Origin of the sequence: Actinomyces ruminicola, from assembly GCF_900103885.1 — a bacterium.
Taxonomy (GTDB): Bacteria; Actinomycetota; Actinomycetes; order Actinomycetales; family Actinomycetaceae; genus Actinomyces; species Actinomyces ruminicola.
Genome location: NZ_FNIM01000003.1, coordinates 27,563 through 85,233, shown reverse-complemented (window position 1 = coordinate 85,233; position 57,671 = coordinate 27,563). Strand labels below are relative to the sequence as shown.

Below are 57,671 nucleotides of genomic sequence, written 5' to 3'. Positions count from 1 at the left end.
GGTGAGCGGCAGGCCGGGAACCGTGGTCTTCTCATTGGTGAACGCCGTCGTGAAGCCGTAGTCCAGGGCGGCCGGCAGGATGCGGAAGCTGTGGCTGGTGGTGTCGAGCACGTACCCGGCGGGCGCCTTGGACTCGGCCAGGGCGTAGTCGGCGTCCTCGTTCCAGGCCAGGCCGGTCACCTTGAATGCGCCCGCGGCGGGGTCGGAGTCGTAGTAGTCGGCCTCCCCGGCGGCCTCGGCGCAGGCCTCGGCACTGTCGGCTACGCAGTCGGTGATGGTCACCGGCTCCCCGGCTCCCGGCAGGCTCAGCTGCCACTCGGAGCCGGACAGGGCCTTGCCGTTGTCGGCATCGGTCTTTAGCCAGGTCACCGAACCGGTAAGGCGCTCGTTGACGACGTCGCCGTGCTCGACGTCGAGACCGCCCTCGGCGTCCGGGCCAATGGTGAAGGTGATGGGGGTCTCGTCCAGCTGGTAGCCGTCGGGCACCTTGGACTCGGTGAGGGTGTAGGTACCCCAGGGAAGGTCGGTGAGCTGGAAGCGGGCGGCAGCGGCGTCCTGGTCGGTCCAGGGCTGGCTGGAGCAGCCCCCGGTGCAGTCGGTGATGGTGGTGCCGGCGGGCACGCCCGGGCCAGTCAAGGTCCACTCGGTGCCCCCGACCTCCTGGCCGGTCTCGTCGACCTTGTGCCAGGTGAAGGAGCCGGGCTGGTCGGCGTTGGTGAAGGTGCACACCGTCAGGGTGGCGTTGGCAGTGGTGACGTTCGGGTTGCCCTTGTTAACGCCGCCGACGGCGGTGGTGGGGTTGGAGCCGACCGCACCCTGCGTGCAGGCCAGGGACTCCAGCTCATAGCCGGCGTCGGCGACGTCGGTCTTGCCGGCCTCGGCGAGCGCGTAGCTGCCGGCGTTGACGTACCGGGTCTGGCCGGAGGCGTAGGTGTAGGAGGTGGTACCGGTCTTAGCAGTCAGGTCCCAGTCGGTTGCCTCCGCGGTGCCGCCGTAGTTGTTGTTGACCTCCTTGACCAGGCGCAGCTGGGCGGGCAGATTGAGGAGGTAGTCCTCCACCTCGCCGCCGACGGTGACGCCGGTCGGCTTACTCTCCGAGTCGTTGGTGGTGGCGCGCAGCCGCAGGTAGGTGACCGCCTTGTTGACAAGGTTGGTGTCAACGGGCGCCTGGGGGACGTTGAAGGTCAGGTTGACGCGGCCGGAGGAGGGACAGGCCTGGGTGTTGGAGGCCTCGTTGTCCTGGAATTCGCCGTCACCGTTCCAGTCGATCCAGCCCTGGATCTTGCCGTAGCCGCCGCAGGCGACGCCGTTGATCGTGTAGGAGCTGGTGTCCCCGTTCAGGACGTCTATCGGCAGCATGGCCCCCTGCTGGATGGAGGAGCGGGCGTCCAGGGCGTCCTCATCGTCATTGACACCGTTGGTGTCATCACCATCAGCGCCAACGGAGTGCTGCTGGTAGGTCTCGGAATCGATGCGGGTCCCCAGGTGAACCGTGGACGGCGGCTCGTTGGTGATGTCGGCCGGAGTCATGGACCACACTCTCTGCCCCTGCCAACCGGTGTTGCTTAGGGCGGTGCCGGTGGTCCAGCTGGGCTGGAAGAGGGCGCCGGCGGTGCCGTAGGAGTTCGGCGCATCGCCGAAGTCGGTCTCGATGACCACACCCAGGGCAACGGCGGTGAAACCGCGGCCCTGCATATGCACGGTCGCCGAGGTGGCTCCCTTCATGAACATCACCGCGCCTGGACCGGATGCGCCGTACTTAGGCCGTTCGTAATAGGCTCCATCGGAATAGACGCACTCCTGGGCTGTGGGCTCCATGCGCATGTAGTTGAGCGTCTGACCTGTCCCACCGAGCTGCTGGCTCACCGCGCTGATACGCACGTCCGTGCTGCAACCATCACTGCGGTAACGATCGAGCAGGTACCAGGTGACACCGCCACTGCCCGATTTGGGGGCAGCCTCGATCCACTCGGCCTGGTCATTCTCGCTGCTTCCTTTTGCGAGTGAAGACGCTTCAGCGTCGGCGAATACCAAGCCTTGCAGTGGGACCTCAACACCGTTCAGGTACGCGTGGCACTCGAAGTCGAATGAGACGTTGGCGTGGTTAGTACGGTTCTTGATACCGATCACCATCGTGTTGGGGTTCTCGTAGGTATCGGCGGCAGGGTTGTTAATGTCGAAGGTCGGGTTCCCAGGATCCGTGAAGTAGCCCGATCCGCCGTCGTTGTAGAGGTCATCAAGCGAGTCTCCGGCCCAGCCACCGGGTATGTAGGACTCGAGCACAGTGCCGCGAGTCACTCCGACATCATTGACATGCGCCCTGGGGCGCGAAATGGTGCAGGTGGTCTCCAGAGTGAGGCCGTTACCTAAGTCACGGCGCTGAGTCTTTTCCTTCCTGCCCCATGCGTTTTCCGTGTTAAGCAGATGCTCACCAGCGTAGGTACCCCACTGGATCCACTGGATGTCGTTCTTGAAGCGGCCCTCTCCGCCGGTGGCGAAGCCCTCCGCGGCAGTGCCCGCCGCAGAGGCGGAGGTGGGAGAGACCACGACCATGCCAGTCGCAGCGAGCGCGGTACAGGCGAGTATTGCGGCGGCTCGGCGCGAGACCCGACGAAGACGGGTGACGGCGGACTGAACAAGCACTGCGAGGCTCCATGGGTAACCGGCGGTGGAGGCACCGCACTCTTATGGGTTAGACGCTTGGCCTAGGCCATCTGGGGGACGACCTAGCCATCTGGGGGATGACGTCAGACGACGATACCGGCGGACTCCCAGCCTTCTGTCAGCCCGACTAACCTGTGCCAAACCTGTGGCACACCCGTGCCAGTGTCGTAGCAAGTCGGTTACTATGGTGACCGTATCGAGTTCGCCTATGACCCCGATTACGCCCCTGGCCTGGGAAAACGCGCCCGTCAGGAGCGACGCGCGCGGCGCATGCGGCGCACTACCCGCCGCCCGGCTGCCACGGTCAGCACTGTCAGGATTACGACAACGGCCCCGATCAGCCACAGCATCCATGGCCGCATGGGCGCGGGCGTGGCCGCGGCCTGCTCGGCCTCCGCCTGTACCGGGTCCATGGCCACGCGTGTGCCGGTGACCAGCAGGCGGTGGGTGTTCACGCCGTAGGGAGTGCAGGTAATCAGGGTGACCAGGTCCTCCCCCGGCACCTTGTTCAGCGACTCGGTCTCGTGCGGCAGCACCACGCGGACGTCGTTGACCTCGTACTTGAGCGTGCGACCCGCGGCGGTGATGTAGAAGGCGTCCCCCTCCTCCAGCTTCGTCAGGTCGTCGAAGAGGGTTGCCGAGCCCAGGCCGGTGTGCCCGGTGAGGACGGAGTGGGTCGAGGCCCCGCCCACGGGCAGGGCGGTGCCGAACAGGTGGCCGACGCCGTGAGCCAGAGTGTCGGCCTCGGTGCCGTGGTAGATGGGCAGGTCCACGTGGATCTTGGGGATGACGATCTGGGCCATCACCTCATCCAGGTCCAGCTCCGCCAGATACGCCTGGTACTGGGGGGTGTCGGGGCGCTGCTGGTCCAGCCAGGGGTCGAGGATCGGGGAGGAGGCCAGCTCCTGGTTGTACTGGTCCGCACTGGCCAGCTCTGCGGCGAGCACGTCTGGACTGACGGTGTCCATCTGCGCCTGGTACTGGTCGGCGATCTCCTGCTGGCGGGAGTTGTTGTGCTGCGTGGCCAGCACCGGATAGGCCAGCACCAGCGCTCCGGCCAGGGCCAGGATGAACGGCAGCACGCTCAGCAGGCGGCTGCCCCGGCTGGGCTTCCGGCCCGGCTTTCGGGAGCTGCCTCCTGAACCTGAGCTGGGCGGCTGGGCATCATCGTGGCCGGCGCCCGGCTCCGCGGGTGCCACAGCGGAGGCGCCCTCCACATTCCGGCGCGGCTCATCCAAGACATCGGCGTTTGACGGAGTCTGGCCCATTGGCTTCCTTCAGCGGAGTGTGCTGGTGTGGTTCCGATTATGTGCAGGCGACGGCGTGCGCGACCGGATGCACCGGCCGACGCACGCCGTCGTGTCACGGGGTGGGGACGGCTGCTGGGCCGTCCCCACCCCGTGGCTGTCAGTCCTCGGCGTTGCGGCGCTTGTTGTGCACCGCGAGCAGGACCGCACCGCCGACCAGCAGTACGCCGGCGACGGTGAGGAACAGGATGCCGTTGGCACCGGTCAGCGGCAGGCGGAAGCCCGCGTTGGAGGGCACGTCGGTGACCGTGAAGCCAATGGTGTAGGGGCTGTCGGCCACGTTGGCGCGCAGCACCTGGAAGGCGATCGGGTCGCTCTGCAGCTCGTAGCCCTCGGGAGCCTTGGTCTCGACCAGGCAGTACCAGCCGGGGCTGGCGACGACGGCGTTGTTGATGAAGTCGTTCGTCTGGAGGGCATCGATGGTGACCGTGCCGTCCTCGCCGGTGGTGAACTTGGCGGTGTCCTCGGTGGTGACACCGTTCGTGACCGCGTTGGCGGTCAGGGCGTCACCGGTGATGTTCGCGGCATCGCGGTCAATGGTCTGCCCCTGGGAGGCGCCGGTCGGGCTGCACTGGTAGACCTGGAACTCGGCGCCCGCATAGGTGGAGGCGTCCTTGCCGTCGGTACCGGTCTTGGTGATGGTCACCTTGCCGTAGTAGGACTTGACCTCCTCGGTGGGCTCACCGGGGACGTCCGGGGTGGGGTTCTCCGGGTCCCAGGTGGTCTGCGAGTCGTTGGGGATGAGGGAGGCCTGGTTGCTGATGGCGCCCTGGCCGGAGCCGATCTCCCTGACGACGGCGTTGATGACCACCTGCACCTGGGTGGTGGCGTCGCCGTCGGCGCGGGCCGCCGCGATCTTGGCGCGGCCGGCCGCGGTGAAGGTGACGGTCACGTAGGTCTTGCCGTCGGCACCCTCTGCGGAGACGATGCTGTAGTCATCCCCCTGGGTCAGGGTCACGGCGCCGGTACCGATCATGCTGACCGCGGCGTCGGAGTAGTCCAGGCGGGAGTCGAGCGGGTCGACGATCTGGTAGTTCTTGATGGTGGCGCCGCCGGCGACGTCCAGCTTGGGCACGTCCGCCTTGATCGTGTAGGTCAGCGTGTCGCCGACCGACGGGGCGGTGGAGTCGCTGACCTCCTTGGTGGCGTCAACGACCGCGTTCTTGGGGTAGACGTGCACGTCGTAGTTCCAGGCGGCCTGGGTGCTCGCGTTGGTCATCGGCAGAGTGACGATGAAGTCCTCGGCCGGGGTGACGTTGGCGGGGGTGGCGGTCTCGGAGACGATGTACGCACCCAGTTCGACGTCGGTGAACTTGGCCAGCCCGTCAGCACCGGTGGTCGCCGTGTAGGTGGTGTCGGTGGTGTGGCTGCGGGCGGCGGAGACGTCGCCGTCCAGGTCTGCCAGCGCCTGCCAGCCTGCCTGGGTGGTCAGGTCGAAGTCCAGCTTGGTGATGGTGAAGGTGACGCCGGAGACCGGGTCACCGGTGGCGGACGTGTCCTCCAGGCCGTTGCCGGCGCTGGTGCCGTTGGTCTCGGTCTGGGCGAGCTTGTGGATGGTCAGGTCCGGCTTGGCGGTGGCGTCGATCAGCGCCACGTCCGCGTCGGTGGCCTCCACTGCTGCAAGAATCGCAGGAACTGGGGCAGCCGTAGCGACGGGCGCCGCGACCGCACCACCGATTGCGAGGGCCACCGCCGCAGCGAGGCCGGCGCAACGGCGCCTGGTGAGGGATGTCATGGGTTCTCCTCGTTGATGTGGTTGTGGGTTACCCGGCTGCCCGGTTGGCCCCTGGCGTCTCCCGGCGGCTCAGGCCCTGCGGCCCCGGCGGCGGGAAGTCTGGGTGAGGCTCAGGACGAGCGCTGCCACTAGCAGCAGCCCGGCCCCGGCCACATACACGCCGATGCCGCGGCCGCCCGACAGGGGCAGCGTGCCGATCTCGACGTCGTGGATGCTGATGCCGATGGCGGTGATGACATTGCCGTCGGCATCGGTGACGGCGGGGATCACCTTGATGGTGTCCGCGGTCGCATTGGTGTCTGCCAGCGTGATGGTGGTGCCGCCGTCGGCGTCCACGCCCAGGTGGAAGCGGATCGGCTGCGGCAGCAGGCTGTGCCCGGCGGGGGCCTTGGTCTCCACCACCCAGTAGTCGCGGTTGATGGGCAGGCCCGCCGTGGTGAACAGGGAGCCGTCCACCGGGTCCACGCTCACGCCGCCGGCGATCGGGGCGGCGCCGTCCGTGGCGGGATCGACGTCGTAGATCGCGAACTCGGCGCCGGGCAGGTTGTTGGTGCCGTCCGCCTGGATCTGCGTGCCGGTCTTGCGCAGCGTGATTACGCGCTTGCCGGCGTCCGGGGTGACCGGTTCGCAGGCAGTGTTGTCACTGCGGCCGGAGGCGTCGCGCCCGTCGGTCGGGTAGACCTCATTGAACAGGCCGTGGCCGGGGGTACGGGTGCCGTCCGCCTCCACGGAGCACTCCAGCAGCTCCTCGGAGTAGTCGGCGTTGCTCGGGTCGACGGTCACCGCGAAGGTGAGCGTGTACTGGGCCGTCCGCCCGGGGGCGATCACGTCGCCGTCGGTGAGGGTGTAGTAGCCCTCGGCGTCGGCCTCGGCGGCGACTGGCTCCCCGCCGGGGGCGGTAACGGCCACCTGATCGATGTCCAGGCCGGGCGCGAAGTCCGGCCTGTCGCGCAGCAGGCCGGTGGACTGGGCCAGCTCGCCCTCGTTGGTCACCGTGATGGTGTAGGACACCTCGAAGCTGGAGGTGGTGCCGACGCCGGTGGTGGCCACGGACTTGGACACGGTCAGCCGGGGCGTGAGGTCCAGGCAGGCGGTGTTGTTCTCATCGCCGTCGGTGTCGCCCACCATGGCGGTGGTGTTGACCAGGCCGGAGGGGGCGCCGTCGGCGCGCTCGTGACCGCACTGGTAGTCGGTGTCCTCGAAGTCCGCGGCGGCGGAGTTGACGCTGAAGCTCACCTGGACGGTGATCACCCGAGTACCGCCGCCGGTGACGGTGCCGTCATCGCCGGCGGTGCCGCCGGCGAGCACCGGGCCGGAGTCGGCCTTGGCCAGGGTGACGGGGCCGTCGAGCACGCCGTCGGTGATGCCCGGAATCTCGGCGTCAGCTGCAGCCTCACCGTTCTCCAGGACGGCTACGCCGGTGATCTTGGCGGTCTCCGGCAGGGCCGGGGCGTCGGTGACGTCGGCGATGATGCGGCTCGCGGCGCGGGAGGTGTTCTCCACGGTCACGGTGTAGGTGGCGGTGTAGGTGTCCCCGTTGCGGACCACGTCGACCGGGTCCTTGCGCACGGAGAACTTCGGGTTGATCGGGACGTCGCCGCAGTCCTCGGCGGTATCGGTGACCTCGCCGGAGGTGACGGAGGCGGTGTTGTGGATGGCCGTGCCGTCGGTGGCGGCCTGCGCACTGCACTCGCCCTCGCCGACGCCGGGGAGCCCGGTGTCGGGAGCGGTTACGTTCAGCACCACCTGGTAGGTGTGGGTGGCCCCGGCCGGCAGCGTGGCGCCGGTGACCACGGTGACGGGGCCGGCGTCCTGGGCAAGTGTCCCCTCCAGGGCGCCGCCGGTGACGGTGATGGAGTTCAGCGTGGTGCCCTCGGGGACGGTCGGGGTGTCGACCAGCTCGTAGGTGAGTTCCTGCACCTGTGAGGGGTTGGTGACGGTCACCTGGTAGGTGACGTCCCAGGTCTCTCCGGTCCAGTTCCCTTCGGCGTCCAGGTGCTTGCTGGTGCCGGTGAAGGTCTTGTTCACGCCGGCGTGCGGGGCGACGTCGTTGGTGACCGTGGCGGTCACGGCGGCGTCGGCCTGGGCGGGCAGGGTGAAGGTGACCGCTCCGGGGGTGGAGGTGTCGGCGTCGGCGCCCTGGACCTCATAGGTCATGGGGTCGGTCCAGGTGAAGGAGCCGTCGGCGGGTGCGGCGAGGGAGTCGTCTCCCGGTGCCGTCTCGGTCAGGGTGCAGGTGGCGCCCACGGGCACGCCCTCCACGGCGACGGCGGTGCCGTCGGCGGGCAGGGTGAGGGTGCCGGTGAAGGTGTCCTGGCCGGCGGTGCAGGTGTAGTCGACCGTGTAGCTCTCCCCGGTGGCACCGTCGGTGGCGCCGGAGATGGCCTTGTTCACGGTGAAGCCGGTGGCCAGGGTGCGCTCGGAAGCGGCGTTGGTGACCTCGGCGGTGGAGGTGGCGTCTCGGGCGATGGTCTGCGCCTGGGCCACGGTGCCGTAGTCGCCGTCCAGCTCGGGGTCCGTCCACTGGTAGGACGGGTCGGAACCGGCGGGGGCGGTGGGCCGGCCGGTCTCGGTGACCGTGCAGGTCGAGCCGACCAGGATCTGCGTGTAGTCGCCGGTCAGGGTGGCGGCGCCGGCGCCAGTGACCCGCCAAGTGCCCTCGTTGAGGGTGCCGTCCTGCGCGGTGCAGGACCAGGTGCCGGCGTAGACGTTGGAGGTGGCGGCGGTGACGCCGTCGAGCCCGGTGACGAGCTTGTTGATGGCCAGGGCGCCGTAGATGCGCTGGGTGGAGTTGGTCACCCGCAGCACCGGGTCGGAGTCCTGGGCGATGCCCGTCAGCGTGTTGCCTTCGGTGAAGGTCTGCCCGTCGGCGGCCACGGCGTAGACGGGGTTGTTCCACGCGTAGGAGACGTCCGTCAGCCCGGAGGTGTCGATGGGCGTGTCCTCGGTGAGGGTGCAGTCGGCGCCGGCGTACAGGGTGGCGCCGGCGGCGCCCTCGGTGATGGTGACGGAGCCGCCGGAGGCGGGCAGCTCCCAGCGTCCGCCGACCTCGCTGCCGTCCGCCTGGGTGCAGGACCAGCCGCCGCGCACGGTGGCGCCGTCGGTCAGGGCGCCTTCCAGGCCGCTGTAGGCCTTGGTGACGGTGAGCGGCTGGGCGGCGCGCTCGGCGTCATTGGTGACGGTGAGCGTGTTCGCGGCGGCGTCAGCGCCGATAGTGATCGGGTCGGAGACGGTCGGGGTCTTCCAGCGGTAGGAGATGTCCCGCAGCTGCTCCTGGGTGGGGGCGTTCTCGGTGGCGGTGCAGACGGTGCCCAGCGGCAGGCCGCCCTCGGGCAGACCGTCGATGGTGGCCGCGCCGGCGCCGTCGGCCGTCCAGGTCAGGTTCCAGTCCTGGGTGGTGCCCTGGTCGTCGTCGTAGTGGCAGGCGATGTCGCCCGAGAAGGACTCGTCGACGACGACCCCGTCGGACAGCCCGTCCCCGTAGGCCTTGTTCAGGCTGAGTTCGGAGGTGACGCGGCGGATGGTGTTGGTGGCGATTACCTCCACGGTCTGGTCCTTGGTGATGGTGACCTCGTCCGGGAAGAGGTTGACCATGTCCCAGGCGTAGGAGGAGTCCTTGAGCTGGTCCTGGGTGGGGCTGGTCTCGCTGATGGCGCAGGTCCAGCCGGCCGGGATCTGCCGGTCGAAGGCGACGCCGGTCTCGCCGTTCGCGACGGTGGCGGTGGCGGTGAGCTCGCCGTCCACGCCGGGGGCGGTGCAGGTGGCGTTCAGGGTGAAGGTTTGGCCGTCCTTCAGGCCGTTCGTCTCACCGATGACCGTCTTCGCGGCGGTCAGGGAGCCCATGTCCCGGTTCACGGTGTTGGTGACCGTCATGGATGCAGTGCCGTCCGCGGTCACGGTGGCATCGGCGTAGGCGGGCTCGCCCCAGGAGAAGGAGGGGTCGGTGTCCGGGGCGCCGGAGGCGTCCAGGTCCTCGGTGGGCGTGCAGGTGGAGTCGACGAAGGGGGGCTGGCCGCCGTCGTAGGTGATGGCAGCGTTTCCGGCGCCGTCCACGCTCCAGGTGCCGGTCACGTCGGCGTCGCCGGCGTGAGTGCAGGTGAAGGCGCCAGAGTAGGTGTTGTCGGCGCCGAACTGGGTGGCCAGCTCGCCGGAGAGCACCTTGTTCAGGTTCACCTCGGCGCGCACGCGCTCAATGGTGTTGGTGACGGTGACGGTGCCGGAAGAGGCGTCCTCACTAGTGACCTTCACCGGGTCGGTGATGGTGGGCACACCCCAGGCGTAGGAGCCGTCGGCCAGGCCGCCGCTGATGGTGCCCTCGGTAACCGTGCAGGTGCGGCCGAGCGGGATGCCCTCGACGGTGACGGTCTCACCGTCGGCGAGGGTTCCGGAGTAGGCCTGGGCGCCGTCGCAGGTGACAGTTACGGGGAAGAGCTTGTCCCCCGCGCCGGTGAAGCCGTTGGCCTTTACGTTGTCACTGCCGTCGGCGACGGTCTTGGTGACCTGGATGGAGCCGTAGCGCTCGCTCATGGTGTTGGTGGCGGCCACGGCCACACCCGCGTCCTCGCCGCCGGGCATGGTGAAGGAGATGCTCGCGCCGTCCGCGGAGGTGGCCGCTCCGCTCGACGGCGTGGCCGTCATCGTGGTGCCGTCCTCATCCCAGCGGTAGGGGTCGATGGCCGCGGGCAGAGCGCCCGTGTCCTCAGTGACGGTGCAGGACGAGCCCTCGGGAATGCCGGTGATGGTCTCGCTGGTCTGGCCCGCGCGCACGGTGGCGGTGCCGGTGATGGCCTCGCCGGTCAGCGGGGTGCAGGTGTAGGTGAAGGTGAAGTCGGTGTCGGTGAAGCCGGTGCCGGCCTGCGCGCCCTCCACGCTCTTGGTGATGGTCAGCCCGCCGGTGGTGCGGGCGACCACGTTGGTGACGTCCACGTTGCCGGTGCGGGTGTCGGGGTCGATGGCGACCGGGCCGGAGGTGGTGCCGGCGGTGGAGAACACGTAGGAGGGGTCGGCGTCGTTGGGGGCGCCGGGGTCGTTCTCGGTGACCGTGCAGGTGGAGCCGAGCAGCACGGCGGCGCTGGTGCCGCCCGCGGTGGCGGGACCGGAGGTGACGCTCAGCGTGGCGGCGCCGGAGCCGGTCACCGACCAGGTGCCGGTGGCGTCGTCGTCGCCGGGGTGGGTGCAGGTCCAGGTGCCGGAGTAGGTGTTGTCGGCGCCCTGGCCGTCCAGGTCGGTCAGCTGCTTGGTGATGGTGAAGTCGCCATGGTCGCGCTGCCAGGTGTTGGTGACGGTTACCTGCTCGGTGTGGTCGCCCTGGACGGTGACGGTCTGGTCCTCGGGGCCGACGTTCCACTTGTAGGAGGCGTCGGTCAGGCCCTCGGAGCCGGTGGGGGCCGTCTCGCTGACGGTGCAGCTTGCGCCGGCGGCGATGTAGGGCGTGGTGGCGGTGGCCGTGGAGCCGGTGGCCGCCAGGTCGAAGGTGCCGGTGTAGTTCTCGGTCTCGCCCTGGGCGGGGGCGTCACAGGTGACGGTGACCGGGAAGGTGGTGCCTGCGGTCACGGGGCCGGCGTCGGGGCTGACGGTCTTGGTGACGGCAACCTTGCCCCAGGCGGCCTCGGTGGGGTTGACGACGGTGACGGTCTTGCCGCCGTCGGCCGCGTTCACCATGGTGCCCTCGGCGGCGTCGAGGCCCTCATAGCTGGGGGTACCCCAGTCGTAGGCGTCGGCGAGCAGGTCCTCGTTCAGGGAGGAGGCGGGCTCGGAGACGGTGCACAGGGCGCCGCGCGGCACCTGCACGGTCGTGGAGGCGCCATTGGCGACGTCGACGGTGCCGGAGTAGTCGGTCCCGCAGTCGTAGTCGATGGCGAAGGTGGCCTCGCCGCCGGTGTAGCCCTCGCCGTCGACCTGCTTGGCGAAGTTCAGGTCCACCAGCACGCGCTTGTAGGTGTTGGTGACGGTGATGGTCTCGGGGGTGCCCTTGCTGACGGTGACGCTGGAGTTGTCGAAGCTGCCCGCGCCGGTCCACTCGTAGGAGGAGTCCTTGAAGTCGCCGTCCGCGGTCTCGGGGGCCGCCTCGGTGAAGGAGCAGGTGGTGCCCGCGGGGACGGTCAGCGTGGCCGGGGTGCCGGTGGAGACGTCGAGCGTGCCGGAGCCGCCGTCGCCGTCGCAGGTGTAGGAGACCTCGAAGGTGCGGTCGGAAGCGCCGGTCCAGCCGCCCGCGGCGATCTCGTCTTCCGGCTCAACAACCTTGCTGACGTCGATGGTGCCGGTGTTGCGGACGATGGTGTTGGTGACGTTCACCTGGCCCGCGGCCGGGGCGGTGGGGACCACGACCGACGGGTTGTCGATGCTGGGGGTGGTCCACTCGTAGGAGTCGTCCTTGAGGTCGCCGCTGGGGGCGTTCTCGGTGATCGTGCAGCTGGCGCCTACGGGCAGGTCGGAGATGACGGCGGGCGTGGAGGTGGTGGCCGACCAGGTGCCGGAGAAGTCGCGGCCGTTGGCGCTGCCGCAGTCGTAGGTGCCCGTGTAGGTCTTGTTCTGGTCGGTCAGGCCGCCGTCGGGGTCGGAGACGGTCTTGTTGATCTGGATGGAGCCGGTCTTGAAGGTGTTGGTGACCGTGCAGGTGACCTGCTCGTTGGCGCCGAGGGTGACCTGGGAGTCGGTGACGGCGACGGCGTCGCCGTTCTGGTTCACACAGCTCCACTCCCCTTGCTGGGAGAAGCCCTCGACGTCGCCGGTGGTGGCCTCGGACAGGGTGTAGGTGCCCGAGCGGGTCCACTGGCCCGTGACGGACTGCTCGCCGGACAGGCCGGAGATAGTCCGGTACGGGAAGGCGGTGCCCTCCTCGGAGGTCTGGGTGGGGGTGGCAGTCAGGGTCCAGTTCTTCTCGCTGACGGCGGGGAAGGTCATGCCGTCGATCTGCTTGACGAGGGTGAGCTGGGAGCGACCGACGTACTCGTTGTGCCAGGTACAGGTGATGTCGGTGTTCTCGGCCGTGTCCGCCAGCTCAGAGCTGGACAGGTTCAGGGTTCCCTCGGAGAGGTTGACAGCGGAGTCGGTGAGCACCTCGCCGTTGCGGTTCATCAGGGGCTGCTTATTGCCATTGGTGATGCAGGTGACGCCGGTCAGGCGCCAGCCGGAGGTGGTGTCCGTTGCCGTGTTGGCGTCGCTCTCCTTGACGATGGCCTGATCGTCCGGCGCGAGCAGTTCATAGTGCTTGGTGTCGTGAGCGGTGCCCGCCTCACCCCAGTCGGTGGGGGTCAGGGAGCTGATACTGCCCCAGTCGGCAAGCGCCGTGGACCCTTCGGCGGAGACATTCTCATAGTCGAAGGGGCGGATGGTGGTCGAGTCCTCGAGCGAGGGATCGGTGGTGACGTCCTTGGCAAACGTGACGGCGCGGACCTGTTCCAGGGAGCCGTACAGGCAGCCGTAGGTCTCGGCGTTCTCCTTGGTGATGAAGGTGTCTTCCAGATCCTGATCGGCCAGCTCGGGGGAGCAGGTGCCGCTGGTGCCGTTGTTGACGAAGCCCCACAGCTTCAGCTTGTACTGAATGCCGGTGGTGGTGTCGGTCCATGCCGTCGAGTCGGTCGCGGAGGCCACCTCGAGGACGTCATCCTCGCAGGAGCGGCCGAACTTGTCATAGATGGCGCCGAGCGCGCCGTTCGTCGCCTCACCGGCCACGGCGACGTCGCCGTTGGGAAGGGAGACAAGGCTGCCATCACGGTTGTAGGCGTAGTGGTAGGGACCATTCCAAGACCCGACGTACTCCCGACCATTCCAGTACCACGTCCCTGTGGAACGGAGCCCTATGTTGCCATTCACGTCATAGGCGTACTGACCGCTCCCGTCGGAGACGTAGTGGCCCTCGGAGTCGAAGGTGGAACGGCAGGTGTTGCTGGTCTCGGTCAGCGTCCAGGGGAAGGACGAGCTGATGGCGTTCCCCAGAGTCAGGTCCATGGTGCCGGTGACCACCGTAGGAGTCACGTTGCCGAGTTGGAGGACCGGCTTGTTACTGTGACGCATGGTGGCCACGAGGAAGGGGCTGCCGGCGGTGACGCTGTTGGTGGTTGCCGGCTTCAGCCCAACGGTGCTCTGGATGGTGTCGTTGTAGCTGCCGGGGCACCTCATCCCCTGCCCATAGCTGTACCCGAAGGAGGCAAAGACATTCTGCGACGAGCTGACCTTCGACGTACTGTATCCACTTCCCTGAGGTGAGTAACGCACACAGGCATCGTTATAGGCAGATGCGGGGGTCGTGTAGGAGTTCGTCGTGACATCACGCTGCACCGCGGTGGACTCTCCCAGGTCCACCACAATCTCGGCCGCAGCCGCAACCGGCTGGATCGGCAGCACCACGCCGCCGACGAAGGCGCTGGCGAACAGGGCGACAACGGTCACAACCGCCGTGAATCTGGAACGCGGAAGCCCCCACTTACTGCGGGATCGTGCAGCGTGACGCATTGACGACCTTCCTCACACATGTCATGACAAGCCAAAACGCTTTACCGAAAAGCAATATCGCAAGCAGCATTAGCTCCTCACGGCCTTTAACCGTACCGCGCCACCGCGGCGTATGACGCACGATTGACCTTCCATACAGCAACATTTCAAGCACAATCCTTATAACTACCCCACTAGGTCACGATTGGCTCGCAATCCGCTCGCGAGTGAGCACCCACGGCGCGTCATTCGCGCAACGTCGCTTCCCGCGGACCGCCCGACCGGCACGAGTTGCCCCACGGGCGCGAGCGAACCGGCCTACCTCTCCGAGTCCTCCGCAACTCTTGCTGCAACGGAGGAGGCGTCCGGGAGCAGGCCTCCGCCGTCCCCAAGTCCGTGCTCGCCGCTAGCACCCAGAACCAGCCTCATACCTGCGCGGACGCGATGCAGAAGCCGTCGGAATCATTCCGCCGACGATCTTCTGGGCTCTCGCGGCTCAACGTCGCCCGAACGCAGGTGACGCTCCTCGGCGTCACCAAAGAGTCTTCAAGCCGAGGAGCCCGGAGAATGCCGCATCCACAGTGATGAGAGTCAGCGCCTCGGTGATGGCCTGCGCGGCAAGCATCCGGTCGAAGGGGTCGCGGTGCGCCCACTCCAACTGTCCGCTCAGACGGGCGTGCTGCCAGTTGATCGGCAGCACCTCCGCGCCGAGCCGTGTTATGTGCCCATCAAGCGCGTCGAGCCAGGGCCCCGCGCCAGGCAGCTTGCCGATGCGGTACTTGGTAAACAGCTCCCAGGCGCTCGCTGCCGACACCAGGAGACGACTCTCCCGCGCTCTCAGTACCTGGGCGGCATCCGGTCCCAGACGATCCGGCTCGTTGATCGCCCACATAAGAGCGTGGGTATCGAGCAGGTAGCCGCTCACCGTCCCTCCCAGGCCATGAGTTCGTCTTCAGGTAGCTCATCAAAGAAGGAATCTGGAAGTCGGTAACCACCGAACCCGAGCTCGCGCTCACCGTTATTTGCCGGAACCAGTCGCGCAATGGTTCGCGACCCGCGGGCGATGTTGATGGTGGAACCGCGCTCCACCTCTGCCAACAGCGCCGACAGGTGGGTCTTCGCCTGCTGCACCTTGACTGTCTTCATGCTGCCATGATCTCCCATTTGGTTTGGGTTGGTCAACCGCCCAGACCAGCCTCCCTATGGACCGGACGCTTACTGAGCATGACCCACCACCGCGCCGAGCCGCCGCATGCACACAGCGCCCGCCGGAAACGGGCTGCTTGCTCGTCGCACCCGTGCGATGATGGCGCTGCCTCCACGGCGCAACCCCGGATCAACGCAGAAATCTCTGCCGGGGAGTGTGCACCGAGAGGAGGTGACCTCTGGGCATGTCGAAGAACCGGAAGCGCCGACGCCGCAAGGCCAAGGCGCCGAAGGGGATGAAGAGCAAGCAAAAGGCCCAGATCTGGCGGACTGTCGTCGAAAGCATTCCGCCGATGATCTGGGCCCTTGCGGCTCTGCTCAGCGTCCTGCAAGGCCGCTGAGATCAACATCTCCGGATGTCTCCGGGGAGTCGGGCGGTTGCCGCCGCTCGACTCCCCACCATTATGGTGACACAGTCGCAAGATCGGCAAGCCCGATCTGCGGAGCACCCGCCCTACGTCCACAGCAGCAGCCCGTCGGCCAGAAGGCTGCGCGCGCCCTCCACCATGCGGGCGGTCGTCTCCGCGGCGTCGGCGCCAGTCAGTGCCGCCACGGCGGTGGCGATCTGCCCCACGCTCAGTTCGCCGTCAGCCACCTCCACCAGTGCCGCCAGGGCTGTGTCTGCCTGCACGGTGCGCCCGAAGCCGCCGCCTTGGCGCAGCAGGATGACGCTGGGCTCACTGTCCCCGGGACGTAGGTGGCGCTGCTCGGTGACGTCGGGGGCGACGACGGGGTGCAGCGCCGCCACCTCGGCATCACTCATGGCGGCCAGACGGCTGCGCGAGCGCACCGATGCGGCAACGTGCGGGCCGAGTGGCGCGGTCGGCCGAGTGCCGACCTCCTCCAGGAGCCGCCAGGGTGCGCGGCCGGCATCATCGCAGTCCCCGGGCCGGTGCAGCACCACATAGCCGAAACCGACGGCCTGGACGCCACGGGCGGCGAAGTCGTCGAGCCACGCGCCCAGGGCGGCCTCGAAGCCGCGGCGATTCCGCTCGGGGGTGGTGCCGCCGTCGCGCAGCCACATGGTGGCGTACTCGATCGGGTCCTGCACCTCCCGCTGAATGACCCAGGCGTCGGTGCCGTCCGGCAGCCAGCCGCTCACGCGCTCGCGCCAGTCCTGTCCGAGGTGGTGCTCCCAGTTGCCGAGCATGACGGCGATGCCGCCGTCGGTCAGGTGCTCCCCGAGGGCGGGCAGGAGTGTGGGCAGGACGGGGCCGCCGGCGTCGCGGTACTCCATGAGCGGCAGGCCGGCCGCGCGCACGGCGGGCGGGGTGATTACGAAGGGCGGGTTGGTGGCGATCAAATCGAAGCGGCGTCCGGACACCGGCTCCAGGAAGGAACCGCGCCGCAGCTCCAGCCGCTCGGGGTCGGTGCCGGCCAGGGCGGCGTTGAAGGCGGTGAAGGCCAGCGCGCGGGCGGAGATGTCGGTGGCGACGACGTGGTCGGCGTGCCGCAGCAGGTAGAGGGTCTGGATGCCGCAGCCGCAGCCGAGGTCCAGGGCGGTGCGCACGGGCGTGCGCGGGGTGAGCGCGGCCAGGGTGAGGCCGGCGCCGCCGATGCCCAGGACGTGATCGGGGGCGAGCTGCCCCTGCGACACCAGCTCTCCCAGGTCGGAGGCGACCCACCAGCGCGCCTGGCCGCCGTCGTCGCACGCCTCGTGGGGGCGCAGGTCGACGGCGGCGCGCACCCGAACTGTGTCCGCGCCGCCCCCGCCGCTGCCCGCGGCAGGCGGATGCTGCTCCGTGGCCCCGGAGCCAACCGCCTCGAGGTCGCTCCCCGCGGTAATGACGAGCCCCATGGCGCGGGCGCCGGCGGTGCCGGTGCGCGGCAGTGCCGCATCCAGCTCCGCGGCGTACACCGGCTCGCCGAGCATGAACAGGGCGGTGAGCACCGCGACCGGGTCCGCTGCTCCCTCCGAGCCTGCGCCGGTGCGGGCGGTGCGCCCGGCAGCCAACGCCTCCCGCACCCGGCGCAGGGCGGGGTAGCGCTGCTCCCGGCGCAAGGCGGCGTCGACGGCGGGGCCGAGCAGCTCGGCCACGGCGTCCACGCCCCAGTCGGCCTCGGCGAGGTCGGCGCGCAGGGCGGCTGCCTGCTCCGGCGTGGCCACGGGCGGCGGGGTGGGGGAAAACGCAGCCGGCGGGGTGGGGGAAAACGCAGCCGGCGGGGTGGGGGAAAACGCAGCCGGCGGGGTGGGGGCGAGCTCAGTCGGTGGAGTGGGCGCGGCATCGGTCATGGGCGCGACCGTACCGCTGTGTCGCAACCGCTGGGCGGCGCAATACCGGCTCGCATGCGCCATCCCCGGCGGCTCGTGCCTCGTGCCCCGTTCACCCGGTGAGCATGTCCATCCCCACGCTCATCACCACCGGGACGATGCCCAGGATGATGAAGGCCGGCAGGAAGCAGGTCCCCAGCGGCAGAACCAGCCGGACGGCCAGGCGCTCGGCGGCGGCCTCGTCGGCCGCCTGCCGTCCCGCGCGCAGGGAGGCGGCGGTGCCGGCGAGCAGCGGTGCGGGCGCGGCGCCGTCCTCCCAGCCCGGTCGCAGACAGGCCTCAAGCCGGGCGTGCCGCCGCTGTTTCTCATCCCGACGCCACCATCCCGGGCGCGTGTAGGTCTTCTCCGCCATATCCTCCCCCGCTCCGATTTCCTCCCCGCGTCCGGCTCGCCAGGCCTCCTCCCAGTCGGCCCCCAGCAGCAGGGCCCGCCCGACGACGCCTAGCTCCTCGTCACCCAGCGCCCGGCCCAGCGCCTGAAGCGCCCCGGGCACCGACGCGCCGGCCGCGAGCGCGGCCCCGGCCAGGTCCAGGACCAGGGCCTCGTCGACTTCGTCCGGCCTTGCCACTGCCGCCGCGACCAGGCGCGCGGTCAGCCAATGACCTATGCCCATTAGCACGAGGCCTGCGACCCCCAGGGCACTGCCCCAGCCGCCGTCGAGCAGCATCTGCCCGGGGTGGGCGCCGACCGCCGAGCCGAGCAGCAGCCCGACGGGCGGCAGCAGGGCGAGCAGCCGCGCGGTTGCGCGCGGCCCGGACAGGGCGGTGCGGCGGGAGGCCTCGGCCTGCCCGGACTCCGCCACTCCCCCGGCGACCGCCTCCAGCACGCCGGCCAGGGGAGCGCCGAGCGCCGTGGTCAGGCGGCAGGCGGCGACGGCCCCGGGCACGGCCGCGGCGGTCAGGCGCCGGCGCGCGCTGCGCCCGCGGCGGCCCGGCAGCGGCGGCTCCCAGCGCCAACGGCCCTCCCGGCGGCGGGGCAGCCAGCCGGTGGGCGGCTCCCGGGCGAGGGCCAGCAGTGCGGGCGGCACGCCGTCGTCGTCGGGCTGCGTTCCCTCGGTGATGCCGGCGCGTTCCAGCGTGCGGGCCCAGGCGCGCTGAGGGGTGGCGCCGGCGCGCAGGAGGGTGGCCGCCTCGGTCAGCACCAGGCCGAGGTCGAGGTCCTCCGCCCCGGGCCGGGCGGGGCGGGCCAGGCCTCCGGCGTGGTGGGTGCCGAGGGCGTCCGGCGGCTCGCGCCGTGCCGGCAGCAGGATCACGGCAGCCGCCAACGCCACCAGCAGGCCTGCCAGTACCTGTGCGCCGGTCATGGCCGGCTCCTGTGCGTGCCCGTCCGCACGCGCACGTGCGCCCCGGTGCCGGCGGCCGCCGGGGCACACTGCGCAGTCGCGGGCCGTCCGGCCCCGACGTCGTCCCCCAGGGCGGCGGTCACAGGCGCCTCCCCGATCCGGGCGGCCAGCCGGTCCACGCCGGTTCCCGCCGCCACCGCGCCGTCGGGCTCGATGATGAGGGCGTCCCGGCAGCGCATCCGCTCCCCGTCCCGCTCCAGCACGCCGATCGCGGTCACCTGCCGCAGGGTGGTGGCGCCCGGTCTGGCGCGGCGCCGCAGGTGGACGACGGCGTCGAGGGCGCTGACGGCCTGGGCGGCCACGGCGCCCTCGTCCAACCCGGCCAGGGCGCCCAGGGCGGTCAGGCGGGCGGGGACGTCGGCGGGCGAGTTGGCGTGGAGGGTGGCCCAGCCGCCCTCATGACCGGTGTTGAGCGCGGTCAGCACGTCGCGCACCTCGGGGCCGCGGCACTCACCGAGCACGATCCGGTCCGGGCGCATGCGCAGGGCGGTGCGCACCAGCGTGGTCATGGGGACGGCGCCGACGCCCTGGACGTTCTCCCCGCGCTCCTGCAGGTGGATGACGTGCGGGTGGTCGGGGCGCAGCTCGCTGGCCTCCTCGATGCATACGATCCGCTCGTCGGCGGGCACGAGCCCCAGCAGGGCCGCCAGCAGGGTGGTCTTGCCGGTACCGGTGGCGCCGGTGACCAGGCAGTTGGCGCGGCGAGTCACCAGCGCGATCAGGACGGCGTCGAGACCGGGGGCGACGGTGCCAGCGGCGACCAGCTCGGCGATGCTGAAGGCGCGACGGCGCTTGGTGCGCAGGCAGATGAGGGTGCCGTCCGCACTCAGCGGCGGCAGGACGGCGTTCAGCCGGGTGCCGTCGGGCAGGGTGACGTCCACGATGGGGCTGGCGTCGTCCAGGCGGCGCCCGCAGGCCGCGGCCATGCGCACGGCCAGTGCCCGCGCCTGGGTCTCCGGGAGGGCCGCCTCGGCGACCGGTTCGAGTCCGCGTCCGCGATCGATCCAGGTGCGGCCGGCGCCGACGAGCACGTCAGTGACGCCGTCCAGCTCAAGCAGCGGCTGCAGGACGGGGCCGGCTCCCTCGACGTCGGCGCGCACGTGCCGGGTGAGCCGGGCCAACCCGCCCGCGCCGGTGGTCGGGGCCGCCCCGGAGCCGAGGGCGACGTCGAGGCCGGCGCCGCGGGCCAGGGCGCTGCGTACGCGGGACAGTTCCTCTCGGCCCGCCGGCGGGGCGCCCCCGGAGCGGTCGGCGGGTGTTACTGCGGTCACCACTGCGCCTCCTCGTGCGGGTTGTCGCCCAGCAGGCGAGCGGCGACCGCGCGCGCCTGGGTGCGCAAGGCACCGCGGCCGCGGGTCGGGTCGTCTCCGCGGGCAATGCGCTGGGCGACGGCGCGGTCGTGCGGGAGGACGGCGACGATCTCGGTGCGTGTCATGAGTGCGAGCTCGTCGGGGGTCACGTCCTCGCCGATCCTCCGTATCACCGTGTACACCTTGCGCGGTTCGGCAGGATTCGGATCGGGCCCGGTGGGGGCGCGGTCGCCGGGGTCGGCCCGTCCTGTTCGGCTCGTCCCCTTGAGCCGGGCGGCGAGCGCCTCCGCGGCGACCGCCGAGCGCAGGTCGAGTCCGGACATGAGCATGACCGTGGCATCCGCGGGTGGGACGGCTCCGCGCGGCAGGTCGAGCAGGACGAGGTCGTGTTCCGCGCGCAGGGCGTCCAGGACGGGACGCAGTTGCCCGGGGCTGCGGACGCCGCCGCGGCCGTCGCCGGTGATCACGGGCATGCCCAACCAGGCGGGCAGGGCGGCGACGAGTCTCTCCGGGCGGAACGCGGGTTCGTCGGCGGGTAGGTCGGCCCAGCGCAGCCCGGGCAGTACGCCGTCGCCCATGAGCAGGCCCAGGCCTCCGGCGGGGTCGGCGTCGACGAGGGCGACACGCTTCCCTCCGGCGTGGCCGGCGCGCGCCAGGTGGAGGAGGAAGGTGCTGGCGCCGAGCCCGCCGCGGACCCCGGTGACAACGACGAGGCGGGCCCGCGGCGGGTGCTGTGCGGCCAGCAGGAGGGCGACGATGTGGTCGGCACCGTCGGGCTCGCAGCAGCGCTCCAGGCTGCCGAAGACGAGTCCCGATTCTGCGGGTGAGTCGAGCGTCCCCTCCCGCGTAAGCAGCACGACGGCGCGGACCCCGGGCTCGGCGAGCAGGGAGTGAGCTGCGGCGGTCGGGTCTTCGCTGGGCTTTCCCAGGATCGGGGCGGTGCCGGTGCACACGCGCACGACATCCGCGGGAAAGTCCTTCGGAATTCCGTCCTGCCGGGTGTCGGCCTCCCGGGCATCGCCGGAATCAACCAGGAGCACCCGCACATTGGGGGCGAGTGGTGCTGCGGTGGCGTCCATGTGCTCTCCTCGAAGTCCCCGGCCCGTGGCGTGGCGCCCGGGCGGTCCCGATCAGGGTGCCTCGGTGCGCCTGCCTCCCGCTGCGCGCCTGTGGATGGTGCCCGCGACGGCGGTTTTGAACGCTGCCTGTGGAGAACAGTGTTCTGATCAGTGCTCGGCGGTGGTGCCGGCCTGGATGGACCGGCAAATCCTCTGCGCCTCCTGGATGCCGACGAGGATCGCCTCCGCCTGCCACACGATCCAGGCGCTCACGCCGTCGGGTCGGCCGGAGGCGTAGGCCGCCGCCGCGTCGGCGTAGGCGCCGGGCGCGCGAGCGGCGTACTGGTCGGTAATCGCCACGCCGGTGGGCTCCAGGCCGTCACGGGTGATCAGGTGGCGCACCAGCAGCCGGCCGACGGCGGCGTTGCCGGCGACGAAGGGGCGAGCCGTGATCATTTCCGCGTGGACCACGGCGGCGCGTGCGAGTGCGGGGGCGCCGGGGGCGTCAATGAGTTCAAGGAGGGCGTCGATGCGGGCATGCAGTGCCCCGGCGTCGGGAGGTGCTCCGGGGCCGCCCTCGAGCGGGGCCACGCCCGGTCCCCGGGGATTGGCGACGGCGTCCAGGGGAATCCGTCCGGTGGCGGCCAGTGGCCCGGCGACGTCGCGGTGGAGGGTCGCCAGCAGGGTGCGGGGGCTCGGCTGGGCGGGGCGGGCCTCGCCGCGCAGATCGGGCATCCACTCGGTCAGTCGCACGCCGGCACGCCACAGGCCGGCGGCGGCGTCGAGGGAGGGGTCGCCGGTGGCGGCCCGGGTCAGGGAGCGGTTCGCTACGGCGTCGCGCAGGACGACGGTGGGCAGGACGGCGCCCTCGACGGCGGCGGAGGCGATGGCGCCCCGGATGGCGGCATCGGCGCGGGCCTCCCGCCAGCGACGGCGCAGGGCCTCGTGCCAGCGCAGCTCGGCGGAGGCCTCGCGCAGGGCGTCCTCGGCGCGCCTGACCCGCGGGTCGGCGCAGAGGGCCTTCAGCGCCTGAATGACAGGGCTGGGGCGGGCCGGGCGCACGGCGCTGCTGGGGCGCTCTCCGGGAGGCGGGCCGATCGACACCCCCATGCTGACCACGGGGCCACTGTAGGCGTGCGGGCGCGATCCCCCAGCGGCGACTCGCCCAGGAGCCACTTGCCGCCGCCGACCTCGCCGCAGACATCCGTTATGTGCAATGCACCCGGGGACGATTTCACACAAGTGCCCATTGTGTGCAAAGTTCCCCTGGCGCATGCTGGCACTCCTCTGGAGGCCGAGTCAGGGCGTCTGCGCACCACACAGGTGGTAAGTGGACCTGGCGGTCGCCCAGCAGCGCCGCTTCGCCGCGCCCCGAGCCGTGCAGGTTCACATGACCGGTGGGGCCTTCTTGCCGGGTTTGGCGGGTTGTGGCTCGCTCCAGGATGCTGGTCAACCCGCGAGGATGCAGCATTACCGTCGATTACTGTCGAGCGCGCGGACCTGGGCGGCGTCCTAGACGGCTTGCCCGCTGCGTTGTCTGCGTGGTTCTGGGACTGCTGAGCGTCATGACTTCCGGGACGTGGGAGTCTGGAGGCTTCTGGGACGCCGGCGCACCCTTCATCGTCAGGACCTCGCACCAGCAGGTACACACTGGCCGAAGGATATGCGAGCCAGTGGTTGAACCGCTGCCTGTTCCACCCCGGCAGCACTTGCCCCGCAGCGCGCCTGAATCGTAAACAGGCCCACAACTACGACACCACTCCGACATCGAGCTCTTCGTGCTTGCGGGTGCGCACGCAGGCGCGGGTGCGGGTGCCGGGCCGGCGGTCCCGCACCGCCTGCGCAACGCCGACGGCCCCGCGTGGCTGGACCGTCTACCGCCACTTGGACCCCTTGCCGCCACTTGGACCGTCTACCGCTGTTTGGACCGCCCTACACGCACTCTCAGACGGTCCAAACAGAGGAACGCGGTCCAAACAGAGGAACGCGGTCCAAACAGAGGAACGCGGTCCAAGCAGAGCATGCGGGAGCGGACCGCGAGCCACTGCCGGCACAGGCACCTGGGGGCGCCACAATGCAGCACCCGCCCAGCATGGGCCGGACCCGCTTCCAAGCACGCCCCGGGCACCGACCAGAGCCCCGACGATTCACAGGCGCCGACAACAGCCCACCACCCACAACCTGCGCCCCGCCGCCACCCACGAACTCCACCGGGCAGGCACCCCAACACCCACCGCCCCGCCCCAACCATCAACCGCAAGACACCAACCGCAAACGCATCTGCCGTCGCACCCCCAGTACGCGAAGCGCCGGCTCCCGATCGCCGCGTGGCCTAACGGCATCCCCAGCGTCCTAGGCGGCGAGCCCACAACCGCAGACGCACGCGCGGGGCCGACCGACGCTCAAGAGTCGGCCGCCCCTTCCGCGTGCACCCCGCGCCGGAACACTGCGGACCCCGGCCAGCTGCGGGTCGTCACTTCGCGACGAACACCTCCCTTCCGTTCTCGGTGGTCCTGTCGGCCCTGACGGTTCCGGTGATCACATCGCCCGTGACGGTAAGCACGCCGTCCGCGTAGCTGTGCTGCGCCTCGACCAGCGGGATGGTGAGCGATTCCTTGTCGGTGCCCGTGAAGGCGGGCGCTCCCAGTACTTGGAGATTCTGTCCCTCGCCGTTCAGCACCAGGATGGTGGTGGTCAGCACCACCTTGTCCTTGTAGGCGAAGGAGCCGCCGTAGCCGATCTCCCCAACCTTGGGCACGTACAGGTAGGCGACGGAGGTATCCGCCTCCGCATCGTCGAGCTTCCTGATGTCCGGGCCGGTGTACTCCTCGGCCTCCTCGATCAGCGCCTCCACCTTGCCGCTGATCTCGGGGTCGACGTCCTCCTGGACGGGAGCGGCATCGTCCAGCAGCAGCTCCACCAGCGTCTTGCCGGTGGCGTAGAAGCCGTCCTTCCACGCGGGCTTGACGGCGTCGAGCAGCATCCCACTGACGAATCCGAATGCGTAGGACTCGACATCCACCGAGACGTCCAGCGACTCCTCCTTCAGCAGCGGCGCCTGCCGGGCCTGCAGCTGCTCGGCGGGCTGGTCCGCCTGGACCGACAGGGCCATGTACTCCACGTAGCGGGCAACGCCCTCGACGATGTCGTAGTGGTGGATGTCCTCCGCCTCCTGGACGAACTCCGACTTCCAGGTGTCGAGCCAGTGGCGGGCGTGGCCCAGATGCTCGGCGCGCCGTTCGGGCTCGGTGGCGGCAAGGCGCAGACGGTCCAGCAGCATGCGCCGCAGGGTGCGCGGCCGCGCCTGGTACGGATAGGGCGTGTCCCGGCTGCTGGAGGCGGTCACGTTGATCTCACCCTGGTAGTAGAAGTGGACCAGCTCGTGGGTCATCAGGGCGAAGGCGTAGGTGGCCGGATCCTTCAGGTCCGCGGTGGCGGCGGAGGCCCCGTCGGCGCTCACGGAGGGCGTCGACTTCGTGGTCGCCTCACCCGGTGCGGCGGCACTCTTCGTGGCCGAGGCCGCCTGCCCGAGGTTGAGCGTGATGGATGGATGCCCCTCAAAGGTGACCTTGCCGTAGGAGGTGGGCACCTCGATGCCCGCGTACTCCTCGGCCTGAAGCGCACGGTGGCCCTCGGTTGAGATCACCCATGCCCGCGTGGCCTCGAACTGCTCATTCACCTGCATGGCCACGATCCGGTGCTGGGTGTAGTCGACTCCCGGCCACACCGGCCCCATGAGCGGCCACACGCGCGAGACCCACGCGGACACCCCCTCCACCAGGGTCTCGTACTGCTCCTCGGACAACGACGGCGTGCCCGCCAGGCTGCCCAGCGGATTCTGCGCCCCCGCAGCCCCCGGGTCGGACTCCGGGGTCGGCGGCGTGGAGCCGATGTGCTCGCCCATCGATTCGCCCTCGGTTCCGCATGCTGCCAGCGGCAGCAGGAGAGCGGCCCCGACGGCGCCCAGGGCCGAGCGACGCGTGAGTGATAAGGAGGTCAAGCCGGACTTGGTCATCGAATGGCTCGCTTTCAGTGCTTTCATTATGGTGTTCGACTGCTGTGGCTGCTTCTGCGTTCCTGGTTACTTATCCGGTCGGGCGGAGTCCGGCGGCGGGCCCCGCCCGTGCTCAGTACTGCTTGACCTCCTCCCTGCACGTCAGGTCCTGCTCGGGCAGCTCTCCGCGCAGCAGGTAGGCATCGATCGTGTTGTCCACGCACTCGCCCTTGCGCATGTAGGCGCCGTGTCCGTTGCCCTCAACGGTCAGCAGGCGGGCCGAGTCGAGCTGCGCGGCCAGGGCCCGGGCCCACTGGTAGGGGGTGGCCGGGTCACCGGTAATGCCGACGACGAGGATCGGGGCGGCCCCGGCGGCCCGGATCTCCTTGGGCTGGTGGTCGGTGTGATGCCCCCAGCCCTTGCAGAACGCATCGGGGTAGGACAGCCCTCCGCCCAGGATCGGCGCCACCCGCTTGATCTGCTCCGCGCGCTCATCCCACCCGGCCTCGTCGCCGCGAACCGGGTAGTCGAGGCAGTCAATGGCGGCGATGGCGCTCTCATTGGCGGCTGCCTTCGCCTCGTTGGCCGCCTGCTCCTGTGGATCGGCCTCCGCATCGGCCAGAGAGGGGTCGGCCAGCAGCGCCAGGCCGGTACCGTCGCCGTCCTTGATGGCAGGAGCCAGCGCTGCGGTGAGGATGTCCCAGGAGCTGTTGTCGTACATGAGGTCGGTCAGTGTCTTGGCGAGTGTCGCCCCGTCGACGTCGTCGCCCACCTGGCTCGTAAGCGGTTTCGCAGTGGCCCTCTGGATGAGTTCCCCGATCTGGGCCACGCCGGATTCAGCATCACCCGTGAGCGGGCAGTCCCGCCCCGCCTGACAGTGCTTGACATAGGTGTGCAGGCTCTTCTCGATGGCCTCGGCCTGCTGCACGATGTTGTCGGCCTGCTCCTGGGAGGGGTTCTGCGCGCTGTCGAGCACCATGCGGCCCACGTTCTCGGGGAACAGCTCCGCGTAGCGAGCCCCCAGGTAGGTGCCGTAGGAGGTGCCCAGGTAGTGCAGGCGGGCATCGCCCGACAGTGCCCGCAGGACATCCATGTCGCGCACCACCGAGGCGGTGTCCATGTGGTCGATCAGCTCCGGCACGGGCGAGTACTGCTCGCACCGGGTGGCGAGCTCCGCTGCGGACCGCTCGGTGGACTCGGCGGTCTCCTCACCCATCTCCGCCGCAGCGACGTCCCGCCTATCCGGCGCGGCGCCGGAGGTCGCCGCCTCCAGCGCGGCCTTGGCGGTCTCGTCAATCTCCTTTGGGCTCAGGCAAGTCAGTGGGGTCGAGTCACCCACCCCGCGCGGGTCGAAGCCGAGGACGTCGTAGCCCGCTCGCAGCGCGTCGGAGAAGACGCCCTCCTGCGAGACGTACTCCAGGCCGGAGGCCCCGGGCCCGCCGGGATTGGTCAGCAGCGTGCCGATAGGCTCGCCCGAGGTCGAGGGCAGCTTCTTGAGCGCCAGATCGATGGTCCTGCCCGAGGGATCCGCGTAGTCCAGGGGCACCTTCACCGTGGCGCACTGGAAGGAGGCATCGTCTGCGCACTTCTTCCAGTCGACCTGCTGCTGGTAGAAGGCCTCCAGGCCCGCGGGGACCGGCGGCAAGCCCGGCGCGTCCACCGGGCTGGCGGACACGGAGGCCTCCGACGTCATCGCATCGCTACGACTGTCGACACCGAGCGTGCACGCGGACAGGGCCAGGCACGGCGTCGCCGCGGCCGCAAGCGGACCGGCGAACCATTTGCGACTCATTATCGTTCTCACACCTCGGACTTTAGAGTCTTCGACCGCGCTCCCGATCCCACCACCGGGCGATTGCCGCCCCCGCCGCCCTCATCCCGCGGGAGGAGCCGTATCCGCCCTCCCCCGGATCCAATCCCCCGGCTTCGCCCGGCCGTGGCATCGCACTCATCTAGAATTGCCCTGTGACGCAAGACCAGCCCTCCCCCGCGGCCCGGCAACCGGCGTCGAGTCCCGCCACCGACGGCGCTCGCCAGGCGCCGCGGTCGCGTCGCGGCGACTACCTGCTGACGGCCGCGGTCGGCGTGCTGCTACCGCCGGCCATACTCGCCCTGACGGGCATGACCTCCCAGGCGGCCGACGCCGGGCAGCTGCCGCGCATCGTCCTGTTCGCGCTGCTCACGCTCGTGGTCTCGGCGCTGGCCCAGTGGCTGTTCGCGGTGCGTTCCTCGCTGGGCGGCTTGGTTGGAGGGCTCGTCGCGCTGGCGGCACAGGCGGTGATCCTCGCCAGTCCGGGACGCGCAGCGGACGCCCCCTTCGCCTGGGCGCGCTCCCTGATACCCACCGGAGCGGTGCTCATCGTCGCGGCGCTGCTGCTGGGCGGCTCCTGGGGCATGCGTCGGGCGCGCCGCGCCGGGCGCGCGGATGCACGCCTATCCGTCAGGCTCGGCGAGCAGGACAAAACGCCGGGCGTCACCCCGACGGCCCCGCCTTCACGGCGCCGCGACCATGCCGTCTCCTTCCCGCTCACGGTCATGGCCGTGGGCGCGGCCCTCGCCCTCCTCTCAGCCGGCTACACCCGCCTGCTCTCCCCCGGCACCTCGCTCGGCAGCGGCCTGCTCGGCCCCACGCTGGCCCTGGTCGCGCTGCTCCTGGGAGCAGCATTCACGGGCCGGTCGACGCTGGGGGCACGTGTCACCGGAACACTGCTCGTGCTGTTGTCACTCCCCGGGCTGCTGGCGCACATCTGGCCGCAGCTGCCCGGACACGCCCTGCTGGTGCGGCTGCTTCCCGACGACCCGAACGGGGTGAGTCTGCTGCTTGCGGGCACCGTGCTGGTAACCGTCGGCTGGGGCGCGCACCTGGCCCGTCGCGAGGGCCGCATGGGGGAACTCGCCGAACTGCGCTCCCGAGAAGCACCGACACCACCGCACGGCCTGCCCCATTCCCAGGCCTGAGATCCGCCGCGTCCACGGAGTCCGCCTGGCCGCCCCCACCGGGCCCGCGGCGCTCACCCGGGCTTGATCTACTTCCCGCCACGGCCCGGCACGCCTCCCCACAGCTGGGTACGGCACCGTTACCGTGAACGCAGAAGGAGGTTCAGATGAGCACCGAGAATACTGCCGACGAACGCGAGCCCGAGGACCGCGTCCCGCCCGCGCCCGGGTCCGAGCCTGCCGCCGGGGAGCATGCGGCCGCGCCGGCCCCCGCTCCGGCACCGGCGGCCGGTGAAACCGCCATGGCGTCGCCCGAGCCCACCCCCACCCCGGCCACCGAGGAGACCACCGCGTCGGCGGCCGAGCCGCGCGCGCCTGAGCCTGCGTCCTTCAAATCGCGCGCGGAGGACGACATTCTGCTGGACGGCTCCAGCGTCGTCGGCCGCCCGAAGTCCCGCGCCGCCGCGCACTGGGCCGGCGTGCTGGTCTGGGTCATCGCCCTGCCCCTGGCCTGGTTCCTCCTCCACGACGCCGCCGCCACCGCGGTCGACGGCGCCACCCCCCTGCGTTTCGGCGTATCCGTGCTCGCGCTGGTGGAGCTGGGTATCGCAGCCGCGGCACTCGCGGTCGCCCTGTGGACGGCTAGCCGCTCCAGCCTGGGCTCCTTCGTCGTCGGCGCGGCATCGGTACTGGTAGGGCTGCCGTTCCTGCTGGCACCCGCGGCGATGAATGACGCGATCGGGCCACTCCTGGACCGTCTGACCGCGCACTCGCAGCTGGGCGCCTCGCTGTCCGCCTACTGGTGGGCCGACGCCATCAGCGGCAAGTTCATCGCCTTCGGGCTGTTCATGATCATGGTCGGCGTGGTCTCGCACCGGGCCCGGCGTGCAGGCCGTCGCGAGCAGGAGATCATTGATCAGGGGCGGCGCACCGTCTGACCCGGATTTCAATCCCGGTCGCGGCGCCGGGAGAGTCTCACCATGAAACCCGCTCTCACACCGCTTCGCCGCTCCGCCTAACCTGGGCCGGTGCCCGATCCCAGCACCCCCTCCGCCACCGCGCCGTCATCGCCACCCGTAAGGGTGGAGGCGTCCATGACCAGTGCGCGCGACGCCGCCCGGGACGCGGCGCCGATCATGATCGGATACATCACGCTCGGCCTGGCCGCCGGCCTGCTGCTGGTGGCCCAGGGCCTGGCCTGGTGGTGGGCGCCGGTGTGGAGCGTGGTCATCTACTCGGGAACCATGCAGATGCTGCTGGTGCCGCTGGCCGGCGCCGGGCAGCCCCTGGCCGCGATCGCCGCCTCCACCCTGTTCGTCTCCGGCCGCCATGTCTTCTACGGGCTGGGCTTTCCGCTGGACCGAGTCCACGGCCGCCCGCTCACCCGCCTGTACGCGATTCACGCCATCACCGACGAGGTGTACGCCCTGCTGGCCTCACGGGACCGGACGGTCATGAGTGGGCGCTACGTCGTCACCGTCGAGGTCATGAGCCATTCGGCTTGGATAACCGGCACGACGGCGGGGGCGCTAGCCGGCACCGGCCTGGCGGCCCTAATCGGGCAGCGGGTGGAGCTGCTCGGCTTCGTGCTGACGGCACTGTTCGTCATCCTCGCCATCGAGAACTGGAAGGCCCACCCGGACCTGGCCGTGCTGCTCAGCGGATTCGTGGCCGGCGCCGTCGGGCTGGTGGTAGGCGGGTCGGCGGCTCTGCTCAGCGCGCTGGGGACCCTCGCAGCCGCACTAATCGCCCTGTACGCGTGGCGGCGCCGCACGACCCGCGCCCAGGCGGGCGGGAGCGCACGCTGATGCTTACCAACTTCCAGCTGGCAGTGGCCGTCGCGGTTGTCGCCGCCATCACCTATGCCTGCCGCATCGCCCCCTTCGCGCTGCTGCGCGGACGCGGCCGAATGCCGCTGGTGAGCTTCCTCGGTGACGCCATGCCGCTGGGCGTCATGATCGTGCTGGTGGCCTACACGCTCGACGACGTCACCATGGCCCCCGCCACCTGGCTGCCGGCCCTCGCGGGCATCGGCGCCACCGCCGGGCTGCACCTGTGGCGCCGCGCCCTGGGCCTGTCGCTGATCGGCGGCACCGCCGTCTACGTGGCCGCCAGCCTGCTGCTGGGATGACCACGGCGGCATGCGACAGACCGCACGAGTCGGCACCCGTTGCCAGTAGGCTGCTTACGTGCAAGCCACCGTGACTCGCCCCGGGCCCTGGATCCACCGCCACATCACCGCCGGTGGCACCCGCTTCCACGTCGCCCTGGCGGGCCCGGAGGCGCCACTCGACACCCTCCAAGACCCGACCCCGCCGACACCCGCCACCGCCGCGGAACCCGCTGCGCAAGCCGGGCCGCTGGTTCTCCTGCTGCACGGCTTCCCCGAGTGCTGGTGGACCTGGCGACACATCATCCCGCCCCTGGCAGACGCCGGCTACCGGGTAGCCGCACTCGACCTGCGCGGCTTCGGCGGTTCTGACCGCCCGCCGTCGGGATATGACCTGGTCACCCTCGCCCGGGACGTCGCCGCCGTCGTGCGGGCGTTGGGGCGCGACCACGCCGTCGTCGTCGGCGCGGGTATCGGCGGCCAGGTCGGCTGGACGCTGGCCAATCTGGAGCCGGAGCTGACGGTGGGGCTGGTACCGATCGGGGCACCGCACCCGCTGGCCATACGGTCACTGCCCATGCGCTCCCTGATGGGCTCAACGGTGCAGCACCTGTTCTTCAAGGCCCCGCTGCTGCCGGAACGCAGCCTGCGCACTACGGCGGGGGTTGAGCGCCTGCTCAGCTCCTGGGCGGCTCCGGCGACGCGCCCGCTGGCCACCGAGGGGGCCGAGTACTACGCCGCACTGATGTCCCGCCCCGGCGCGGCACGGTCCGCCCTGGAGAGCACACGCCGTTCCACTCTCACGCGAGCCGAGACGACGGCGCTGAACCGGCCGACGACGGTGCCCGTGCTATCCGTGCAGGGCGAGTTCGACCCGGTTCAGCCCGCCCGGGCGCACGCACGCGACACCCATCATGTAGACGGACCCCTGCAGCAGGTGACGATCCGCGGTGTTGGGCACTTCCCGCAGGAGGAGGCCCCCGAGGCGCTCGTGGACGTACTGCTGCCCTTCCTCGCCCGGCTAACGACACCGCCCCGGCAGATGGAGGAGGCGCCGTCCTCGGCGCCGTCGCGACACACCGCCCGCAGGCCGTGGCGAGCCTCCTTCATACGCCGACCCGGGGGCACAACCCGGCGGCGTTCAGGACGCAGGACTCGCAGCGGGGGACGCGGGCGCGGCACACCGTCCTCCCGTGCATGATGAGGCGGTGACAGCCGTCCGTCCACCGCGCCGGCTCCCACAGCGCGGCAAGATCTCGCTCAACGGCCACCGGATCCTGCGCCGTCGTCCAGCCCAGGCGGCGTGACAGCCGACCGACGTGCGTATCGACCGTGATCGCGGGGATGCCGAAGGCGTTGCCCAGCACGACGTTGGCGGTCTTCCGCCCTACCCCGGGCAGGGCGACCAGTGCCGCCCGGTCGGCGGGCACCACGCCGTCGTACTGGGTCGCCAGCTCCGCACCTAGGGCGATCAGCCGGGCGGCACGCGTGCGCTGCATGCCCAGCGGCCGCAGCACCGCTTCCAAGTCCTCGCGGTCGGCGCCCGCCAGCGCAGACGCATCCGGGTAGCGGGCGAACAGGCCCGGGGTGATGGTGTTCACGCGGGCGTCGGTGGTCTGTGCGGACAGGACCGTAGCCACCAGCAGCTGGAAGGGACCGTCGTGGTCCAGGGTGCAGCCGGCGTCCGGGTACAGGCCGATGAGCTCGTCGTCGACGTCGGCGGCCCGCTGTGCGGCCGCGGCGGGGGGCTCAACTACGGCACCGGAATTCGGTGTCCCCGGCTGGTGAGTGATTTGACCTGGCACACAGTGAGACTACAATGCACGTCGGCGTGCCACAGGTCACAAGCCGTGGCTAGGATATGACGCAAGAGGCCCCGCTCGTTCCCGGGCCCGCCGCACGACACCACAGGAGGACCTTCGTGGAAGACAGCATTATCTCCAGAATCCCGCTCTTCGAGGGGATGACTCCTCAGGAGCGGGAGGAGCTGCGCAACATGATGACGCAGACCACCCTGCGCCGCGGCGAGATCCTCTTCAACGAGGGCGACCCGGGCGACCGCCTCTACATCCTCCTCTCCGGCAAGATCAAGCTCGGCCACGCCTCGGCCGATGGCCGCGAGAACCTGCTGGCGGTGCTCGGCCCCGGCGAGGTCGTCGGCGAGCTGACCCTCTTCGACCCGGGCCCGCGCTCCACCACGGCGACGGCGGTCGCGCCCACCGATCTGCTGGCGCTGGAGCACACCCAGCTCATGAGCTTCATCGAGACGCACCCCACGCTCGCCAAGGACATGCTGCGCGCCCTGGCCCAGCGGCTGCGCCGCACCAACACGGCACTGGCCGACCTGGTCTTCTCCGATGTCCCCGGCCGCGTCGCCAAGGCCCTGCTCGACCTCGCGGACCGCTTCGGCTCGTCCACGGAGGACGGCGTGCACGTCCCGCACGACCTCACCCAGGAGGAGCTCGCCCAGCTGGTCGGCGCCTCCCGCGAGACGGTCAACAAGTCGCTGGCCGAGTTCGTCTCCCGCGGCTGGATCCGTCTGGAGGGCCGCGCCGTCACGCTGCTCGACGTCGACCGCCTTCGCCGCCGCGCCCGCTGACGCCCGATACTCTCCTGCCATCCTCCGCCTTCCCGGCGGGTGGGCACGAGTAGTACGCCGAAACCGGCACCAGTGGCGTGCCGGTTTCGGCGTTTGTGCGCGGTGGCCGCCCTGGGTGATTCAGCCCAGCGGGCGCTTCAGGTACGCGACCAGGTTGTCCGAGCCGGACGGGCCGGGTACCACCTGTACGAGTTCCCACCCGTCGGCGCCCCACTGGTCGAGGATCTGCTTGGTGGCGTGGATGAGCAGGGGAACGGTCGCGTACTCCCACTTGGTGGTGCTCGGGGCATTGCTGCTTGCGTCAGTCATGGCCCGAGCCTATGGGGACGACGCCCTTCGCCGAAAGCCTGGCGAAGAGGCTACCGGCGCAGACCGCCCCAGGCGCGCCGTCCGGCGGGAGTCATACGGACGACGCCGTCACCGCACGCGCGCCAGGATCCGAGGCGCCCGGCGGGCGTGGATCTCAGCCACCAGCTCGTCGTCCTCGCGGCGCAACCACTCGCTCCAATCGGTGACCTCGGGGAATCGCCGCAGCAGCGCCCGCCGCTCGCGCTCGGTGAGCCCTCCCCAAACACCAAAGCTCAGCTCCGAGTCCAGCGCCTCGGCCAGGCACTCCATGCGCACCGGGCAGGTGAAGCACAGTGAACGGGCATCACGCTGCTCGGCCCCTTTGCCGAAGAGCCGGTCGGGCGGAACGCTTGCACATGCCGCGCGGGCCGCCCAGGTCTGGTCGCTCGTCATTTCTCACTCCCCTGCCACCACAGCCAACTACAATGTCAGCCGCGTCACACCTAGACGGTATGACAACCGATGGTCATTTGCCAAATCCGTCTCTTTCACTGAGCATGCCCACCGTCTCCTCCAAGACGTTTTTCAGCCGGATCGCGTCGTAGCCCACTGCACCGGGAGGGCATTTGGCCGTAGTGTGGGCACATGTCGAAGTCTTCCTCCCGCGGCAGGTCACTGTCCTCCCCCGCCCAGGTCGTGGCGATGCTGCTGGTCTTCCTGCTCCTGTCCACCGCCGGCGGGGTGGTCGCAGCGGGCTTCGCCATGCCCGCCGTTGGGGTTGCCTCGGCCATCACCAAGGCCTCCGCGCAGATGTTCGATGAGCTCCCCGACGACTTCAACATCCTCGAACCCAGCCAGGTCTCGGTCATCAAGGCCTCCGACGGCACCCAGATCACCCAGTTCTACGCCGAGAACCGGATCGTCGTCTCCCTGGACGACATCTCCACCAACATGCAGAACGCAATCGTGGCGGTGGAGGACCAGCGCTTCTACCAGCACAAGGGCGTAGACCCGACCGGCATCGTCCGCGCCATCGTCTCCAACGCCTCAGGCGGCTCCCAGGGCGCCTCCACCCTCACTCAGCAGTACGTCCGCAACATCCTCATTGAGGCGGGCCTGCAGAACGACGACGACGCCGCAGTGGCGGCCGCCAAGGCGCCGACGGTGGCCCGCAAGCTTCGCGAGATCAAGTACGCGCTCACCGTCGAGCAGAAGTACTCCAAGCAGCAGATCCTCGAGGGCTACCTCAACATCGCCTCCTTCGGTCCCTCTACCTACGGCGTGGAGGCCTCCGCACAGCACTACTTCTCCCACTCGGCCAAGGAGCTGTCGGTCCCCGAGGCCGCGCTCCTGGCGGGCCTGACCAACGCCCCCGGCATGTATGACCCGGTCCAGTCCCCGGAGAGGGCGAAGTCCCGCATGGACTGGGTACTGCAGAAGATGTACGAGGAGGAGTTCATCAGTGCCGAGGAGTACCAGGCCGGACTGGACACCCAGATCGCGGACCTGTTGAAGATAACCGACTCCGTGGGTGGCTGCGGGGCCGCCGGCTCGGCCGCCTACTTCTGCGAGTACGTGGTCGGCGAGATCGAGAACTCGGACATCTTCGGCGCCACCGAGGCCGAGCGCCGCCAGCTCCTGCTGCGCGGCGGCCTGGAGATCACCACCACGCTGGACACCGCCAAGCAGGCGGCCGCTGACGCCGCCGTGCAGGCCTACGTGCCCACGGGTGACCCGTCGAACGTCAAGACGGCGCTGGTGTCGATCGAGCCGGGCACCGGCCGGATCGTGGCCATGTCCCAGAACACCAACTACGGCGACGCCACCGGCTCCGACCCCACCGCCACGCAGATCTCCTACTCGGCGGACTACCTGCACGGTGGTATGGAGTCCAACGGCTTCCAGCCGGGATCGGCCTTCAAGACCTTCGCCCTGGCCCAGTGGTACCAGGAGGGGCGGTCCGGATACACGGTCACCAACACCACGCCGCGCACCTTCTATTTCTCCGACTGGACTATCTCCTGCGCGCCCGACATCGCGCCCGCGTCCTGGGCGCCGAAGAATGCGAACAACAGCGAGAACGGCAGGCACACGGTGGTGGACAACACCGCCCTGTCGATCAACGTGGGCTACGCAGAGATGCTGGTGCAGATGGACGTGTGCTCCGTGACCCAGCTGGCGGCCGATATGGGCGTCACCAAGGCCAACGGGGACCCGATCGATCCCAACCCCTCCGTAGTGCTCGGCGGCACCGAGACCACCCCAATAGCCATGGCCAACGCCTACGCCACCTTCGCCGCCCACGGCGTGTACTGCACCCCCGTCGCCATCGACTCGATCACCGACGCCGACGGCAATGAGATGAGCACGCCGTCGGCCAATTGCAAGCAGGTCATGAGCGCCACCGCGGCGGACCAGGTGACCATCACGCTCCAGTCGGTGATGACCAGCAAGGGCACCGGCACGGCGGCCGCCCTGAGTGGCCGCCCGGTGGCCGGGAAGACGGGCACCACCGACGAGATGGACAACGCCTGGTTCGTCGGCTACACCCCGCAGCTGGCCACCGCCATCTGGGCCGGCCACTCCGACCGCTACTACGCGATGAACCACCAGTACATCGGCGGGCGCTACTACGCCACCATGTACGGCGCCGACCTGCCCGCACCCATGTTCAAGACCTACATGGACGCCGCTCTGGCCAACGAGCCCGTGATGGGCTTCAACCAGGTGAGCCTCGGCGCCGGTGCACCGTCCTCTTCCAACAACTCCGATGACTCCGCGCAGGCGCGGCAGACCTCGGCGGGTGGCCGCCATAACCAGCCGGATCAGCAGGAGAACACTGAAGACGAGCACGACGACTCCGACGACGAGGACTGATATGCCCTCCGCCCGCACCGCCCTGCTCGGCGGCCTGAGCGCCGGCGTCGGTCTGCTCGGCTATAGCCTGGTCGAGGCGCGCATGCCGGTACTGCGCCGCGTGGACGTGCCCGTCCTGGCCCCCGGCCAGCGACCGCTGCGGATCCTGCACCTGGCCGACCTGCACCTGACCGATCGCACCGAGGCCCGCGTGGCCTGGGTACGGAGCCTGGTCGGAACCCGCCCCGACGTCGTCGTCAACACCGGTGACAATCTCTCCTTCGCCAGCGGGCTGGAGCCGCTCGCCCGGGCGCTGGAGCCCTTCGTGCACTTGCCCGGAGCCTTCGTGATGGGCGACCACGACTACCGCACCACGGTGTTCAAGCTGCCCACCCGCTACCTGCGCCGGGATCCACGCTCCGGCGACGACCCCGAGCACGAGGCCGCCATCGAGGCGCTCCCCTGGCAGGAGGTCCGCGAGCTGCAGACCGCCGGCGGCTGGACCGACCTGACCAATGCGCGCGGCGCGCTCATGGTCGGCGAGCGCCGTATCGACCTGGTGGGGGTGGACGACCCGCACGTCGACCGGGACGAGTTCCCCACGGCCGCCCCGGCGGTCGACGGCGACGCCGCAGTGCGCGACTTCGCCGGCCGCCCGTTGCGGCTCGGCCTGGTGCACGCCCCCTACCGGCGGGTCCTGGACGCCATGGCGGGCGACGGCGTCGGGATAGCCTTCGCCGGGCACACCCACGGCGGACAGCTGTGCCTGCCCGGGTACGGGGCCCTGGTGACCAACTGCGACCTGGACCGCGGGCGTGTCTCGGGCCTGTCGCGCTGGCCGGACGCCCAGCCCGGAGGCCGGGACGCCGAGGCCATGTTCCTGCATGTGTCCGCCGGACTGGGCACGAGCCCATACACCCCGGTGCGCCTCGCCTGCCGCCCGGAGGCCACGCTGCTGACACTGCGTCCCGCCGAGTGACGCCGCCGGAAGGGGCCGCGGGACCTGTGCTCTCAGCCTCCCACCGTACGGCAGGTGACCGACCCCTCAGGAACACGATTTCCCACACCGGCGGAACGACGGATATAGTCATCCCGCACACGGGGTGTGGCGCAGTTTGGTAGCGCGCTTCGTTCGGGACGAAGAGGTCGTGGGTTCAAATCCCGCCACCCCGACGATAAGAAGGTCCATGAGCTTGCTCATGAGACCTTCGCAGAGGAGGGGGCAACAGGCCGCCAGGCCGAATACCCCGACGACGAGGACGTGCCTCGGCCGCCGGGGACGCCCTCCCGGCCAGCGTCCTCGCCTGGCGCTGGCTGTCTCCGCAGTCCCGTCCCAGACCTCACCCGGGCGGACCGTCATCCCATCATCGGGGGACGAGCCCGGGTTGCCTCGCGGCGCGTTTGCCAGCGCCGACGGCAGGCGCCACGTCCCCCCCTTTAGTCCGCGGCTGGCGGACGCGCACCAGACGGTGTCCGCGCTGTACTACCCTGATAGCGACGTCGGGCCGCGACGGGCCCCGGGCTCCAACATAAGCCGCCACGAGCGGCCATCGCGCCGACTGGCGCTCTCCGGCCCGACGTCCTCCAGCCCCGATCCCTACGCGCCATTGGCCGGTTTCGGCGGCACCGGCCTCAGCGCCCCTCTGACAGCATCGGGCGCTGCTTCTCAATGGCGACGGCGCGGATCTTGCCGCGCGGGCGCCGCGCCATGTGCACCACCATGATCTCCCCGGTCTTGAGCCAGGGATCCTGGTCCGGGACGGAGCGCAGGAGCTTGCCGGGAGCGTAGTCGGAGATGGCCTCCATTACGGTGGGCAGCACCGGGCGGTGGGTGCATACGGCTACCGGCACGTCCCGGCGCCGCAGCACCTTGGAGACCACCTTGCGGGCGGCCTTCGGCTTGGCGGCGTGCGCGGCCTCCGTCAGGGCCGGCTCGGCGACCAGCTCCAGGCCGGCCGCCTGCGTGTACGGGGCGACGGTGTCATAGCAGCGCCGCCACGGGCTGGTGATCACGTGGGCGACGCCGTAGGCGGCCAGCACCGGCACGAGTGCCCGGGCGCGCACCTCCCCCTGATCCTTGGTCAGCGGGCGCGTCGCCTCGTCGGTCTCGGCATCCCGTTCCTTGGGGCGGTTCCACACCGAGCGCTTGACGGCACGGGCATGGCGCACCAGCACGAAGGTCCAGGTGTCCAGTTTGCCGTCCTCCCACAGGTCCACCAGGGAGCCCAGCAGGTCGCGGTCGGCCGGATGGGTGAGCAGTGCACGGGCCTTCTTCGAGCGCACCCACTCGACGTCGTCGATCTCCGCGCCGTCTGCCGGGGCGACCGGGGGGCGGGCGCGCAGGGCCGGCGAGTCGCCCGTCAGCTCGCGGGCGGCCCAGTAGCGCACCTCCTTGCGGGCGCCGTCCGGCAGCCGGTAGCGAACCGTGTCCAGTGGCTGTCCCAGAGCCACCTGGATGCCGGTCTCCTCGGCGATCTCGCGCACCGCACAGGTGCGCACCGACTCGCCGGCCTCGACCTTGCCCTTGGGGAAGGACCAGTCGTCGTAGCGGGGACGGTGGACGAGGAGGACCTCCAGGTGCCCGCTCGCCTCGCGCCACACCAGGGCGCCCGCGGCGCGAACGGTGGGTCTCGCCTTGGATGTGTCTGCCATATCCGTTGCTTCCCGCCCGTCAGTGGCCGCCCCGCAGCCGCGAGCGCGCCCAGGTCATCAGCGTCGTCTGGATGTCCTCGAGCCGGTTGCCCTCGGCGTCGTGGGTGTGGCGGGTCCAGGTGCCATCGGGCTCCAGCCACCAGGAGGACACGGCGTCGCTGGCCGCGTGGGTGACGAGCCACTCCAGCTGGCCGATCATCACCGGATCGGTGATGCGCACCAGCGCCTCCACCCGGCGGTCGAGGTTGCGGTGCATCAGGTCCGCCGAACCGATGAACAGGTCGGTCTCGCCGTCGTTGCAGAAGGCGTAGATGCGGGAGTGCTCCAGGTACCGTCCCAGGATCGAGCGGACCCGGATGTTCTCGCTGAGCCCGGGCACGCCGGCACGCAGCCCGCAGATGCCGCGCACCACGATGTCGACGTCGACCCCGGCGCGACTGGCCCGGTACAGGGCGTCGATGCAGGCCTCGTCGATGATCGAGTTGACCTTGATGCGGATCCAGGCCGGCTTGCCCGCCCGCTTGTTGGCGATCTCCCGCTCGATGCGCTCAATGAGTCCGTCGCGCACGGTGCGCGGGGCCACCAGCAGGCGGCGGAAGCGGGCGCGCGGGGCGTAGCCGGAGAGCTGATTGAACAGGGCGGTCAGGTCCTGGGCGACGTCGCGATCGCAGGTGAGTAGGCCCAGGTCCTCGTATCCGCGGGCGGTCTTGGGGTGGTAGTTGCCGGTGCCGACGTGGCAGTAGCGGCGCAGCCCGTCGGACTCCTGGCGCACCACCAGCAGCAGCTTGCAGTGGGTCTTGAGCCCCACCATGCCGTAGACAACGTGCACACCGGCGCGCTCGAGCTTGCGGGCCCAGGAGATGTTGTTCTCCTCGTCGAAGCGGGCCTTGATCTCAACGATCGCCACCACCTGCTTGCCGGCCTCGGCCGCCTCGATGAGCGCGTCGACGATCGGAGAGTCCCCGCTGGTGCGGTAGAGGGTCTGCTTGATCGCCAGGACCTTGGGGTCGGCCGCCGCCTGGGAGACGAACTCCTGCACGGAGGTGGAGAAGGAGTCGTAGGGGTGGTGCAGCAGCACGTCGTGCTCGCGCATGGCGGCGAAGATATCGCCGGGGGTGCTGGACTCCTGGGGCGCCAGCCCGGCCGCGGTCACAGGCACGAACCGCGGGTACTTCAGCTCCGGGATGTCCAGGTCGTGCAGCTCGTTGAGGCTGGTCAGGTCCAGCGGCGCCGGCAGCTCGAAGACGTCGTCGTCGTGCAGGTTCAGGGCGCGCACCAGGTAGCGGCGCACGAAGGAGCTGATGGTGTCCTCCACCTCCAGGCGCACGCTCGCCCCGAAGCGGCGGCGCTCGAGCTCCTTCTCCATGGCGGTCAGGAGGTTCTCGGCGTCGTCCTCCTCCACCTCGAGGTTCTCGTTGCGGGTCACCCGGAACAGGTGGTGCTCGAGGATGTCCATGCCCGGGAAGAGGTGGTCCAGGTGCTGGGCGATGACGATCTCGATCGGGATGAAGGCGGTGCCCGCCTGCTTGTTCTTGGGGTTGAGCTCGCGCCCGGGCACAGTGATCAGGCGGGGCAGCGACTGCGGCACCTTGACCCGGGCGAAGTGCTCCTTGCCGGAGCGGGGGTTGCGCAGCAGCACCGCCAGGTTGAGGGACAGCCCGGAGATGTAGGGGAAGGGGTGCGAGGGATCCACGGCCAGCGGGGTGAGCACGGGGAAGATCTGGTGGCGGAAGTAGCGGGTGATCTTCTCGGCCTGCTCGGGCTCGAGCTGGTCCCAGGTGAGGATCTCGATGTTGTGCTCGGCGAGCTTGGGGCGGATGTCCTCCTGGAACAGGGCCGCCTGGCGGGTCATGAGCTCCTTGGTGCGCTCGGTGATGGCGGCGACCACCTGGTGCGCGTCCAGACCGGAGGCGCGCACAGGCGTGATGCCGGCCTTGATGCGCCGCATCAGCCCGGCCACGCGCACCATGTAGAACTCATCCAGGTTGGAGGAGAAGATCGCGGTGAACCAGGCGCGCTCCAGCAGCTGCAGGTCCTGGTCCTCGGCCTGTTCCAGGACGCGCTGGTTGAAGTCCAGCCAGGTCAGCTCCCGATCGGCGAAACGATCGGTGAAGGACTCCAGGGGCGGCAGGTCCTCCTCCGGGTTGGCGGCAGCCGCGGCGTCGTTGGCCCCGTTCGTGTCGGAGGAGGCCTCCGCGGGGGAAGGGGCGACGGCGGTCGGCTTCGGATCGGGCAGGGGCGCGGGATCCTCGGCGTCCAGGAAGCCGGTCTGCTCGTTGGCGTCGGGGGGAGAGACGGGGGCCGTCGCGGCGGTGTTGTCAGCGCCGACGGGGTCCGAGGCGTCCTCGTCGAAGTCCTCGTCCTCGTACTGGGGCCCGGCGTCGTCGGCGAAGTCGCGCGGGTCGGCGCTCTCAATGACGTGATCCTCAATGATCTCCTGGTCACTCAGTCCGGCGCCGGTACCGTCGGCCGAGGCAGCAGAGGGGAGCACCGGGGCGTCACCCTCCTCCGAGACGACCGACGCGGGGCCCGGGGCGGCCGCGTGTCTGGCCTGCGCACGGGCCCAGCCACCGAGGAAGGAGGCCAGAGGCGCGGAGGTCGTGGAGGGGGTGGCTTCGGAGTCGGGCGTCGTCATGGAGGAATCGTCCCACGTCCCGGCTCACAGCGGGCTATGAACCGCGCCGAGGAACCATGGGAGCGCGGCCGTGGGCAGCCACCCCACTCGAACCCGGCGCCGCCACGAGTCAAGCCCCGGCATCGAGGCCCGCACCGGATCCACCCGCGCCCGCCTGTCCGCTCAGTCCAGGAGGCCGGCGCCCGCCCGCCGGGCCGCTTCTGCGAGCTCATCGGCGGTGGCCAACAGGGCCGAGTCGCGGCGGGTGACCCGGTGCGCGAGCTCGTCGGCGTCGTCATCGATCCAGGTGGGATCGCTGCCGGCGGCCAGCGCCCGCAGGAAGCCCGCGGTGGCCGTCAGGACGGGGACGAGCGCGGGCACGGAGCCGTCGGTGCGGCCGGCGAGCACGCCGTCCAGGGCGGCGCGCACCCGCTCCGGCGAGGGCACGCGGCGGGCATCGGCCAGTGCGGCATCGAGACGGGCGTGGGCGGCGGCCGCCTCGGGCTCGCTCTCGATGGCGGCCAGGTCAATGACGGTGGCGTAGCGCCGCTCGACCAGATCCGGGTCACGACGGATCCATTCGCGCACGAGGAACAGCCGCCAGAGCGTGCCCGGCAGGGTGGTGGCGGGCGAGTTCGCCCACAGCTCGGCGACCGCGTCCACCCCGTGGCCGGCGACGGCGGCGACGACACCCGGACGGGTGATCCGTTCGACGGAGGCGTCGGTCTCAAGACCGTCCTCCGGGAAGCCGCCGACCAGGGCCTGTGCGGCGCGGTGGGCGAGCTCGGAGGTGACGGCGGTGTCCACGCCGCCCTCGATGTTCTCGGCGGCCTCGGGGTCGAGCCGGGCGGGACGATGGAACTGGCGGGCCATAGGAACTCCTAGTGATCCAGGTGGCGCCCGGGATTCCCGGGCACTTGGCGGTGCCGATGGCGACAGCCACGGCGAGTGGGCCGACGGCGGGTGCTGCAGCTGTCCCTCCCCATTGTCGCGCACCCGGGAGCCGGGTCCAGTACCGCCCGGCGAGGACGGTGCGCCAGGCGCCGTTGTGCGGCGATCCGCTATGCTGACGGCGTCGTCGGCGCCTGGGCTCTGCCCCGACCGGCGGCGGGCCCCTCTAGCTCAGTTGGTCAGAGCTGCGGACTTTTAATCCGAAGGTCGTGGGTTCGAGCCCCACGGGGGGCACCAGCAGGCGCCTGACCCCGTGCCGGTGCCGACCGGCTCCCGAAACCGACGCCACATCAAGCCCGTAGCCTGCCGCAGCCCCACAGCATTCCGAGCGACACTGCCGCGAGAATTGCTGCGAGCGGAAGCATGAAGAATGCCGCCGCGGCGTCGGCACCACCCTCGACGGCCAGCTCAATGGCCCCTTCGAGCAGCATCAGAGAAAACACTCCAAGCAGCACGCCGACCACATTGAGCACAACCGCCAAAATGGCCTTCTTCATCGTTTCCCCTCCCCTATGCAGCTCTCGTCATCCCCGAATCAGCGCCTGATGCACACCGCGGTAACGCCGCGTGAGCGCCAGCGATCGGCTCCGCCAGCCGCTCGCCGGCGCGAGCACCCACCACCCCGCCACCAATGCTTCAAGCGCCACCGCGGAGCGTGGCGTGGCGGACCGGCCGCCCCACCACGCCCGCCCTCCTCACCTCCTGCGGGCGACCGCCAGGTAGATGTAGATGGCGATCATGGCGGCGATGACCGAGAGGATCCAGCGGATCCAGTCGATTCCGGGTGTGTCGGCCACACCGATCATCTCCGACAACCAGCCGCCGACGAAGGCGCCGACGGCACCCAGAACGATTGTCCACAGAATCGACAGGTTCTGGTCGCCCCTCATGATCAGCCGGGCCAGGGCACCGATGATGCCGCCGAAGATGATCATTCCAATGAGTTCACCCATGACGCTTTCCCCTCGGGTTGTGCTGAACGTTGTACTCGGCGCAGCAAAACACCACACTGAGCACCGGCGCCCTCCACGCCTGTAAGCAACATACACCACGCCTTTTTGGCCGCTCCGCCGATTCCGCCCAGATATTGGATAGCAACTGCCCGCACACTTATTCTTGGCCATATTCCCACCGCACTCCGGCGGCACGTTCAGCAATTGCACACCATCACGCCCGGAAGCTTAATGAACAGTGAAGGCCGGCAGGGCGCCGCCGGCCGCCGTCGCCCCGCACTCTGCCTCGCTCACAGCGCCGCGGCGGCGAGCAGAACCACCGGCACGAAACCGCCCGTCGTCATCAGCACGGCGTCGCGGGCCAATGGCTTGGACACCCCGTAGCGGGAGGCGTACATGAACACGTTCTGCGCCGTCGGCAGTGACGCCGTCGTCACCGGCATGAGCAGGGCGCTTCCACGCAGTCCGACCGCAAGCCCCATCCCCACAGCCAGACCGGGCATGATCAGCAGCTTCCAGATCACCGCCCAGCGCAGCGCCCTGCGGCTGGCTGCGTCGTGAACCGGCTCGGGCGGCACATTGACGACCCGCTCAACCGCACGGTCTGCGCCGTCCGCCTCGCCGGTCTCGCCCCGGCCCCTACGACCGCCGGTGATGCGGTGCGGCGGCCGCAGCCGGGAGGCCGCCAGGCTCATGCCCAGTGAGAGCATCATCAGCGGTACGGCGATCCGCCCCAGGGTGTCGAGCGTTTCCGCGAGATGCCCGCGCAGGACGCCGTCGAGGTCAAAACCGGTCAAATTGACCAGAACCCCCACGAGCACGGCGAGTACGAGCGGGTTGCGCAGGGGCAGGGTGTAGGTGGCGAAACGCGAGGGGTTGCCGCGGCGGGTCACGGCGTCCAGGATGGTGAAGACGATCGGCGTCAACACGAGCAGCTGCAGCAGGAGGATCGGGGCCACGGCGGTGGCCTCTCCGAGCACGAGCACGAGCACCGGAATGCCGAGGTTGGCGGCATTGACGTAGCTGGAGGCCAGCGCCCCGATCAGCGCCTCGGCCACCGGCAGGCGCAGGAGGTACCGCTGCCAGCACCAGGCAGTCCCGAGCCCGCCGAGTTCGGCGCCCACCGCGACGGCGGTGCCCAAGGAGGTGACGGCCGTGAGGTCGGCAGCGGCCAGCGTGGTGATCAGCAGCGCGGGAGTGGCGGCGAAGAAGCAGATGCGGGTCAGAACCGTGTCCGACCCCACGGGCACGGCCCGGGTGCGCACCAAGGCCCAACCCACGGCAATGACGACGCCGAAGACCGCCAGCCCTCCGATCACATCCGCCACGGCTCCTCCTCACACGACCGGTTCGAGGTCGACCCAGGTGCCGGCGTGGTCGGAGACGATGAAGCTGCGGGTTCCGGAGTCGACGGCGTGCAACAGCGGCGCCCTCCCCCGACCGTCGAGCACGGTGAAGGTGGGCTCGGGATCGGCCGCTACGCCAATGCCCAGGGGGACGCCATCGACATCGGTGGGCCACGGATCGGTGAGGAAGTGGTCGATGCGCTTGCTGGGGCGGGCGACCGGAAAGGTGGGACCATCCCCCAGCATCCGGGCCATACCGAGGGCGGCGATCCGCTCCGCGGGCAGGTTCAGGTCGCCGGCCAGCAGGTGCGGCCCGGGCAGCGAGGCGAGTCCGGCCCAGGCGGCGGCCAGCTGTCTTGCCGCCGTGTCCACGCGGGTGGCCAGATGGGTCACGCCCAGGCTGATGCCGGTGGCTCCGGGCAGAGTCGCTTCCGGCAGTTCGATACGAACCGCCAGCAGGTTGCGGGCGGTCGCGGTGAACACCCGGTAGGAGCGCGGATCGATGGGGTTGCCACCCCGGCGCACACAGCTGGCCGGGCCACGGCCCAGGCGCAAAACTCGGCAGCCACCGATGGGGTGGCGGGACAGCAGGGCATTGCCGAAGCCGGCGGGCCCCTGGCCGAGCAGGGCGCGAGCAGGCCCGAGGACGTCGTCGGCGGGCCCGGTCAGGGCCGGACGCAGCGGGCGGCGGCGCAGGCCGGCAACGGGTCCGGCCCAGGCGGCGGCGAAGCGGTGGTGGCGCCATCCCAGCAGCTGCGCCAGGAGCCCGGCCTGGTCGAGGCGCCCGGAGCGGGCCTGGCCGAGGTCGACCTCCTGCAGGGCGACTACGTCGGGCGCCAGCTCACCGATCTGCTCCGCGAGCGCCGTCAGCACCGCGCGAGCGGTGGCGGGGTCGCGGATGTCGGCCTCTGCCAGCGAGCCGGTGGCGGCCGTGCCGTCACCCGCGCCTGCGCCAGGCAGTCCGTGCTGAAGGTTGAAGGTCAGCACACGCAACATGTCAGGCCTCCTGGTTGCAACCCGAATCGCTCCCACCGGAGGTGGCCACGCCGTCCACCTGGAAGGTCAGGCTCACGGAGTTCATGCAGTAGCGCTGGCCGGTGGGGGTGCTGGGGGCGTCGTCGAAGACGTGGCCCAAGTGGCTGTTGCAGGCCGCGCAGCGCACCTCGGTGCGCACCATGCCGTGAGACGTGTCGGTGGACAGGACCACGGCGTCGGTGCGGGCGGGGTCGTAGAAGGAGGGCCAGCCGCAGTGGGAGTCGAACTTGGTGCTGGAGCGGAACAGCTCCGCCCCGCAGCCGCGGCAGCGGTAGATGCCCTCGCGGTGCTCGTCGAGCAGCTCCCCGGTGAAGGGGCGCTCGGTGCCGGCCTCGCGCAGGACGTGGTATTCGAGCGGGCTGAGGGCGGCCCGCCACTCGGCGTCGGTCCGCGCGATGGCGGCGGGATCGAGGCGGGGAGCGGCGGCATCCTGACGGTCGGTGGTGCTCATGGCTCCATCGTGATCCTCGTGCGCCCAATCGCCAAGCGCGCCGCGGCTGCGCCGAGCCCCGGCTTTACACCTTCCTGCGGGGAAAAGTGTCCATCGGTGCCCACTTTGGCACTCGGCGCCCGCAACGCCCCACCACACCGCTCGCTGTTTTCCGCAGTATCAAGCCGTTCCCGTCAGAGGCCGGTCAGGTGCTGTTTCCCAAAATGGTCACCGATGGACATCCTCGCGTCCCGCGAAGATCAGTCGCCTGTCTCGTCGGCATCGGTGGAGGACTTGCCCCGACCAAGCTTGTCGGCGCCGGGCGCGGCGGCGTCTAGGTATGTCTGCTGTTCCTGGGTGGAAATGACGCCGGTTACCGCTGCGGTGTCCGCCTGCCGACGGGCGGAGCCGGTCGCCTTGCCGTCGGCTTCGCTGCTGTCCTGCGCCGCATCGCGTGCCAGGATGCGACGACGCCGGACCTTGTCGCGCCGAGCCCGGCGGAGCTTCGCCCGCCCCTTGGCGACGGCGCGCAGACGGGCGGCCTCGATCGGGTCGTCCGCGATGGGGCGCTGCACGGCCGTGGCCTCCCCTGCGGCAACGTCCGCCTCTCCGGGGTGCTGCAAGGTGACGAGCTCCTCGGCCAAACGGGCGACCTTCTCCGGGGTGGGGTCGTGGGTGACGTCGACGTTGTCGATCTCGACGCGGGTACGCGGCAGGGCGTAGGGGGCCTCGCGCTGCAGCCAGGCGACCAGCTCCTCGCGCAACTGGCACTGCAGGGTCCACACATCGGCGTTGTTCGCGCCGGAGACGGCCACCCGCACAGTGACCGTGGAGCCGGAGGTGTCGGTGACGTCCACGGAGGCCACACGGCCGTCCCACACGGCCGAGCCGGACAGGATCCGGTCCACCTCGGCGCGCAGGGCGGCCACGGGCACGCGCCAGTCCAGGTCGATGGTGAAGGTTCCGGTGAGCTGGCTGCCGCGCCGCGTCCAGTTGGCGAAGGGGTTCTGGGTGAAGTAGGTGGAGGGGAAGATGAGTCGGCGCCCGTCCCACACGCGCACCACCACGTAGGTCAGGGTGATCTCCTCGATGAAGCCCTGCTCATCGTTGACCACGACGACGTCGTCCACGCGGATGGCGTCGGTGGTGGCCAGCTGGATGCCGGCGAAGAGGTTGCCCAGGGTGGACTGGGCGGCGAGGCCGGCGACCACGGACACCAGACCGGCCGAGGCCAGCAGGGAGGCCATGGCCACGCGCGCCGAGGGGAAGGTCATGGCGGCGCCGACGAGCCCGCAGATCACGATGATGACCTCGGCCACGCGCCGCAGCACCTGCGCCTGCGTGGTGATGCGCTTGGTGCGGCCAATGTCGCCCCGGGAGCGCACGCCGATCACAATGGAGGACTCCACGGCCTTGGCCACCCCCACCACCACCCAGGTGGCTGACAGGATCATGCCGATCAGCAGGGCGTGGAGTACGAACTGCGCCCACTGCGGCCGCGACAGGTCGAAGAAGACGATCTGCCCGCCGATGAAGGCGCCGGTCAGGGCCGCCAGGACGTACATGGGGGTGCGGCAGAAGCGGATCAGTTCGGCGTACATCACCCGGCGTCTCCCCATGGTGCGCAGCGCGACCACGAAGATGAACACCAGCGCGATGCCGATGACCGCGCCGAGCCCGGCCCGCCAGGCCAGTGCGAACACGTCCGCGGTGGCCTCCACGACCGCCTCGGCCGCATCTGCGGCGCCGTCGGTGGCCGAGTCTGTAGGGGAATCCGCGCTCACAACGGCGGCGAGGGCGGCGAGGACGCGGAGAGATGCAGCTGATGCCGCGGGTGCGAAGGCCATGTGCTCAAGAGTAGAGCCCGGTGCTGTGCTTCGGCTGTGTGCGACTCCGGTCTCGCCGTCATTCACATCACTGAGCGTCATGTCACCCGGGCGGCGCGGCCGTCCGCGCCCCATCAGCCGGTGACCAGCGGCAGCCCCGCCAGGACGGCGCCCAGGGCGAGGAGCTCCCGGGGGAGGAACTCCGCCACCGTCAGCCCGACGACGTCGGCCGCCTGGCCCAGATCGGCGATGAGGCGGTGCACCTGGGCACTGGTGAGTCCGCCGGGCACTCGCCCGAGACCGAGGGCGACCTCATCGGCATCGATCGTGTCGACGTCGAAGTGGATGGCCACACGAGAGGCCCCGGTGGCGCGGAGCCACTCGGTGAGGACGCGGCTGTCGGCGCGCAGATCCTCCGGGGAGAAGGCGGTAATGCCCCAGCCCGACACGTGCTCGTCGCAGTCGGGCTCCCACTCATGCAGGCCGGCCCAGGCGATGCGGGAGGGGTCGATGTGAGCGGGCAGATGCGACAGGACCTCGGCGTCGCCCCGGCCGGCCAGGGCGGTTACGGCCATGGCGTGGTAGCCGTTGTAGGCGGTGTCGGGGGTGTCGACGTCGGGGTGGGAGTCGATCCAGACGACGGCGAGGTCCTCCCCGTACTTGTTGGCGAGCCAGGCGAAGGGAGCGACGGAGACGGAGCAGTCACCGCCGATGGTGAGGACGCGCTCGATGCCGGGGTGGGCGTCGATGGTGCGCAGGGCGGCGTCAATCCCGGCGAGCACGGCACTGCGCGACTCAATGCCGCCGGCGGAGCCCTCGGGGCCGTCCGGGCCGGCGAGTTCGGTCAGATCGACGGGAACCGTCGCGGTGGGCCCGGAGGCGGGCGGGAGCAAGGCGGCCAGGGCGCGGGCACCGGCCATGTAGCCGCGGCGGGCGACCGGAGTCGGAAGTTCCGGGACGAGCGCGCCGGCGTTGGCATAGCCGGCGCCCTGCCACTGGGGCCAGATCAGCCGTAGCGTGGCGGGATCGTCGCTAGGCGGGTAGGAGGGGAGGAATCCGGGGACGGGTTGCGCCGCATTCATGTCTTCACCGTAATGACGGCCGGGGTCGCGGGCCAGGTTTCTTCTGACGCGCACGCGGTTGGACCGCCTGCGCCCACCTGGACCGCCTGCGCCCACCTGGACCGCCTGGGCGTGCATCCCAGGCGGTCCAACGGGAGATGCCAGGTCCAACGGGAGATGCCAGGTCCAACGGGAGACACGGGGTCCACCGGGGGACATGATCCAAGCACAGGGCTTAACACGCTAGACATACTATGTCTGCCGTAGTACGTTGTACGTATGAATCCAGTCGCGATCGGCGCGCCGCCCCAGGGGCCGGGAAACAAGGAATGCCGCCATGATTAGCGCCGACGCCATCCGCGGCTACATCGACCTGATCGTGCTCGCACTGCTGCACGACCGTCCCTCTTATGCCTACGAGCTGGCCAAGACCATCGCCGAGGTGGCGCAGGGGCAATACGCGATCAAGCAGACCACGTTGTACTCGGCGCTCAAGCGCCTGGAGTCGATGGGCCTGGTCTCCTCCTTCGCAGACACCAGCGAGTCGGGCAAGCCCCGCACCTATTACCGCCTGACCGAGGCCGGCGCCGCGCGCATGAATGACAAGCTCACCGAGTGGGAGGACACCAAGACCCTCGTCGACCGTTTCGCGCAGCGCACTCCCAGCCCAGACACTCCCGTGCAGCCCTGACCGCAGGGCCACCCGCCCAGACAGATGTCACGCAAGACGACCCACCCACAGCAGACCCGCCTGGACACCCGCCCGGACGGATCCCAGACACACAAGGAAACCTGATGGACACCATCGACGCCTTCCTCGAAGCCATGTTCGCCCCCTACCCCGCCACCCCGCGCCTGCTGGACGCCAAGCGGGAGCTGCACGCCATGATGGAGGACGCCTACGCCGACGCCGTTGCCTCCGGCAAGTCGCACAACGAGGCGGTCGGCCAGGTGATCACCGACTTCGGCAATCTGGAGGAGCTGGCCCCCGTACTTGGCATCCTTTCAGACATTCGCGACGCCGCTACCCCGAAGGATGCGGCCCCCGCCAGTGCGCCCGCCGCAGCCCCGCCCACGCCGGATGCGATGCCGTCGGAATACCCCGTCATCACCCTGCCGGAGGCTCAGGCACTGGCCGAGGCGCGCCGCACGACCGGCGCCCAGCTCGGCATCGGCGTGGCCCTGTGCGTGCTGGCGGCGGCACCGCTGTTTCTGAGTCTCAGCCTGTCGCAATCCGACGACGGGCTGGGGCTCATCCCCCTGAACGAGGACCAAGCGACAGCGGCGGGCCTTCCCCTTGCCCTGGTGGTGGTGGCCCTGGCCGTGACTCTGCTCATCCGCCGCCACCGGGCGTTCATGGGCCTGACCCACCTCACGGACGGCAAGTTCACGCGCGACCCAGTCGTCTCCGCCTGGGCGGCGCGACTGCGACTGGAGCACGAGGCAACGCGTTCGCGCGCACTGGCCATCGCCGTCGCCCTGTGGATCTTGGCGCCCATCCCGGTAGTCGGCGCCGGCATTCTGTTCCAGGACCACAATGGCGGCGAGCAATTGCTGGGAATGACCATCGCCCTGCTCATAGTGGCGCTCGGGTTGCGGATCTTCCTGCCGACCACCTGGGCGTCCATGACGCACACGACCGTTACCGAGGAGGGACGCCCCGCCGACGCCGCACCCACCTGGCGCAGCGCCGCGGAGAACCCGTTCACCGAGGCGATCGCCGGTCCGTACTGGATCAGTTGCGTAGCCATCTACCTGGCCTGGTCGTTTATCTCCTCCGACTGGGGTATCACCTGGATGATCTGGCCGATCGCGGGCGTTCTGTTCGGAGCGATCGCCGCCGGCGAGGCGGGCCTGCGGTCCTGGCGCAACCGCTGATCCGTCCAGACTAGCTACCGAGACGGCCGTCGCCGCCCCAGGCCCCAATCCCTCCACCCGCAGGGACCCTAGGCGGTTCAATCCGGTGCTTCGTATTCGAGGGCGCGGCCGGTGGGGTGCTCTGGTTGGGCTCGGGCACGACCTGGCGATGGGGTGTTGTGCAGGGCGCGGTCTGCCGTATACCTCGGAGGCCTTCAGCAGACGGAGAAGTGGCGTAGTAGACCCCGAACAGGCGTAGCAGACGACTTCGCCGGCGGGGGCGGGCCCGCGCCCGCCGGGACGCGCACGCCAGCCACCACCCGCCATACCACGACACCCACAAACACGAAGAGCCGGCATAGCGGGCCCCGGCGACCCCGGCGGCGCCCCTCCCCGACCGGGCGCGCGACTCGACCCGGCGGCGCCGGAACCTCGAGACCAATCAGTCTCGCCTGCATCGCCGGACGGCACCCGACGACGGCCCACCCAATCCCCGAAAGTGGACGCAGCCCCGAAAGTATGTCATGATTCATACACCCCTTGAGAGCGCTCTCATCCAACGCTGGCCACACCGAGAGCGCTCTCACGAACACCGCGGCGCACAGGTGCGTCATGCATCCCATCACATAAGGAGTCATCGTGTTCAAGAAACAGGCCATGGCCGGCCTCAGCGTCCTCGCCGTCGGCGCGCTAGCCCTCGCCGGCTGCGGCTCAGGAGGCTCCGAGTCCTCCGGCAAGGACGCGGACGGCAAGATCACCCTCACCGTCGCCACCTTCAACGAGTTCGGCTACGACAACCTCCTCGACGAGTACATGGAGCTGAACCCGGACATCAAGGTCGTCGAGAAGAAGGCGGCCACCTCCAACGAGGCCCGCGACAACATGAACACCCGCCTGGCCGCAGGCTCAGGCCTGGCGGATGTTGAAGCCATCGAGATGGACTGGCTGCCCGAGCTGATGCAGTACGCAGACCAGTTCGTCGACCTGTCCTCCGACGCGGTCACCGACCGCTGGCCGGACTTCAAGACCGACCCGGCCACCACCGCCGACGGCAGGCTCATTGGCTACGGCACCGACGCCGGCCCCGAGGCCGTGTGCTACCGCGCCGACCTGTTCGAGCAGGCGGGCCTGCCCGCCGACCGCGAGGAGGTCGCCAAGCTCCTGGACGGCGACTGGGACAACTACTTCAAGGTCGGCAAGCAGTTCGTCGACGCCACCGGCATCCCGTGGTACGACAGCGCCGCCGGCACCTACCAGGGCATGATCAACCAGATCGAGAACCCCTTCGAGAACGACGACGACTCCGTCATGCCCCTGGAGTCCAACGACACGATTCACAACACCTACAACACCATCCTCGACCAGTCCGAGGCCGGCCTGTCGGCTGGCCTGTCGCAGTGGAGCGAGGACTGGGTCAACGCATTCCAGAACGACGGCTTCGCCACCATGCTGTGCCCGCCGTGGATGCTCGGCGTCGTCGAGGGCAATGCCGCGGGCGTCGAGGGCTGGGACGTGGCTCCGGTCTTCCCCGGCGGAGGCGGCAACTGGGGCGGCTCCTACCTGACCGTGCCCACCCAGGGTGAGCACCAGGCCGAGGCACAGGCCCTGGCCGAGTGGCTGACCGCCCCCGAGCAGCAGATCAAGGCCTTCCAGACCAAGGGCAACTTCCCCTCCCAGTTGGAGGCTCTGGACGACCCGGCCCTGCTGGAGTACACCAACGAGTTCTTCAACAACGCTCCGATCGGCCAGATCTACTCCGACATGTCCAAGAAGATCGAGATCTCCCCGTACAAGGGCACGAACTTCTTCGCCATCACTACCGTCGTCACCGACGCGCTCACCCGCGTGGACGTCGACAAGACCGACGACGCCGACTCCTCCTGGAACAAGGCACTGAGCGAGTTCGACCAGCTCGGGCTCGAGTAGCACCCGCTCACAACCTTTGACGGTCGTGGCGCGGCCCGGTTCCGCACGCCACCGTGCGCCGGGACGCGCCACGGCCGTTTCCCTACCGCTGACCGGAAAGGACCGGCAATGACGTCAGCAGCAACCCCCGTGAGGACAGCCCATAAGCCCTCGCCCAACCCGCCGACGCGATCGCAACGGCGCGGCTCGATGTCCCGACGCGACAAACTGGGGCGGCTCGACTTCATACTCTCCCCCTACCTGTACATCGCCCCGTTCTTCATCGTCTTCGCCATCACCGGCCTGTATCCGCTGCTGTACACGGCGTGGGTCTCCTTCCACAAGTGGCACCTGATCGGCGGCGACCAGGGCTTCAACGGGATGGACAACTACGTCACTGTGCTGCAGCAGCCCAACTTCTGGATCGCTCTGCGCAACACCTTCTCGATCTTCCTGCTCTCCAGCGTCCCCCAGATCATGCTGGCGATCCTGATCGCCTACGTGCTCGACACCAACCTGCGGGCCAAGACCTTCTGGCGCATGGGCGTGCTGCTGCCGTACGTGGTCGCCCCGGTGGCCGTCTCAATCATCTTCTCCAAGCTCTTCGCCGACCAGTCCGGCATGGTCAACGCCATCCTCGGTCACGTCGGACTCGGGCCGATCGGCTGGCACTCCTCGGCGTTCTGGTCCCACATCGCGATCGCGAACATGGTCAACTTCCGGTGGACCGGTTACAACGCGCTCATCATCCTGGCGGCCATGCAGGCCATTCCCCGGGAGCTGTATGAGGCCGCCACGGTGGACGGCGCGGGCCGCATGCGGCAGTTCTGGTCGGTGACCATCCCCCAGCTGCGCTCGACCATCATGTTCGTGGTCATCAACTCCACCATCGGCGGCCTGCAGATCTTCGACGAGCCGCGCATGTTCGACACCATGGGCAACGGCGGCGCCGACAACCAGTGGCTGACCCTGACGATGTACCTGTACCAGCTGGGCTGGGGGCCGCAGAAGAGCTTCGGCCGGGCCTCAGCGGTCGCCTGGATCCTGTTCCTGATCATTCTGCTGTTCGCATCCCTCAGCTTCCTGCTCACCCGGCGCATCTCCTCCTCCGGCACCGAGCCGGCCCGAGACACACGACGGCGACGCCGCGGACGAGCCCGCGCCACCGCCAACCGCGCCACCGCCGTCCACACCACGGAAGGAGCCCTGTCATGAGCCGCAACGAGCCGTCGCTGGCGATGATCGAGCAGACCGCCGGCAAGCGGGCCGCACGCGCCGCCGCCCGCCGTCGAGCCAAGGGCGCGCACCGCGGCTTCGGTCCCGACCGCCGTCCGGGACCGGTGGGCTACCTCTTCCTCATCGCCGCCGTCCTGATCAGCGCCTACCCGCTGTACTTCGCGTTCCTGCTGGCCACCTCCAACGCCGCCGAGATCGCCAAGCACCCGATCCCCTCGCTGATCCCCAAGAGCGAGCTGGTCGACAACATCACCCGGGTCATCAACTCCGGCATCGACCTGTGGGGCGCCTTCTTCAACTCCCTGATCGTCTCCGGGGTCGTCTCGCTGTCGGTGGTCTTCTTCTCCACGCTGGCCGGCTATGCCTTCTCCAAGCTCCGCTTCCGCGGGCGCGACGGCCTGCTCACCTTCGTCATCGCCACCATGGCCGTGCCCGCACAGCTGGGCGTGGTCCCGCTGTTCATCGTGATGGCCAAGCTCGGATGGACCGGCGAGCTGATCGCCGTCATTGTTCCGGCCATGGTCTCCGCCTTCGGCGTGTTCTGGATGACCCAGTACATCCGAGACGCCCTGCCGTACGAGCTCATCGAGGCCGCCCGCGTGGACGGCGCCTCCATGTTCCGCACCTTCTGGTCGGTGGCCCTGCCGGCGGCCCGCCCGGCGGCGTCGATGCTGGCGCTATTCACCTTCGTGGGCTCGTGGACCAACTTCTTCTGGCCCTTCATCGTGCTGGGGGCGAAGAACCCGACCCTGCCGGTTGCGCTGCAGCTGCTGCAGGCCTCCTACTTCAAGGACTACTCGCTGATTATGGCGGGCGTGGTCGTCGCGACCGTGCCGCTGCTGATCCTGTTCGTCTTCGCCGGGCGCCAGCTGGTCTCCGGCATCATGCAAGGAGCTGTGAAGGGATGACCGCGATCACCTTTCCGCCCGGATTCCGCTGGGGCGTGGCCACGGCCGCGGCACAGGTGGAGGGCGCCGCCCATGAGGACGGCAAGGGGGACTCCATCTGGGACGTGTTGTGCCGCCGCCCCGGGGCCATTGACGACGCCTCCAACATCGACGTGGCCTGCGACCACTACCACCGCGTCGACGACGACGTCGCCCTCATCAAGTCACTGGGCTACCCAACCTACCGCTTCTCGGTGTCCTGGGCGCGGGTCATGCCCGACGGGCGCACGCTCAACGAGCGCGGCCTGGACTTCTACGAGCACCTGGTGGACGCCCTGCGCGCAGCCGGAATCGAGCCGTGGCTGACGCTCTACCACTGGGACCTGCCCCAGGCCCTGCAGGAGGAGGGCGGCTGGACCGTCCGCTCCACCGCCGCGGCCTTCGCCGACTACGCCCGGGCCGTCTACGCACGGCTGGGCGGCAAAGTGGACATCTGGACCACGCTGAATGAGCCGTGGTGCTCCTCCTTCCTGTCCTATGCGGGGGCGGAGCACGCGCCGGCCGTCAACGAGCCGGCCCAGGCCGTGGCGGCGGTCCATCACCTGATGCTGGGGCACGGTCTGGCCGTGCGCGCCCTGCGTGAGGCCGCGGCCGCCGTCGGCCGCAGTCCGCGGCTGGGCATCACCCTGAACTTCTCCCCCGTCCACCCGGCCGACCCGAGCAGTCCCGCCGACCGCGACGCCGCCCGTCGGGTGGACGGCACCCAGAACCGGTTGTTCCTGGAGGCGATGCTGCGCGGCGCCTACCCGGCCGACGTCGTGGAGGACATGACCGCCTGGGCGGACATCCACCACTGGGTGCGTGAGGGGGACATGGAGGTCGTCTCCGAGCCGATCGACGTCCTGGGGGTCAACTTCTACAACGGCCAGACCCTGGCCGGCCCCGAACCGGGACTGCGGTTCGGGGGACCGGAGGCGGGAGCGGGTCCCTCGGCGAACGTCGGCTCGGAGAATGTTCGCGCCGTTCCCCAGGACCTGCCGGTTACGGACATGGGCTGGCAGGTGGAGCCGCGTGACCTGTATGAGCTGCTGATGCGGCTGGAGCGGGAGTACACCTCGACGGCGGGGCCGGACGGAACCGGAATCCCGCTGGTCATCACCGAGAATGGCGCCGCCTTCCGCGACGAGCCGGACGAGCGCGGCTACGTGGAGGACCTTGATCGCCTGGCCTATATCCGCGACCACCTCGTGGCCGTCCATGACGCGATCGCCGACGGCGCCCGGGTGGAGGGGTATCTGGTGTGGTCGCTGATGGACAACTTCGAGTGGGCCCGGGGATACACCAAGCGCTTCGGTATCGTCCGTGTCGACTATGACACGCTCGAGCGCATGCCGAAGGCCTCCGCGGAGTGGTTCTCCACGGTCGTGCGCAACAACGGCTTCGAGCTGAACTGACAAGCGGACGGAGACACGTATGCGACCATCCGACAGAGTCACGCTTGAAGACGTGGCCCGCGCCGCCGGCGTCTCCCGAGCCACCGCCTCCCGGGTGGTCCGCGGGGACACCGGCGTCACGGCGAAGAAGACCAAGGCCGTGCAGGCGGCGGTGGCCTCACTGGGCTATATCCCCAACTCGGCCGCCCGGGCCCTGGTGTCGCGCCGCACCGGCACGGTCGCCGTCGTCATTCCGGAGCCGGATCAGATGATCTTCTCCGACCCTTTCCTGACCCAGACGGTCCAGGAGATCTCCCGCGACCTGGACGAGGCCGACATCCAACTGGTCATGGTGTTCGGCGATCAGTCCGGTCACGGCCGCCGCGCGGCTAAGTACCTGTGCAACGGCTCGGTCGACGGCGCGATCGTCATCTCCCACCACCGTTTCAGCGGCCAGGTCGAGGCCATTATGAGCGTGCAGATACCGGTGGTGTTCATCGGCCGCCCCGTCGCCCAGGCCTCGCCCAACTCGTGGGTGGACCTGGACAACGTCTCCGCCGGCAGGCTCGCCGCCGAGCGCCTGCTGGAATGCGGGGCACGTCGCCCGGCGATCATCACCGGATCGCTGGACATGGTCGCCGCCCACGACCGGCTCAGGGGATTCCGTGAGGTGCTGGGGCGCGTGGGGATCGATCCGGTCCTGCTGGAGGGAGCCTTCACCGCCGAGTCGGGCCGCGCGGCCGGCGAGGCGCTGGCGCCTCGGATCGAGTCGGGCGAGATCGACGGCGTGTTCGCCTCCTCCGACCTGATGGCCCTGGCGGCGCTGGAGGCCTGGCGCGACCGGGGTCTGCGTGTGCCCGACGACGTCAGACTCGTCTCCTGCGATAACGGCCCCGAGGCGGCTGCGGCCAATCCGCCGCTGACGTCGGTCGACAACCCCACCGATATCCTGGGACGCGCCGCCACCGACATGCTGCGCGCCATCCTGGACGAGACCTGGGACGGGCAGCCGGTGCTGGTTCCGGCCCGCCTGTTGGTGCGGCAGTCCTGCTGAGAACCGCTGACGGCGGGGACGGGCGGTTCACCCCGTGCCTGACTCCGCCGAGGCCGGTCGCTGTGGCGTTGACGCGAGTACCATGGGTGCCGTGGATCTGGGCGACGCCGTGAACTACCGTTCCGCCTTCGTCAATCGGGGCGCAACGTTGCCGACGCTGAAGGCGCGAGCGACTTGCGAGCGCTCCGGTGCCGACCGATTCCCTGGGGACCGCTCGAATCCCCGGTATGGCGGGGATTTCTCCCTGTCGCCTGTCAGCTCGGATCAACCGGGGCGGCGGTTCCCATGGCAGCGCTCGCGAGGGCGTGTAGAATCCCAGG

The 57,671-nt window shown here is 69.9% G+C and carries 42 protein-coding genes and 2 tRNA genes (1 of these 44 cut by a window edge); 18 read left to right on the top strand and 26 right to left on the bottom strand.

What is annotated here, in order from left to right; all coding sequences use genetic code 11:
• The 6 genes from BLR49_RS04565 to BLR49_RS04540 all read right to left on the bottom strand — a co-directional run.
• Positions 1-2,553 carry the 5' portion of a CshA/CshB family fibrillar adhesin-related protein gene (locus BLR49_RS04565; RefSeq protein ID WP_092534112.1) on the bottom strand. Its footprint begins 108 nt before the window's first position, so 2,553 of the gene's 2,661 nt are visible here — the first part of the coding sequence; its start codon is at positions 2,551-2,553; its stop codon lies off the left edge, out of view.
• 359 nt (positions 2,554-2,912) lie between these two features.
• On the bottom strand, positions 2,913-3,932 hold the full coding sequence (locus BLR49_RS04560; protein ID WP_143013697.1) for a class C sortase: 1,020 nt from the start codon (positions 3,930-3,932) through the stop codon (positions 2,913-2,915).
• A gap of 139 nt (positions 3,933-4,071) precedes the next feature.
• Positions 4,072-5,706, bottom strand: coding sequence for a SpaH/EbpB family LPXTG-anchored major pilin (locus BLR49_RS04555; protein ID WP_092534109.1), 1,635 nt, complete (start codon positions 5,704-5,706; stop codon positions 4,072-4,074).
• Between the two features lie 69 nt (positions 5,707-5,775).
• Positions 5,776-14,097 carry a DUF5979 domain-containing protein gene (locus tag BLR49_RS13845; protein WP_092534106.1) on the bottom strand — a complete coding sequence of 2,774 codons (8,322 nt, stop codon included), beginning with the start codon at positions 14,095-14,097 and terminating at the stop codon, positions 5,776-5,778.
• Between the two features lie 574 nt (positions 14,098-14,671).
• Positions 14,672-15,064 carry a type II toxin-antitoxin system VapC family toxin gene (locus tag BLR49_RS04545; RefSeq protein WP_092534103.1) on the bottom strand — a complete coding sequence of 131 codons (393 nt, stop codon included), beginning with the start codon at positions 15,062-15,064 and terminating at the stop codon, positions 14,672-14,674.
• Positions 15,061-15,285, bottom strand: coding sequence for a type II toxin-antitoxin system Phd/YefM family antitoxin (locus tag BLR49_RS04540; RefSeq protein ID WP_092534100.1), 225 nt, complete (start codon positions 15,283-15,285; stop codon positions 15,061-15,063). The genes BLR49_RS04545 and BLR49_RS04540 overlap by 4 nt, the downstream gene beginning before the upstream one ends.
• A gap of 245 nt (positions 15,286-15,530) precedes the next feature.
• On the opposite strand from BLR49_RS04540, the gene BLR49_RS13235 reads away from it, so the two are divergent.
• Positions 15,531-15,686: a hypothetical protein gene (locus BLR49_RS13235; RefSeq protein ID WP_176765780.1), complete on the top strand. Its 156-nt coding sequence runs from the start codon at positions 15,531-15,533 to the stop codon at positions 15,684-15,686.
• Between the two features lie 113 nt (positions 15,687-15,799).
• Here the strand turns inward: BLR49_RS13235 and BLR49_RS04535 are convergent, their stop codons facing one another.
• The 7 genes from BLR49_RS04535 to BLR49_RS04505 form a co-directional block, all read right to left on the bottom strand.
• Positions 15,800-17,578 carry a DUF7059 domain-containing protein gene (locus BLR49_RS04535; RefSeq protein WP_092534097.1) on the bottom strand — a complete coding sequence of 593 codons (1,779 nt, stop codon included), beginning with the start codon at positions 17,576-17,578 and terminating at the stop codon, positions 15,800-15,802.
• A gap of 91 nt (positions 17,579-17,669) precedes the next feature.
• Positions 17,670-18,920 carry a hypothetical protein gene (locus BLR49_RS04530; protein ID WP_092534094.1) on the bottom strand — a complete coding sequence of 417 codons (1,251 nt, stop codon included), beginning with the start codon at positions 18,918-18,920 and terminating at the stop codon, positions 17,670-17,672.
• Positions 18,917-20,230, bottom strand: coding sequence for a TadA family conjugal transfer-associated ATPase (locus BLR49_RS04525; RefSeq protein WP_176765779.1), 1,314 nt, complete (start codon positions 20,228-20,230; stop codon positions 18,917-18,919). The genes BLR49_RS04530 and BLR49_RS04525 overlap by 4 nt, the downstream gene beginning before the upstream one ends.
• The gene (locus BLR49_RS04520; RefSeq protein ID WP_092534092.1) at positions 20,227-21,348 is read right to left on the bottom strand and encodes a cellulose synthase operon protein YhjQ/BcsQ; all 1,122 of its coding nucleotides are present in this window, start codon (positions 21,346-21,348) and stop codon (positions 20,227-20,229) included. Before BLR49_RS04520 ends, BLR49_RS04525 begins: the two co-directional genes overlap by 4 nt.
• A 147-nt stretch (positions 21,349-21,495) precedes the next feature.
• Entirely contained in the window at positions 21,496-22,437 is a 942-nt protein-coding gene (locus BLR49_RS04515) for a Fic family protein (protein WP_092534380.1), read from the bottom strand.
• A gap of 1,363 nt (positions 22,438-23,800) precedes the next feature.
• Positions 23,801-25,327, bottom strand: a complete 1,527-nt coding sequence (locus BLR49_RS13230; RefSeq protein ID WP_176765778.1) for a hypothetical protein — start codon at positions 25,325-25,327, stop codon at positions 23,801-23,803.
• Positions 25,328-25,454: 127 nt separating this feature from the next.
• Positions 25,455-27,113 carry an alpha/beta hydrolase gene (locus BLR49_RS04505; RefSeq protein WP_092534086.1) on the bottom strand — a complete coding sequence of 553 codons (1,659 nt, stop codon included), beginning with the start codon at positions 27,111-27,113 and terminating at the stop codon, positions 25,455-25,457.
• 173 nt (positions 27,114-27,286) lie between these two features.
• Here BLR49_RS04505 and BLR49_RS04500 point away from each other — a divergent pair, with 173 nt between their 5' ends.
• The 5 genes from BLR49_RS04500 (at position 27,287) to BLR49_RS04480 (ending at position 31,569) form a co-directional block, all read left to right on the top strand.
• Positions 27,287-28,279 (top strand): hypothetical protein, encoded by a 993-nt coding sequence (locus BLR49_RS04500; RefSeq protein ID WP_245690447.1) that lies wholly within the window; start codon positions 27,287-27,289, stop codon positions 28,277-28,279.
• Positions 28,280-28,425: 146 nt separating this feature from the next.
• Positions 28,426-29,196: a hypothetical protein gene (locus BLR49_RS04495; RefSeq protein ID WP_245690445.1), complete on the top strand. Its 771-nt coding sequence runs from the start codon at positions 28,426-28,428 to the stop codon at positions 29,194-29,196.
• Positions 29,197-29,352: 156 nt separating this feature from the next.
• A complete protein-coding gene (locus BLR49_RS04490; RefSeq protein ID WP_092534083.1) occupies positions 29,353-30,066 on the top strand; it encodes an AzlC family ABC transporter permease in 714 nt (237 codons plus the stop codon).
• The gene (locus BLR49_RS04485; RefSeq protein ID WP_092534080.1) at positions 30,066-30,389 is read left to right on the top strand and encodes a branched-chain amino acid transporter permease; all 324 of its coding nucleotides are present in this window, start codon (positions 30,066-30,068) and stop codon (positions 30,387-30,389) included. The genes BLR49_RS04490 and BLR49_RS04485 overlap by 1 nt, the downstream gene beginning before the upstream one ends.
• Positions 30,390-30,447: 58 nt before the next feature.
• On the top strand, positions 30,448-31,569 hold the full coding sequence (locus BLR49_RS04480) for an alpha/beta fold hydrolase (RefSeq protein WP_092534077.1): 1,122 nt from the start codon (positions 30,448-30,450) through the stop codon (positions 31,567-31,569).
• On the opposite strand, the gene nth is transcribed toward BLR49_RS04480, so the two are convergent.
• Positions 31,475-32,161 (bottom strand): endonuclease III, encoded by a 687-nt coding sequence (gene nth, locus BLR49_RS04475; RefSeq protein ID WP_425425753.1) that lies wholly within the window; start codon positions 32,159-32,161, stop codon positions 31,475-31,477. The genes BLR49_RS04480 and nth overlap by 95 nt on opposite strands.
• 128 nt (positions 32,162-32,289) lie before the next feature.
• Here nth and BLR49_RS04470 point away from each other — a divergent pair, with 128 nt between their 5' ends.
• The gene (locus BLR49_RS04470; protein ID WP_092534071.1) at positions 32,290-32,967 is read left to right on the top strand and encodes a Crp/Fnr family transcriptional regulator; all 678 of its coding nucleotides are present in this window, start codon (positions 32,290-32,292) and stop codon (positions 32,965-32,967) included.
• 120 nt (positions 32,968-33,087) lie between these two features.
• On the opposite strand, the gene sp36 is transcribed toward BLR49_RS04470, so the two are convergent.
• Both sp36 and BLR49_RS04460 read right to left on the bottom strand, forming a co-directional pair.
• Entirely contained in the window at positions 33,088-33,276 is a 189-nt protein-coding gene (gene sp36 / locus BLR49_RS04465; RefSeq protein WP_092534067.1) for a Sp36 family protein, read from the bottom strand.
• A 108-nt stretch (positions 33,277-33,384) separates the two neighbouring features.
• Positions 33,385-33,708 carry a WhiB family transcriptional regulator gene (locus tag BLR49_RS04460; RefSeq protein ID WP_092534064.1) on the bottom strand — a complete coding sequence of 108 codons (324 nt, stop codon included), beginning with the start codon at positions 33,706-33,708 and terminating at the stop codon, positions 33,385-33,387.
• Between the two features lie 192 nt (positions 33,709-33,900).
• On the opposite strand from BLR49_RS04460, the gene BLR49_RS04455 reads away from it, so the two are divergent.
• The 3 genes from BLR49_RS04455 (at position 33,901) to BLR49_RS04445 (ending at position 37,284) form a co-directional block, all read left to right on the top strand.
• The gene (locus tag BLR49_RS04455) at positions 33,901-36,132 is read left to right on the top strand and encodes a transglycosylase domain-containing protein (protein ID WP_092534061.1); all 2,232 of its coding nucleotides are present in this window, start codon (positions 33,901-33,903) and stop codon (positions 36,130-36,132) included.
• A 1-nt stretch (position 36,133) separates the two neighbouring features.
• The gene (locus BLR49_RS04450) at positions 36,134-37,090 is read left to right on the top strand and encodes a metallophosphoesterase (protein WP_245690443.1); all 957 of its coding nucleotides are present in this window, start codon (positions 36,134-36,136) and stop codon (positions 37,088-37,090) included.
• 120 nt (positions 37,091-37,210) lie between these two features.
• Positions 37,211-37,284: transfer RNA gene (locus BLR49_RS04445), tRNA-Pro, on the top strand.
• Positions 37,285-37,743: 459 nt separating this feature from the next.
• Here BLR49_RS04445 and BLR49_RS04440 read toward each other — a convergent pair.
• From BLR49_RS04440 to BLR49_RS04430, 3 genes are all read right to left on the bottom strand, one after another.
• A complete protein-coding gene (locus BLR49_RS04440) occupies positions 37,744-38,763 on the bottom strand; it encodes an NUDIX hydrolase (RefSeq protein ID WP_092534058.1) in 1,020 nt (339 codons plus the stop codon).
• 19 nt (positions 38,764-38,782) lie between these two features.
• The gene (locus BLR49_RS04435) at positions 38,783-41,398 is read right to left on the bottom strand and encodes an RNA degradosome polyphosphate kinase (protein WP_092534055.1); all 2,616 of its coding nucleotides are present in this window, start codon (positions 41,396-41,398) and stop codon (positions 38,783-38,785) included.
• 162 nt (positions 41,399-41,560) lie between these two features.
• Positions 41,561-42,250 (bottom strand): hypothetical protein, encoded by a 690-nt coding sequence (locus BLR49_RS04430; protein WP_092534052.1) that lies wholly within the window; start codon positions 42,248-42,250, stop codon positions 41,561-41,563.
• A gap of 238 nt (positions 42,251-42,488) precedes the next feature.
• Between BLR49_RS04430 and BLR49_RS04425 the strand changes: the two genes are divergently transcribed.
• Positions 42,489-42,565, top strand: a tRNA-Lys gene (locus BLR49_RS04425).
• A gap of 53 nt (positions 42,566-42,618) precedes the next feature.
• Here the strand turns inward: BLR49_RS04425 and BLR49_RS04420 are convergent.
• The 7 genes from BLR49_RS04420 to BLR49_RS04390 form a co-directional block, all read right to left on the bottom strand.
• Positions 42,619-42,825, bottom strand: a complete 207-nt coding sequence (locus BLR49_RS04420; RefSeq protein ID WP_092534049.1) for a hypothetical protein — start codon at positions 42,823-42,825, stop codon at positions 42,619-42,621.
• A gap of 198 nt (positions 42,826-43,023) precedes the next feature.
• Complete coding sequence (locus BLR49_RS04415; RefSeq protein ID WP_092534046.1) at positions 43,024-43,281, bottom strand: GlsB/YeaQ/YmgE family stress response membrane protein; 258 nt, start codon at positions 43,279-43,281, stop codon at positions 43,024-43,026.
• 290 nt (positions 43,282-43,571) lie between these two features.
• Positions 43,572-44,609 (bottom strand): AEC family transporter, encoded by a 1,038-nt coding sequence (locus tag BLR49_RS04410; protein ID WP_092534043.1) that lies wholly within the window; start codon positions 44,607-44,609, stop codon positions 43,572-43,574.
• Positions 44,610-44,618: 9 nt separating this feature from the next.
• Positions 44,619-45,623, bottom strand: coding sequence for an endonuclease/exonuclease/phosphatase family protein (locus BLR49_RS04405; RefSeq protein ID WP_092534039.1), 1,005 nt, complete (start codon positions 45,621-45,623; stop codon positions 44,619-44,621).
• A gap of 1 nt (position 45,624) precedes the next feature.
• Positions 45,625-46,113: a peptide-methionine (R)-S-oxide reductase MsrB gene (gene msrB / locus BLR49_RS04400; RefSeq protein WP_092534037.1), complete on the bottom strand. Its 489-nt coding sequence runs from the start codon at positions 46,111-46,113 to the stop codon at positions 45,625-45,627.
• 239 nt (positions 46,114-46,352) lie between these two features.
• Positions 46,353-47,939: a mechanosensitive ion channel family protein gene (locus BLR49_RS04395; protein WP_092534034.1), complete on the bottom strand. Its 1,587-nt coding sequence runs from the start codon at positions 47,937-47,939 to the stop codon at positions 46,353-46,355.
• Between the two features lie 113 nt (positions 47,940-48,052).
• Positions 48,053-49,000 (bottom strand): arginase family protein, encoded by a 948-nt coding sequence (locus tag BLR49_RS04390; RefSeq protein WP_092534033.1) that lies wholly within the window; start codon positions 48,998-49,000, stop codon positions 48,053-48,055.
• A 316-nt stretch (positions 49,001-49,316) separates the two neighbouring features.
• Between BLR49_RS04390 and BLR49_RS04385 the strand changes: the two genes are divergently transcribed.
• The 7 genes from BLR49_RS04385 to BLR49_RS04355 all read left to right on the top strand — a co-directional run bounded on the left by BLR49_RS04385 (position 49,317) and on the right by BLR49_RS04355 (position 57,351).
• Positions 49,317-49,670, top strand: coding sequence for a PadR family transcriptional regulator (locus BLR49_RS04385; protein WP_092534030.1), 354 nt, complete (start codon positions 49,317-49,319; stop codon positions 49,668-49,670).
• Between the two features lie 104 nt (positions 49,671-49,774).
• The gene (locus tag BLR49_RS04380; protein ID WP_176765777.1) at positions 49,775-50,857 is read left to right on the top strand and encodes a permease prefix domain 1-containing protein; all 1,083 of its coding nucleotides are present in this window, start codon (positions 49,775-49,777) and stop codon (positions 50,855-50,857) included.
• A gap of 618 nt (positions 50,858-51,475) precedes the next feature.
• Positions 51,476-52,762: an ABC transporter substrate-binding protein gene (locus tag BLR49_RS04375; protein WP_245690441.1), complete on the top strand. Its 1,287-nt coding sequence runs from the start codon at positions 51,476-51,478 to the stop codon at positions 52,760-52,762.
• Between the two features lie 189 nt (positions 52,763-52,951).
• On the top strand, positions 52,952-53,956 hold the full coding sequence (locus BLR49_RS04370) for a carbohydrate ABC transporter permease (RefSeq protein ID WP_218121305.1): 1,005 nt from the start codon (positions 52,952-52,954) through the stop codon (positions 53,954-53,956).
• The gene (locus BLR49_RS04365; protein WP_218121304.1) at positions 53,953-54,885 is read left to right on the top strand and encodes a carbohydrate ABC transporter permease; all 933 of its coding nucleotides are present in this window, start codon (positions 53,953-53,955) and stop codon (positions 54,883-54,885) included. Before BLR49_RS04370 ends, BLR49_RS04365 begins: the two co-directional genes overlap by 4 nt.
• On the top strand, positions 54,882-56,318 hold the full coding sequence (locus tag BLR49_RS04360; RefSeq protein ID WP_092534025.1) for a GH1 family beta-glucosidase: 1,437 nt from the start codon (positions 54,882-54,884) through the stop codon (positions 56,316-56,318). The genes BLR49_RS04365 and BLR49_RS04360 overlap by 4 nt, the downstream gene beginning before the upstream one ends.
• 19 nt (positions 56,319-56,337) lie before the next feature.
• Positions 56,338-57,351, top strand: coding sequence for a LacI family DNA-binding transcriptional regulator (locus BLR49_RS04355; RefSeq protein WP_092534022.1), 1,014 nt, complete (start codon positions 56,338-56,340; stop codon positions 57,349-57,351).
• Positions 57,352-57,671: the final 320 nt, after the last annotated feature.

What these genes read in the sequence shown, in the direction of transcription:
- BLR49_RS04560 (WP_143013697.1), bottom strand. Translation starts at nt 3,932, where the DNA reads ATGGGCCAGACTCCGTCAAACGCCGATGTCTTGGATGAGCCGCGCCGG.
- BLR49_RS04555 (WP_092534109.1), bottom strand. Translation starts at nt 5,706, where the DNA reads ATGACATCCCTCACCAGGCGCCGTTGCGCCGGCCTCGCTGCGGCGGTG.
- BLR49_RS04540 (WP_092534100.1), bottom strand. Translation starts at nt 15,285, where the DNA reads ATGAAGACAGTCAAGGTGCAGCAGGCGAAGACCCACCTGTCGGCGCTG.
- BLR49_RS13235 (WP_176765780.1), top strand. Translation starts at nt 15,531, where the DNA reads ATGTCGAAGAACCGGAAGCGCCGACGCCGCAAGGCCAAGGCGCCGAAG.
- BLR49_RS04535 (WP_092534097.1), bottom strand. Translation starts at nt 17,578, where the DNA reads ATGACCGATGCCGCGCCCACTCCACCGACTGAGCTCGCCCCCACCCCG.
- BLR49_RS04530 (WP_092534094.1), bottom strand. Translation starts at nt 18,920, where the DNA reads ATGACCGGCGCACAGGTACTGGCAGGCCTGCTGGTGGCGTTGGCGGCT.
- BLR49_RS04520 (WP_092534092.1), bottom strand. Translation starts at nt 21,348, where the DNA reads ATGGACGCCACCGCAGCACCACTCGCCCCCAATGTGCGGGTGCTCCTG.
- BLR49_RS04515 (WP_092534380.1), bottom strand. Translation starts at nt 22,437, where the DNA reads ATGGGGGTGTCGATCGGCCCGCCTCCCGGAGAGCGCCCCAGCAGCGCC.
- BLR49_RS04505 (WP_092534086.1), bottom strand. Translation starts at nt 27,113, where the DNA reads ATGAGTCGCAAATGGTTCGCCGGTCCGCTTGCGGCCGCGGCGACGCCG.
- BLR49_RS04495 (WP_245690445.1), top strand. Translation starts at nt 28,426, where the DNA reads ATGAGCACCGAGAATACTGCCGACGAACGCGAGCCCGAGGACCGCGTC.
- BLR49_RS04490 (WP_092534083.1), top strand. Translation starts at nt 29,353, where the DNA reads ATGACCAGTGCGCGCGACGCCGCCCGGGACGCGGCGCCGATCATGATC.
- BLR49_RS04485 (WP_092534080.1), top strand. Translation starts at nt 30,066, where the DNA reads ATGCTTACCAACTTCCAGCTGGCAGTGGCCGTCGCGGTTGTCGCCGCC.
- sp36 (WP_092534067.1), bottom strand. Translation starts at nt 33,276, where the DNA reads ATGACTGACGCAAGCAGCAATGCCCCGAGCACCACCAAGTGGGAGTAC.
- BLR49_RS04460 (WP_092534064.1), bottom strand. Translation starts at nt 33,708, where the DNA reads ATGACGAGCGACCAGACCTGGGCGGCCCGCGCGGCATGTGCAAGCGTT.
- BLR49_RS04455 (WP_092534061.1), top strand. Translation starts at nt 33,901, where the DNA reads ATGTCGAAGTCTTCCTCCCGCGGCAGGTCACTGTCCTCCCCCGCCCAG.
- BLR49_RS04450 (WP_245690443.1), top strand. Translation starts at nt 36,134, where the DNA reads ATGCCCTCCGCCCGCACCGCCCTGCTCGGCGGCCTGAGCGCCGGCGTC.
- BLR49_RS04440 (WP_092534058.1), bottom strand. Translation starts at nt 38,763, where the DNA reads ATGGCAGACACATCCAAGGCGAGACCCACCGTTCGCGCCGCGGGCGCC.
- BLR49_RS04435 (WP_092534055.1), bottom strand. Translation starts at nt 41,398, where the DNA reads ATGACGACGCCCGACTCCGAAGCCACCCCCTCCACGACCTCCGCGCCT.
- BLR49_RS04430 (WP_092534052.1), bottom strand. Translation starts at nt 42,250, where the DNA reads ATGGCCCGCCAGTTCCATCGTCCCGCCCGGCTCGACCCCGAGGCCGCC.
- BLR49_RS04420 (WP_092534049.1), bottom strand. Translation starts at nt 42,825, where the DNA reads ATGAAGAAGGCCATTTTGGCGGTTGTGCTCAATGTGGTCGGCGTGCTG.
- BLR49_RS04415 (WP_092534046.1), bottom strand. Translation starts at nt 43,281, where the DNA reads ATGGGTGAACTCATTGGAATGATCATCTTCGGCGGCATCATCGGTGCC.
- BLR49_RS04405 (WP_092534039.1), bottom strand. Translation starts at nt 45,623, where the DNA reads ATGTTGCGTGTGCTGACCTTCAACCTTCAGCACGGACTGCCTGGCGCA.
- msrB (WP_092534037.1), bottom strand. Translation starts at nt 46,113, where the DNA reads ATGAGCACCACCGACCGTCAGGATGCCGCCGCTCCCCGCCTCGATCCC.
- BLR49_RS04395 (WP_092534034.1), bottom strand. Translation starts at nt 47,939, where the DNA reads ATGGCCTTCGCACCCGCGGCATCAGCTGCATCTCTCCGCGTCCTCGCC.
- BLR49_RS04390 (WP_092534033.1), bottom strand. Translation starts at nt 49,000, where the DNA reads ATGAATGCGGCGCAACCCGTCCCCGGATTCCTCCCCTCCTACCCGCCT.
- BLR49_RS04385 (WP_092534030.1), top strand. Translation starts at nt 49,317, where the DNA reads ATGATTAGCGCCGACGCCATCCGCGGCTACATCGACCTGATCGTGCTC.
- BLR49_RS04380 (WP_176765777.1), top strand. Translation starts at nt 49,775, where the DNA reads ATGGACACCATCGACGCCTTCCTCGAAGCCATGTTCGCCCCCTACCCC.
- BLR49_RS04370 (WP_218121305.1), top strand. Translation starts at nt 52,952, where the DNA reads ATGTCCCGACGCGACAAACTGGGGCGGCTCGACTTCATACTCTCCCCC.
- BLR49_RS04365 (WP_218121304.1), top strand. Translation starts at nt 53,953, where the DNA reads ATGAGCCGCAACGAGCCGTCGCTGGCGATGATCGAGCAGACCGCCGGC.
- BLR49_RS04360 (WP_092534025.1), top strand. Translation starts at nt 54,882, where the DNA reads ATGACCGCGATCACCTTTCCGCCCGGATTCCGCTGGGGCGTGGCCACG.
- BLR49_RS04355 (WP_092534022.1), top strand. Translation starts at nt 56,338, where the DNA reads ATGCGACCATCCGACAGAGTCACGCTTGAAGACGTGGCCCGCGCCGCC.